The following is a 57,671-nucleotide window of genomic DNA, read 5'->3' as shown; positions in this document are numbered from 1 at the left end:
TTTTAGCTTTTGCTTCTTCTAAATTTTTTTGTATATAGATATATTCTTTCCTTGTTAAATGATTTTCTTTTAAAAAACTTCTATTTGTCATCCATTTTACACCATAGAAGACAATTCCGCCTACTACAAGAGAGATAGCAGAGGATACAAGAAAAGTTTGATCGTATGCTAAAAAGCACAATAACCAAGTACCTATTGTAATCGGAAGTGCTAAAGCGGTGCGTAAAATAAAATAAAGAAATGGTTTCATCATTTATCGACCCCTATCTCAACTATTACAATCAATCTTACGTATGAACGTACAAAAAAGTTTCGCTACATTCTATTATAAAGAAATCAATGGTTGAAGGAAAGCAGGACTGCGACGGATGTCCAGATAGGTCTAGGGACTGAGTTATGCACTTGATGAATGGCAAGTAATTGCTTATGAAACAAAAGCATATACATAGAACACACATCGCAACATATTGTCGATTTAGTTTTTTTCATTAAATCAGATATAGATCAAAGATACTGACCACAATTAGCATTAATTAGCAATGCCTGTTCAAGGCATTTCAACGCTATCCAACGACGATAACGTTCGCTAACAAAAATAAGAAGGAATTTTCTATTTTTTTAGCGAATATTGTAGTAAGTGTTTAAAAATTTCGACAAAAAGACCCGATAATTTAAGATGAAGGAGCGTAAGAGTAATACGAGAGGGTCAGATTGTGACATAGAAATACAACTTTACACGATCTCTTCAAGGGAAAGATGGAAGAAGGAGGACATAAGTATGGAGAAAGAAGTTGTCATTGTAAGTGCTGTACGGACAGCAATAGGAAACTTTAATGGCTCATTAAAGGATAAGAGCACCCCAGAGCTGGGAGCTATTGTCATCGAGGCAGCCCTGAAAAAAGCAGGTGTTCAAAAAGAGCTGGTTGATGAAATTATCATGGGAAATGTATTACAAGCAGGTCTTGGACAAAACCCAGCTCGGCAAGCAGCGATAAAAGCAGGCATTTCTGAAAGCGTTTCCTCATTGACGATCAATAAAGTTTGTGGATCTGGATTAAAAGCAATTCATCTTGCTGCCCAGACCATTATTGCAGGGGATGCGGAGATCATTGTCGCAGGTGGCATGGAAAATATGAGTCAAGCGCCATACCTAATAAAAAATACGCGAAATGGGTTTAAAATGGGTGATCAAAAGCTGGTTGATAGTATGATTCAAGATGGTTTGTGGTGTGCTTTTCACGATTATCATATGGGAGTTACTGCAGAAAATCTTTGTAAACGCTATCAAATAAGCCGCGAGGAACAAGATGCATTTGCAGCACAAAGTCAAGAAAAAGCGATACAAGCAATTGAAGCAGGGAGTTTTGAAGAGGAAATAGTCCCGGTAGAAATTCTGCAGCGCAAAGGCGAGCGGATGATCTTTGCTGTTGATGAATATCCAAAAAAAGGAACAACGGCAGAAAAACTAAGCGAGCTTCGTCCTGCTTTCAAAAAAGATGGCAGTGTTACAGCTGGCAATGCTTCCGGCATTAATGACGGTGCCGCTGCTTTAGTTGTAATGAGCAGACAAAAAGCGGATCAGTTAGGTTTAAAGCCGATTGTAACAATAAAAGGGAATGCGACAGCAGGCGTCGATCCAAGCATCATGGGAATAGGTCCAGTTCCTGCTGTTCAAAAAGCATTGAAGAAGGCGGGGATGCCACTGGAAGAGATACAGTTGATTGAGGCAAACGAAGCATTTGCAGCGCAATCATTAGCAGTTGGCAAAGAGCTGCACTTTCAAGAAGATCGTTTGAATGTCAATGGCGGGGCAATTGCGCTTGGACATCCGATCGGTGCCAGTGGGGCAAGGATATTAGTGACACTCATTCATGAAATGATGCGCAGAAAAGCACAAACCGGCCTCGCAACGTTATGTATTGGCGGCGGCCAAGGCATTGCTACAATTGTTGAATTAGGATAATAAAAAGCAGGGAGGTATTCGTGATGAAGCAAATATGTACATCCTTTCAAGAGGCAATTGCTGAAATGAAAGACGGATCGATCTTAATGGTTGGCGGCTTTGGTTTATGCGGCATCCCCGAAAATTTAATCTTGGCCATTGCTGAAAAGGGGGTAAAGAATTTAACGGTTATATCTAATAATTGCGGCATAGATGATTGGGGATTAGGGCTGTTGCTTCAAAATAAACAAATAAAAAAAATGATCGCCTCTTATGTTGGCGAAAATAAAGAATTTGAACGGCAAGTTTTGGAGGGAGAATTAGAAGTAGAACTTACTCCACAAGGAACATTAGCCGAAAAAATTCGTGCAGGCGGTGCAGGAATTCCGGCATTTTATACACCAGCAGGCGTAGGAACACCAATTGCAGAAGGAAAAGAAACACGCACTTTTAAAGGAAAAGAATATGTATTGGAGGAGGCGCTAGTTGCTGATTTTAGTATTGTTAGAGCTTGGAAAGGCGATAAGATGGGGAATTTAATCTATCATAAAACTGCACGCAACTTTAATCCAATGATTGCAGCTGCAGGCAAAATAACGATCGCAGAAGTAGAAACATTAGTGGAAATTGGCGAGCTTGATGCAAATGCTATTCATACACCAAGTATTTATATTCAAAAAATTATTCAAGGTTCACAAGAAAAACGCATTGAAAGACGAACAATGAAGACAAGTGAATAGGAGGGAGGAATTGGCATGGTAAAAGCAAAAACACGAGAAAAAATTGCAAGAAGAGCAGAAAAAGAGATTGAAGATGGCTTCTATGTGAATCTTGGCATCGGCATGCCAACCTTAGTGGCAAATTACATTGCAGCGGATAAGCAGGTCGTGCTACAATCTGAAAATGGATTACTTGGAATTGGACCCTATCCGACAGAAGATGAAGTTGATGCAGATTTAATTAATGCTGGTAAAGAAACAGTAACAGCTATACCTGGTTCCGCTTATTTTGATAGTGCCGAATCTTTTGCAATGATACGGGGCGGGCACGTTGATATTGCAATTTTAGGAGGAATGGAAGTATCTGAAACTGGCGATCTCGCCAATTGGATGATTCCAGGAAAAATGATTAAAGGAATGGGGGGGGCGATGGATTTAGTGCATGGTGCTCAAAAAATCATCGTCATCATGGATCATGTCAATAAAAATGGCGATGCAAAAATATTACAAAAATGTACACTTCCTCTTACAGGAAAACAAGTGGTGCACAGAATCATTACAGAACGAGCAGTAATAGATGTAGCTAAGCATGGGCTGATTCTAAAAGAGGTTGCAGAAGGATATACAGTAGAGGATGTTATCTCTTCAACAGCAGCAGCACTCACAGTAGCCGATGACGTAAAGCTAGCTGCTTTCTGATGCATTAGCCATTTTCCTAGCAGTATTTTTATAGGAGGGGAATCTTTCTGATTTGTTAAGGAAAAACAGCCCAACATCTGATCGTTTTTTTAATAGAAAGGTTGAATAAAATGAAGGAGCAAGCAAAGCAGAACGTCATAATCAAGGAAGCATTGCATAAAGATACGCTTAATAAACTCCAAGAAGCGAAGCAGCTGCTTCAGCAGCAAGAGGAAATCGCAAAAAAACAAGCAGCAGAAAAAAAACGTGCAGAAAGAAAACAACGCGAAAAAAACAAATCCTTCGAAGAGTTATTAAACGAAAATGTGCTTGATTGGAGAGATTTTAAATAACAGGGAAATGGAGATGCTCACATCTCCATTTTTTAGTGACATGATGCTCGCTAGTTCGGTTATGTTTGTAAAATAAAAATTGAAAATATTTTGAAGGATATAGAAGAATGCTTAAATGTATTTTTGGACTATCAATATTTGCAGTAACTGTCTGCTAAACATACTTGTCCAATTAATTTCTATAAAGAATGTTTTTATGATTTAGCATTGTAATGTTTATGCTCCTTTATCTGGGTTTTATTTTTTAAAAATGCACGGACTTCCCTCGGAGTGAGTCCGACTTGCTTTGCCTCTTTTAAGAGCATGATCCACTCGTCATCAAATCTTTCATTTTCTTGTTTTTTCACATATATACGCAACAATGCCAGCCCCTTTTTTTCTTAAATAAGAGTAAACGCTTTCTAAAATTTCATTGGCTTGTACAAGAGAAGCATATTGTTGATTTGAAAAATTTTCACTTCAAAGTACTCCCCTTTTTTTGCCAGTTTTTAAATTTAATAAAGTCTTGGAATTCTAAAAAATCTTCTTTACTTATTCCTGCATCTATTAATCGATGAACAATCGCCTCCCATTCCTTTTCGATCTCTGCAAGCTTATTTTCTGTTTTTGTTTCATCTAATAAGTACTCTATTGTGGTATCAAGCGGTACTGCAATTTTACCCAAAAATTGCATGGAAGGATTATTTTGAATGTTTCGTTCTATATAACTTAAATAAGATTTAGAGACACCAGCTTGCTTTGCTAACTTAGTGATAGACAATCCTTTCTTTTTTCTCATTGCTTTAATTCGTTTTCCAATTAACACCCTTTCACCTTCTATCATAATTCAAAATATTTCATCACTTTCGTTCATTATAAGAAACAATACGTTCTTTATAAAGTGTTAAAATAGTATGATAAAACGAGAAAAACTTTGAAAAAGATCGATAATCGTTCTTTATTAAGAATAAAACGCTTATTTTAGTGTTTTTAACTTTTGAATCTATCAGCTATACTCAAAACAGGAATTCTTTATAAAGAACAATGCTCCTTAAACAGTGAAAAAATACGCTTGTACCACACAGAAAAGGTGAATCTACCTAAATATTAGGGATTCATATAAAAAAGTTTCAATAGTAGAGGAGGAAACGAAATGAGTATTAAGAAAAAATTAGGTTTAGGAGTAGCAACAGCAGCACTAGGATTGTCACTAATTGGTGGAGGTACATATGCGTACTTCAATGATGTTAAAACTGTGAACAATACGTTTGCAGCGGGGGAGCTTAGACTGGATGTAGATCCAACAATTGTCTTTGATGTCCAAAACTTAAAACCTGGCGACTATATGATAAGGACATTCGAGATGAAGAACGATGGAACTTTGGATATTGACAAAGTATTAATGAATACAAGTTTTTCTGGAACTTCAGATTTTGAAAATCACTTAAGAGTTGATTTTTTAAGAAATGATGGTGTTACAATTCCTCAGTTAAGCGGCAAAACAATTTCCGACCTCCAAAATATTCAGGAAACTGATATTACGCCTGCTTTCTGGTGGTGGAAAGACGGAGGCATTCCAGTTGGTGAAACAGATACCATTCAAGTAAAAGTGACGTTTGTAGATAATGGCGAGGACCAAAATCACCTGCAAGGAGCTCAAATGAACGTCCAACTTGAACTAGAAGCGAAGCAAGGCAAAGGTGTGGAAAAATAAAACGCTAACATGGGAAAGGTAGAAGTTCTGCCTTTCCCCTTCCCCTATTATGCACGTTCATCGTAGAATTTGAGAAAAGGAGGTAATTTCGATAAGAAGTTCATGGTTTCGAAAGCATAAAAAAGCCTTCGTATTTACTGTCAAATTTAAAATCATGCTCATTTGTTATATCTTGTTCTTCGGAACATCATTACTGACAACATCAACAGTTGCCTCTTTTAATCATGTTGAAAAAGTAGATTGGGATATTCATGCTGGCACATGGAGCATTAAGTGGAAATATGCTTCCATCGACCTTGCTGCTAACAGCAGGTACATTGAAAGTTGTGAACAAGTTCCTTTAACTGTTGATGTGACGAATGAAAGTGACTATGTTACCCAGTCTGGAAATTATCAAATTCTTTTAAATGGCTACATACTTTCTGAAGGGGACATATCAGAAATGGCTGCAAAAGATACACATTCGCTCCAATATGTGGCTTCTGAACCTGGTACCTACACATTTAGAATTTATCAAATAGATGAAGATGATTTAATAGAGTTTTCAGAAGATATCATGATAAGCTGCACATTGCCTGAAGAGAAAGAAAAGGAAAATGAAGAGAAGAATAACAATGATCAAGGCGAAGATGGAAAAGGCAGCAAGGATGCTGTAGAGGAACAGAAAGGAAAGGAAAAAGATAAAGGGAAACAGGAAGAAGAGAAGCCAAAGCAAGAAAATAAAAATGAAGATAAAGGAAAGGAAGAAAATGTTGAGGGAGATACCCCTAGTGATTCACCAAAAAACGAACATCATTCTCCAGATACAATAATTGAACCTGTCGAAGAGGAGCAGACATCACAAACAAACGAAGTAGAGTAAGGGATCGTCATTTAATAATAGAAATAATATGGAGATAAAAGAGAGCGAGTGGAGTAGAGATGAAAGCAATTAAAAAATGGTTAAATATTGGCACAACAATTATTTTATATGCACTGCTACTGTGTATGATTGTGATCGTTCTTTCAGCAAAGGCAGCCGGGGGAGAGCCAAAGGTTTTCGGCTATCAAATAAAAACAGTGCTTTCGGGGTCGATGGAACCAGGCATTAAAACGGGTTCAGTGATAACTGTAAAACCGGGCGGAGATATGACACGTTTTAAAGAAAATGACATTATTACGTTTCATGACCAAGCAGAGGATGTGTTGATCACACATAGAGTAATAGACGTGATCAATAACGATGGTGTCGTTATGTATAAAACAAAAGGAGATAATAATGATGCAGCAGATCGAAATCCTGTTTTATCCGATCATGTTGTTGCGGAATATACTGGAATAACGATCCCATATGTTGGTTATTTTATGAATTTTGCACAATCTAAGAACGGCAGTATATTTTTACTGATACTTCCAGGCGTTTTGCTGCTTGGCTATGCTATTTATCAAATATGGACCGCTATTAAACAAATTGATGCGAAGGAAAAGATAGTTTCATGATACTATCTAGCTAAGGGGGAGAGGTGAGCAAAAAAGATAGCGGATGATGGTTGTTTGTTTTATGTTATTCATTCTATGTTGGCCATTCGAAACTGTACAGACGGCAGCGAACCGGACTTCACTCTCTACTAGAAAATACAATGAAAACGAATAAAGGATGCAGCAAACGGAGGGTAAACCAACCTTTATATGAGGATAGTCTTTTCTGCTTCAATCACTGCTTTTATACGATCCTAATAAAGTGAAGCTTTCATCAGGAGAGGGGGCAGTGCCCCTCGTTAATGGAAGTTTCACTTATATATTAAAAAGGTGTTTCCTTTTCCTTATTCCCATCTACAAAGGGTCATTTTCTATTTAGTTTCCACTTATTAAATTCTAAGAACTCGCGGAATTCTTCTTTCGTTACTCCAGAATTCATCGCTTCTAAAACTAATTTTTCCCATTCGGAATCAAGTTCAACGATTTTCACTTCATCTCGTTCATCTTCTAATAAAACATGAACATTCACTTGTAAAACCGCTGCAATTTTTTCCAAAAAAGAAATAGAAGGATTTGATTGAATATTTCGCTCAATAGAGCTCAAATATGATTTTGCAATACCTGCTTTTTCGGCAAGCTCAGACAGCGTCATTTCATTTTGCAAGCGGTATTTCTTTATTCGTTGTCCTATCATGTGAAACGTCACCTTCCTTATAAAAATTATAACATATAACGAAAAGTTTGTTTCATATGAAGAACACTTTAAATAGAATTACTAGTCATGAGGAACACAAAAATGGGCAGGAAGAGGATATATGTATTTGGGAATTATAAGTGATGCTGCTGCAAATATTGTCTAATTTCTTCAATGTCTAAACCAATTTCAAAAGCCATTAAAATAAGATCAATCCATTCCTTATCCAATTGATCTGACGGCAACGACAGCATGTCTTTTTCCATACTTATCCCCCTAATAGATGCTTCTACTTTCGGCAGCCTCCGTATTTTTCTCTTTATCGACTGCCATCAGAAATTTTATACAATCTATAGTATAAAGGATAAAGTGAAAAGATGTGAGAAAATTATGTCATGTCGAAAATACGATAAATAAAGCTGGAAATACTATTTGTGAGCAGAAAAATAAGGAAAATTGTAAAAATATGCATTCCTTTTCTTTTTTATCTCAGGAATGGTTGTTTTTATGAAGAAAAATGTTGAATGATACTAGAGACAACTTGTCGTTCTATGATGTATATTGTCCGAAAAAGTAGAGCAAAAAAATGAATAATTTTTCCACCAATGGGGATTTAGTGTAAATATCCATTGGTGGATTGAATTCAGCAATGCTGCGTATATATATTCTTTTTCGTGATATCCGAAAGCACCTTGTATTCCTCTCTTGTCAGGGAGGGCGCTTCAACTGCTCTTACATTCTCTTTTACTTGAGCAATCGTGCTTGCTCCAGCAACTACTGCTGCAATTCCTTCATTTGCAAGGTTAAATTGGAGGGCGATCTCAGTCATTGTTCGTTGTCTGTTTATAAGCAACTTATGAAGAATGCTTTCCAACACTTCAATGACTTGTTGAGGTGAGTAATCTAAATACGCATCGATGTTTATTTTACTCGTATGCTGCGATATGTTTGCAAGCATGCGATCGGTTAATAAGCCTTTTGCAACGGAGCCTCTTGCAACAACACTTATATGATGTTCTGTTAGGAGCGGAAGTATCGTTTCCGGTCTTCGATCCAATAGGCTATATTGCATCATTACACTTACAATCGATGATTTTGCGGCGTATTCTTGAATGACGTTTGGACGAATCGAAGAAATGCCATATTCTTTAATCAAACCTTCGGATTTGAGATCTTCAAACGCTTCAATCACATCGTCAATAGGATCGTCTATTGTGCCGCCATGGAGCTGATAAAGATCGATATAGTCTGTTTGCAGCCTCTGCAGACTTTTTTTCACTGCTTCCTTTATATATTGCTTAGAAGGATCCCAGTACCACCCATCCTTGCCTTCTTCCCAGCGATTTCCGACTTTTGTGGCAATAATAACCTGATCACGAACAGATTTTAACGTCTTGCCAACGATAGATTCGTTGACGCCAAAATGATATAAATCTGCCGTATCAAAATAATTAATGCCTTCCTCCCAAGCAGTTTTAATGATATTTTTGGCTTTCTCGTCTTCCGTTCCTAATGACATACAGCCTAATCCTAGTTTCGAAACGAAAAGATCTGATTGACCAAGCTTTCTCTTTTGCAACTTTTTCATCCTTCCTTTCACTTTTAGAAGCTGTCTGAAAACGATTTTTTATCCCACATCTAACTGGATAAGGAAAACTTCTTGAATCCGCATCCCACGAAGAAAAAGTGGTTTTCTTTATCGAGGACGCTTTCCATTTAGCCTTTGTTCGATTTCTTATCAGTGGGGAATAAGAGAAAACCCATACTGTTGGAATTTTTTACTTATAATCCCAGGTGTTCATACTTAATTCATTTTCACTTTGCGTAACTCTATCTAACCACAAATTTGGCCGCATTAAAAGGAGAGAGTATTCGTATTTCTCAGAAGGCTCCTTTTCAGAAAAACAATATGCTAAAATAAATGTACAAAAAATAAATGGAGCAAGAAGGAGTGAGTAAAAGTTGAAACAGTTTGAAGAAAAGACTTTAAATTCCCAAACTATCTTTACGGGTAAGATCATAAGCCTTCAAGTAGACGATGTGGAATTGCCAGATGGGAAGAAAGCAAAACGAGAAATCGTTAAGCATCCTGGAGCAGTTGCAATTTTGGCATTAACGAATGACAAGCGCATCATTTTAGTGAAGCAATATCGCAAGGCATTAGAGCGCTCCTTAATAGAAATACCAGCTGGAAAGCAAGAGGCTGGGGAACCGCCTGAAAAAACAGCGCTTCGGGAACTTGAGGAGGAAACTGGGTATGTGTGTGGCACTTTAGAACATATTCAGTCTTTTTATACGTCGCCGGGTTTTGCAGACGAGATCATTCATCTTTATTTCGCTAAGCATTTAAAAAAGAAAGAAAATCCGCTTCAAGTGGATGAAGACGAATTTGTTGAGTTAATGGAAGTGTCATTAGATGAAGCACTGCAATTAATTGCAGACAAAAAAATCTATGATGCTAAAACAATCTTCGCTATTCAATATTTACAATTACAGGCGGCTCTTACTTCGAAATGAATGATTTTTTTGCGGATTTACATATTCATATAGGACGAACTGAAACGGGAAAGCCAGTGAAGATAACCGGCTCTAAAACACTGACACTTCAAAGAATCTTACAAACGGCAAAAGCACCAAAAGGACTAGATATCGTTGGGGTTATTGATTGTCATGCACCAGAAGTGATCACTGAATTAGAAGAGCTGCTTTTATCGGGTGATTTAGTAGAATTGGAAGAAGGCGGATTTCGCTATCAAAAAAAAGTAACGCTTATTCCTGGAGCAGAGATAGAAGTCAATGATCAAAGCTGCTTAGGTCCAATTCATGTGCTCAGCTATTTCCCAACGCTAAAAGCTTTAAAATCATTTTCTTCCTGGCTTGCCAAACGAGTGAAAATGTGACTTTGAGCACGCAAAGAATGTATGAAGATGCGCAAACATTACAGCGGAAAATAAAATCATTAGACGGTTTGTTTATTCCCGCCCATGTCTTTACGCCTTTCAAAAGCTTATATGGGAAAGGTGTTCTTGCTTCTGTAACAGAAGTATTTGATCCTTATCTCATAGATGGCGTCGAAATTGGTCTTAGTGCAGACACGAAAATGGCTGATTCACTTAAAGAACTGCATCGCTATACATTGGTAAGCAATTCTGATGCCCATTCATTGCCGAACATTGCTCGTGAGTATCAGAAAATCCATGGGTCTGCTCCGACATTTACTTCATTAAGAAAAGCACTGTATCAGGAAGCTGGCCATTATATAAGTGCAAATTATGGCCTTCATTCCTTATTAGGGAAATATTACACAACTACATGTGCGCAATGCTTTACTAAAAAGGAAGGTACAACGTGTACTGTGTGCGGAGCAAGTAACTGGATAAAAGGTGTATCTGAGCGTATTCAAGAATTGATGACAGCAACAAAGCAGGAGCATCCTAAGCGGCCGCCTTATATTCATCAAGTACCGCTAAGATTTCTTCCCGGTTTAGGGCCAAAAACAATGAATCGGCTGCTTAATCAATTTGGTACGGAAATGCAAATACTCCACCATGTTTCTAAAGATGAGCTGATAGAAGTTGTGAATGATAAGATTGCTTCTCACATTATCGCGGCAAGGAATAGAACGCTCTCCATAATACGTGGAGGCGGAGGCCGTTATGGGAAAGTAAGATAACCTCATTGTGCTGAAAAATAGGCGGCTTAATTGCATCCGCCTGCCTTTTTCAGCATGAAAAGAGCTTAACTAGTGTTCACTGTTCCCATTCATTAGCAAGCATTGCAAAAACACACGTATCACAAACATTGCTGCCATCAGCAGTCAAACTGTCAGATCGAAGTATTCCTTCCAAAGTAAATCCTAATTTTTCGGGAATGTTTCTTGATGCAAGGTTGTTAGGATCACAGCGGATTTCTATTCTCCGGGCGTTTAATGATTGGAAAGCGAAATTTGTTAAAGCTTTTACTGATTCGATCATATACCCCTTCTTCTGATGACGCTGATCAATCCAATAGCCAATTTCAAATTTTCGAACATCCCAATCGATTCTGTGTAAACCTGTAGCGCCAATAAATGCATCGTCTTCCTTGCGAAAAATATGCAGTCTGATATCTTTGCGAAGAATAAAATCGGCATAAGCCTGTCGTATATTAGATTCTACTTCATCAATTGGTTTTATTTCTTGGGCAAAAACCATCCACTTCTTTAATTGTTCGTGCGAATTTACCATTGCTTCTTGCACTCTTTTCCCATCCCCAGGCATACATGGACGAATATACAATCGATCTGTTTCTATTTTATTGGGAAACTCAATCAGTATTGGATTCACGAATCTCACTCTCCATTGCTTTTTGCTATTCTATAATGCTTTCGTCATTCTTTCAATCATTTATAAAAAAATAGTTGCTTTTTTGCTAAATTTGAACCTTTCACCATGTTTATATGAACTCTATCAATTGTTTTCAAGGAGTTTTTATGTAAATCTAGCAATGAATTTTTTTCATAACTCTTTTTCTTTTCGCATAACGTTTAGTATAGGAAAGATAGGAGGAAACAAAAAATGCAGAAGAACATTTTATCCCAATTCATTGCAAGACATGTGAGAGAATATTCCTCAATTTATTTGTTTATTATGGTGCTCTTTTTAATGGGAGTGATTTTTGGAGCTATTATTGTTAATAGTTTATCCCTTTCACAGAAAGGGGATCTTTTCTTCTACTTAAATCAATTTTTTGACCAAGTGGCAGAGGGGAAAGTAGCACAATCAGATGACCTGTTTCGTCTTAGCTTTTGGCATAATGCAAAGTATTTAGGGCTTATATGGATATTGGGGATTTCGATTATTGGTTTGCCTATCATCTTAATATTACTATTTTTAAAAGGGATTGTCGTCGGGTTTTCTGTTGGCTTTCTTGTCCATCAAATGGGCTGGAATGGATTTTTGTTAGCGTTTGTTGCTGTTTTGCCACAAAATCTCTTTATGATTCCCTTATTTATTTATATGTCCGCTATTTCAGTTGGCCTTTCTTTGTTGATTATTCGCAAAATCTTTATGAAAAAAACATTTACGTTTCCCATTATGCCAGTGATGATGCGCTATTTAATTGCCTTTATTCTTGTCATTGCATTCGTTGGTGCAGCAGCAGGATTAGAAGCTTATTTATCGCCATATATGATGAAATCAGTTCTGCAATCTACAGCAAGTTAACTTGCTTTTCACGATAAAAGTTATTATAATCAGTATTATGTGATAAAAATTATTCTTTGAAAATAAGAATGTTTTTTTTTGCTTCTTTACAGGAATCTGTTATAATAAGGTAGAATGTGGCGAGGGAGGACATCACAAATGGAAGGCCGTATTGAGAGAATAAAGAAACAACTACACTCAGCAAGCTATAAATTAACTCCACAGCGTGAAGCAACCTTACGAGTACTCCTTGAAAACGAAGAAGACCATTTAAGTGCAGAAGATGTTTACCTCCTTGTGAAGGAAAAGTCGCCAGAAATCGGCTTAGCAACTGTTTATCGTACATTGGAACTTTTAAATGAGCTAAATGTCGTTGATAAAATTAACTTTGGTGATGGAGTTTCTCGTTATGATTTAAGACAAGAGGGTGCAACACATTTTCACCATCATCTTGTTTGCATTGAATGTGGAGCTGTTGATGAGATAAAAGAAGATTTATTAGAAGACGTTGAAGAAATAGTAGAACGAGATTGGAAGTTTAAAGTGAAGGATCATCGCTTGACCTTTCACGGCATCTGCTATCGGTGCCATGAAAGCGAAGATGATAAAGAGACAAAGAAAAAAGCAGACTAACGAACCTTTCCTATCAAGCAGGAAAGGTTTTTTTAACCACCTTAAAGAAAGCGATTTCTTGAACAAAGATAAATTGTTGATAAAGACAATCTATCGTATAGATTTTCCACCTCTAAGAAGTCTTTTTATGCATCTATCTTGCTCTAGTACTAAAAAGGAGGAAATAGACACATGACATTTGTATGGAAAGGTATAGATCATATACAAGTTGCAGCACCAAAGAATAGTGAAGACAAAGCAAGAGCATTTTATGGGAAGCTGTTAGGACTGCCCGAAATTCAAAAACCGGAAAGTTTGCTGACAAGAGGCGGCTGCTGGTTTCAGTGCGGCCTACAAGAAATTCACATAGGTATAGATGAACATTTTCAGCCAGCAAAAAAAGCTCATCCTGGTTTGCTTGTTGAAAATTTAAATCAATTGAAAAAGCATCTACAACAACAAAACATTGACGTAAAAACGGACGCACCAATTAAAGGGCGTTCACGCATTTTTATTAATGATCCTTTTGGAAATAGATTAGAATTTTTAGAAATGAACTAACAATATGTTGATTTGATATTAGGCACCCTGAGATTTGCTAGATTCTCATGGGTGTCATTTTTGTTTGAAATGATGGAATTTGTTGCAGGTTAAATGAGAATTAAATATGGTATAATTGATGTTCAAAGTGATTTTTTGGACGGAAAGGGTTTTGATGGAGTTATGACAAATTACACACCAATGATGCAGCAATATCTAAAAATAAAGGCTGAGTATGAAGATGCGTTTTTGTTTTTTCGATTAGGTGATTTTTACGAAATGTTTTTAGACGATGCATTAAAAGCCTCGCAAGTGTTAGAAATAACACTAACAAGCCGCGATGCCGGAAACGGAAAAGAAAGAATTCCGATGTGCGGCGTGCCGCATCATTCTGCAGCTAGCTATATTGAACAACTAATCGATAAAGGCTATAAGGTTGCGATTTGTGAGCAAACGGAAGACCCAAAACAAGCAAAAGGAGTCGTTAAGCGCGAAGTGGTGCAGCTGATTACTCCAGGAACTGTGATGGATGGGAAAGGCCTTGCGGAGAAGAAAAATAATTATTTGGCGACCTTAACAGTTTTTGATGACGGCGCTTATGGTTTTGCTTATACAGACCTTTCGACAGGAGAAATGAAAGCCACTTTGCTCATGTCTTCGCTTGAGCATGTGTTAAATGAACTTTCTCTCTTAGGTGTGAAAGAAATTGTGATTGCTTCACAATTTGATCGAGACATCGAACAGAAGATGAAGGAACGGCTGCCGCTTATCGTTTCTTATGAAGATGACACATCCCAGAAGCCTGATTTCTCTTCGTTACTGAAGTTAATAGAAAAAGAACAGCTCCAGGAAACGGTAGCCCGCCTATTGAATTATTTGGTTCGAACCCAGAAACGAAGCCTCGATCATCTGCAAAGCGTTGAAGAATATGAAATCAATCATTATATGAAGATAGATTACTATTCAAAACGCAATCTCGAATTAACGGAATCGCTTCGGGGGAAAGGAAATAAGGGAACATTGCTGTGGCTTTTGGATGAAACAATGACAGCAATGGGAGGAAGACTGTTAAAACAGTGGATCGATCGTCCTTTAATTAATCAAAATGCTATTCAAGCTCGCTCCAGTCTTGTTGAAACTTTATTGACCCACTATTTTGAACGGCAAGAACTTCGCGATCGTTTAAAGGAAGTATATGATTTAGAAAGATTAGCTGGCAGGGTTGCGTTTGGAAATGTAAACGCCAGAGATTTAATTCAATTGAAGCGATCTCTTGAGCAAGTGCCGATCATACGAAAAGTGATCGCACAGTTGAATCATAAAGAGGCAAGCAAACTTGAAACACAATTAGATCCATGTACGGAATTAACAGAACGTCTTGGACAAGCTGTGATCGAAAATCCACCGCTTTCGATTAAAGAAGGAGGGATTATTCGCGACGGCTACAATCGTGAACTCGATCAATATCGGGATGCGAGCCGCAATGGGAAAACGTGGCTAGCGCAGTTAGAGCAGGAGGAAAGAAAACGAACAGGCATTAAATCGTTGAAAATCGGCTATAATCGTGTTTTTGGCTATTATATAGAGGTAACAAAAGCAAATCTGCATTTGTTAGAGGAAGGACGCTATGAAAGAAAGCAAACGTTAGCAAATGCGGAGCGCTATATTACGCCAGAGTTGAAGGAAAAAGAAACGCTTATATTAGAAGCAGAAGAGAAAAGCGTTGATCTTGAATACGAGCTGTTTTTATCAATCCGTGATTATGTGAAGGAATTTATTCCCCGCTTGCAAGCATTGGCAAAAGCAGTGAGTGCATTAGATGTCTTGCAGTGTTTTGCTACGATCAGTGAACTGCGCCATTATGTGAAGCCGACTTTTACGAACGATGGCAGTATTTTTATTCAGGATGGCCGCCATCCAGTTGTTGAAAAAGTAATGGCTGCTCAAAGTTATGTTCCGAATGATTGTACGATGGATGCCGACTGTGAAATGCTATTAATTACAGGTCCGAACATGTCTGGTAAAAGTACGTATATGCGTCAAACAGCACTTATTGCCATTTTGGGGCAAATCGGCTGTTATGTCCCTGCTGCTGAAGCACGTTTGCCTATTTTTGATCAAGTGTTTACACGTATTGGTGCTGCTGATGATCTTATATCAGGACAGAGCACTTTTATGGTAGAAATGCTAGAAGCGAAAAATGCATTGACACATGCAACAGAACATAGCCTGATCCTATTTGATGAAATTGGCCGTGGTACTTCTACATATGATGGAATGGCATTAGCGCAAGCGATTATTGAACATATTCATGACCATATTGGCGCAAAAACGTTATTTTCCACTCATTATCATGAATTAACTATATTAGAGCAAACGCTAAGGAAGTTGAAGAATATTCATGTTAGTGCAATTGAACAAAATGGAAAACTTGTGTTCTTGCATAAAATTAAACAGGGTGCAGCTGACAAAAGCTATGGTATTCATGTTGCTGAGCTTGCTGAACTTCCACCGTCGTTGATTAAACGCGCAAATGATATTTTATCCCAACTTGAAAAGAAAAAGACTGGCAGTACAAATGGAGAGGATGGCGCGGCGATACAGCCAATGGCGACTAAGGAAGCAGAGCCGATTGTACCTGGAGCACAGCTTTCCTTTTTTGCAGATGCAGTAGAAACAAAAAAACGGACGTCTTTGTCTTCTAAAGAGAAGAAAATCATGGAACAGCTGTACAAGCTGGATATTTTGGAAATGACACCAATGGAAGCATTGAATACGTTGTATGGGTTGCAGAAGCTATTAAAAAAATAGTTTCTAAAGAAGCAGGTGAAGAACGCCATCACCTGCTTTGAAGTTTTCCTTATTTAAAGCGAAGGAGGTAAGAAGCTCATGAGGAGAATAAGGGAGCTTGATGATACACTTTCAAATAAAATTTCTGCCGGTGAAGTTGTAGAGAGGCCTGCCTCCGTTGTCAAAGAGCTGGTGGAAAATGCGATTGATGGAGGCAGTACAATCATTGAGATAGATGTGGAAGAAGCAGGTCTTTCAAGTATTCGGGTCATCGATAACGGTCAAGGGATCTTAGAAGAAGACATACGAACGGCTTTTAAGAGACATGCAACAAGTAAGATCAAAGATCAGAATGATCTATTTCGCATCCGTACGCTAGGGTTTAGGGGCGAGGCGCTGCCGAGCATTGCTTCCGTTTCCATCGTTGATATGACAACCTCTACAGGTGAGAATGCTGGTGCTAGAATTGTATTAGAAGGCGGAAAACTAATTACACATGAAAAGGCACAGAGCCGAAAAGGCACCGATATAACTGTTTCAGGGTTATTTTTTAACACACCAGCTCGATTAAAATATATGAAAACCATTAATACAGAATTAGGCAATATTACGGATGTCGTCAATCGTTTGGCACTGGCGCACCCAACCATATCATTTCGACTTCGTCATCAAAAACGAATATTATTGCAAACGACTGGGAGCGGCAATGTACAACAAGTATTGGCAGCTATCTATGGAATGAATATTGCCAAAAAAATGATTCCCATTTCCGCAAGCTCTTTAGATTTTCAAGTGAGCGGTTTTGTAGCATTGCCGGAAATTACCCGAGCGTCAAGAAACTATATTTCAACAATGATTAATGGCCGGTTCATTAAAAATTATTCGCTTGTTCGCGCTATTCTCGAAGGCTATCATACGCTATTGCCTATTGGCCGTTTCCCGATTGTCCTCTTGACAGTTGAAATGGACCCGCTGCTTGTCGATGTGAACGTCCATCCATCAAAGCTAGAGGTGCGGTTAAGCAAAGAAAAAGAATTAAATGAATTAGTGACTGAAGCAATCAAGTCTGTGTTTATGAAACAGCAACTAATCCCAACAGGATTTACGACGCCGAAAGAAGCAAAAAAGCCTGTGGAACAAACATCATTTACGTTTCAGCCTAGAAAAGAGAAGCCAGTCTCATCACCATCCTTCTCGTATGAAAAAGAACAGCTTTTGTCTCCAACAGAAATGAAAAAACTTTACGAGCGAGAAGACGATGAAACGTACAAGGCACCAGTCAGCTTACAGGAAACACCGGTGTTCCCTGAAGCAGTGAATGAGCCACTCTGGGATGAAGAAATGCCTCTGGAACAAGAGGATAGATCTGATGAAGAAACAGCATCAAGAGTTCCGACTTTATATCCAATTGGCCAAATGCATGGAACATATATATTTGCACAAAATGAACGCGGCTTATATATTCTTGATCAACACGCTGCTCAAGAACGGATTAAGTATGAATATTTTCGTGAAAAGCTGGGGCAAGTAGACCGTCAATTACAAGAGATGCTTCTGCCGTTAACGTTGGAATTTTCCACTGATGATTATCTTAAAATCGTCGATAATAAAGAAGCTTTAGAACAGGTTGGGGTGTTCTTGGAACCTTTCGGGCAGCATAGTTTTATCGTTAGGTCACATCCACATTGGTTCCCAGCGGGAAAAGAAAAAGAATTGATAGAAGAAATGATAGAACAAGTGCTGGCGATGAAGACAGTAGATATAAAAAAGCTGCGGGAAGAAGTTGCGATTATGATGAGCTGCAAGGCAGCAATTAAAGCAAATCGCCACTTGCGGAATGATGAAATCCAAGCATTGCTCGATGAATTGCAAAGAACATCAGATCCATTTACCTGTCCTCATGGACGGCCGATCATCATTCATTACTCTACTTATGAAATGGAGAAAATGTTTAAACGTGTAATGTAGCAGGGGTTAGATGTGGGGAACTGTCATCTTCCTATTATTCTCCCTTTTACTTAACTAACCATTTAATTTTACGTTAGGAAAATACTAATATAGAAAGGGAAGTTTAACTTTTTGAAATGGGCTCTCGTCCTCTTAGAGAGGAAAAGTGTTTTAGAAACGATATTTCGCCCGTTACCAGCTCATTGATTTTTTGGACTCAACAGTAAGTAATATTATGTCTTATCAGATTAACTAAGATATTCTTGGTTGATCTTTTTTTTATCCCACATCTAACTGGCAGTAAGACCCCCACCTTAAGAGTAAGAGGAATGAACTGCATCCCAAGTAATTGATACAAAATATACGCCTATTTGAACACAGAATAATGAACAAAGAAAACTCTACCGTTGATATTGTTGAATCCTTGGCATCTCCTTTCCCTAGCTTGGTTATAGCAGTTTTATTTGGGGTACCGCTACAAGATTGGAATTAGTTTAAAAAATGAGTTGATATCCTTTTCCATCCTTACCACAAAGAAAGGATCGATGACATTGAGCTGCAAAAACAAATTGCTGCAGAGAATATTTTCAATATCTCTACCCTATTGTCGTTCAAAAACGCTCAAATCTTTCCGATGATATTATCTCTGACTTAATCCGAGCTAAAGTAGAGGGTGAAAAATTTACAGATGAGGAAATTGTGCAGGCTACAATGATCCTTTTAGGTGCAGGAGTCGAAACAACCAGCCATGCAATAGCAAATACTTTCTATTCCTTGTTTTATGATGATAAGTCACTATATGGAGAACTAAGAAATGATTTGGAATTTGTCCCAAAAGTAGTCGAAGAAATGCTTCGATATCGTTTTGGTCTTTCGAGAAGAACGCGCACAGTTAAACAAGACAATAATTTATTAGTGGTTAAGCTGAAAAAAGGGGATGTAGTCATTGCTTGGATGAGTGCAGCCAATATGGATGAAGATATGTTTGACGATCCTTTCTCTATAGACATCTATCGTTCAAACAATAAAAAAGCATTTAACATTCAGATTGTGAAGGATTGTACTTAAACTATTGGATCAGTAAAGTTCAATAAGAATCGTCCATTTCCACTGACAGGTAAATAGGTATTCATCTATGTTTGCCTAAGTGAATATCTTATTGTTGTAGACATTTTATTTATACGGGGGAATCGCAATGGGATACTATGTTAGTGTAGAATCAGGCGTAAAATTATATGTGGAAGATATAAATCCCAAGGGCAGTAAGCCGATAGTGTTTTTACATGGCTGGCCGTTAAGCCATAAACAGTTTGAGTATCAGTTTGATGTTCTTCCCGCAATGGGATACCGCTGTATCGGAATTGACTGGAGAGGGTTCGGAAAGTCGGACAAACCAATGAGTGGCTACAATTATAACCGATTGGCAGATGATATTCGTACAGTAGTTGGTGTACTTCAATTAAACAACTTCACTCTTGTAGGTCACTCTACAGGTGGAGCAATCGCGATTCGGTATACGTCCCGGTATAATGGTTACGGAGTATCCAAGCTAATCCTTGTAGACGCTGCAGCTCCTATAGGATTTACTACAGAAACTGCGAATAGCCTCCTTACTCAAGCGTTAAATGACCGTCCAAAGATGATGCGAGAAGTAACAGAGACCTTTTTCTTTCAATTTATAACAGGCCCATTCTCTGAGTGGTTTATTCAATTGGGGTTACAAGCAGCAGGTTGGTCAACAGCAGCAATAATAATTACACTAAGAGATGAGAAGCTTTATGCGGATTTGCAAAAAATAATTGCCCCAACCTTAATCGTTCACGGTGTTCACGACAAAGTTATTCCATTTGCACAAGCTGAGGAACTAAATCAAAAAATAAGAAATTCACAGCTTGTTCCGTTTCATTACAGCGGTCATGGTCCTTTCTGGGAAGAACGTGACAAGTTTAACCAGCTATTGAGGCAATTTATTGGTTGATAGTCCTCTTTAGCTAACGGGCGCGATTGTGAAATAAAACTTAGATTTGTAAACGACTTTATTGCTAAAGCATCCTCTATAAAAAATTTAACAACTTTATTTTACCTCCATCTAAAACAGGACAAAGAAAGAGGTATCCAAATGAAAAACGAAAGATATATAGGCCATAATAGAGACAGACATCACCGTGGTGATGGTATTAAAAGGAAAGATCATAATTCTCGTCAACGCGGTGCAAAAACTTTTCGCCGAGGAAGAGCAATTACATTTTTAGAGAGAATGAATCTTAAGCGTTCCACATTAAAGAAACAATTAGAAACACAAGAATTACAATCCATTCATCCACTTTTAGTCGGTGAACTAAAAGCAATTGAAATGGTCATCAACGAATTTGTTCAATTATTTGAACTGTACGAGTTTGAAGAAATAGAAAAGGAAAATAAAAAAAAGGAAATTTTTTCATTAGATTCTGATGAAGAAAAGAAAATGACTAATTCTAGTGAGTTGTATTTAAAGCGAGGATAATGTTTGATCTCTATGTGTTGTTTGAGCTATTTGAAGAAAAGTTCAATTGCCCAGCGTGAACGATAGATTTCACTGATTTTTTCCGCATCCAGATCAAATCGATTGGTGAATTAAACGGAGGATATTTCCCTTCGTATCCATTACTTCGAGGAAGCGAAAGAGGTTCTCTAACAGGTTCTGGGTGGTTCCAATGTAAACCTAATAAAACTGTACAACCATCATTAAACTTAATTTTAAAGCTAAATCAGAAATAGCTATAGAAAAACAAAATTTAATTTTTCTATAGCTATTTTTATTTATTTTGAGAAAAATATTTTTTCTTGATCGTAATGTAATGTCCCTCCAGTATATAAACTTGAATATCTTTTTCAAACCTAGATTTTATAAAATGTAGGTTTATAGATTTAATAACATTTTTGCAACTAAAAAATAAATGACTAGTCCCGTTCCGTCAACAAATGTCGTAATAAATGGTCCAGAAACTACTGCAGGATCTAGTTTTAATTTTCTTAAAATCAGTGGTAACACAGATGCTACAATGGAGGCCCAAAGAACAATACAAACCAGAGTAATTGCTACAACTTGGGCGACCTCTAGCCCTACTCCTAATATATATGCACGAATAAGGCCAGCTATACCAAGTGATAGTCCTAATAGCACGCCTACTGAAACTTCCTTTCTTATTACACGAAAAATGTCTTTAAATTTTACTTCTCCAATTCCTATTGCACGAATAATTGTTGCAACAATCTGTGTACCCGTATTTCCTCCTGTACCTACTAATAGTGGAACAAAGAAAGCAAGGGCAACTACTTTTTCAAGTGTATCCTCAAAATAATGAAGTACGGTCCCTGTATATGCTTCGGCTACGAATAAAAAAAGCAACCAAGGAATACGTTTGGAATATATATTCCAAATAGATGTTTCAAAATAAGGTTTATTCAAAGGTTCGCTGCCACCTAGTTTTTGAATATCTTCAGTTGCTTCATCTTCCATCACATTCATTGCATCATCAAAAGTTATCATACCAATCATTTTATTATCTGTAGTTGTTACAGGTAGGGCAGATAGATAGTGATTCGTTAGTTTTTTTACAGCTTCTTGTTGATCGACTTCAGCATATACTGAAATAATATCTCGAATCATGATATTTGATAAAAACTCTCTATCTAGTGCTGATAATAACTCACGAATAGAAACGATTCCGTTAAGGTGACCATAGTTATCAAGAACATAGATATAAGATACAGATTCTACATTTCCAGCAATTTTTCTAATGTGTTCCAAAGTCATTTTTACGGACCAATTCTCTCTAGCAGAAATGTAATCAATTGTTACAAGACTACCTGCTGTACCAGGTTTAAATATCATTAAATCTTTTATTTTTTGTTGTGTATCTTTATCTAGATACGTCATCAACTTCTCATCTTGTTTAGGATGAATTGCTAAGAATAGGTCAACTAGATCATCCATAGGCTGTGAATTGAGGAGTATTTTTGTTTTATCGACAGATAAGTGAGTTAAAATTCGATATTGTTCTACTGGACTCATATGTCTGAGTATTTTAGAACTTTTTGTAATTGGTATGATATCTATTAATGATATTTGATCTTGGAGTGAATAACTTTTAATTTTTTGTGCAATATCATAAGGCTGATGACGTATAAATTCTTCTATAATAAAAATATTTTGATCCATAAGTATATCGTTTAATTGTTTTTTCATGTTAATTCCTCCTCAAATTGAATAGGGGAGGCTCTAAGTTTTATTGGGGATGGGTGTTATTTTATATGCCTAAATTTTTATAGAAAGTTTATAAGTTATTTTCAAAAACTGGCCATAAATAATGGTAGACTTCCTCCTCCTTTGCACAGTATCTATAAAAATTTGGATGGAAATAACTTTCAACAAAAAACCTTTACTCAATAAGGAGTAAAGGTTTTTAAGCAATATAAATAAATCGTTAAAAAGTGATGTCCATTCTGTTATTATCTCAGACATATCTTTTTAGCATATTGTATACCCTCTCCCTCGTTGAGTTTTAGCACTGTACAGCATAGGTTTGAAACCAGCTACATTAAGAAGGGCCTTAATCCGACCGTTCCTGTTGACCCATTGGCGTCTCTCGACATTTTTGGGTAGTAGCATTTCTCTATACAGGAGCCTCACCTAACAAAGACTATTTAATTACTTTTTTAATATAAAATGACTTTTTTCATTTGTCAATTGTTTTTTTGGTATTGGGGAGTTCGTCAATGTTCATGAAGGTAAGACAAAACCATATCCCCCAAAAAAAGATGTTACTCCTTTTATAGAATTGCAAAAAGGATGGTGTTTTTGATGAATTTTTCCATCTACAGGTTCATGTAGCTTCCTGTATGAAGTTTGCTATCTTTTTAGACCCAAAGGGAGTAGCTTGGAAACGAACAAAACAATGAAATTTGATGCGGATAGCACTGGAATTGCAGAGTTCTTACAAGCTTTAGTTCAATTAGAGAAACAATTTAATATAACGAAAGAAGATTTTTTAGTTATATAAGAACCAACTGGTGGACATTGCTCTTATTTCAACAAGTATTGAAAAATGAAGACTATACTTTGTTTCAAGTTGAAAACAAGGGTTGTCGTTTCCGCTATAAATCACTTTATCTAATTCCACATTACTGTAATCTCTTTTGCAGACCATTTGGGCTCCATTCCTCTCTTCTTCGTCTAACAATATTCATATAAGGAATTGATTATATAATCATATCGTTATATAATATTTCTATATTTAAAACAACTTTGAAATAATTTACTTGTTTCTGATATGTTATAATGAGAAAGATGCTTTTATATATAAGAATTTCATTATATGAAGAGGTGATTGTATTTGTTGGCATTTAGCAATGTAGAACGGTTTTTAAAAGCTGTTGGCGAGGAAACTCGATTAAAAATTATTTCATATTTAACCTTTGATTCTTTTTGTGTTTGTGAGTTGGTTGAACTTCTTCAGATGAGTCAACCATCGGTGAGTCAGCATTTAAGAAAGTTAAAGCAAGCTGAGATTATTTTAGAAGATAGAAGAGGAAAATGGGTTTTTTATTCACTTAACAAAAATCATCAATTATTTCCAGTCCTGCTCCATTTAGTGAGTACGCTACCTTCTTTAAATAATGATATAGGTACACTCGTCATTGACGGGAAAAGAATCCTATGTGAGTAATCAAGGATCGGGAGGGATTCTCATGTTTGTTTATTTCGCTATATTCATTTTTTTAGTGACTTTAGTTGTTGTTATATGGCAGCCGAAAGGATTATCCATAGGATGGTCTGCTTGTGGTGGAGCATTATTGGCACTCGCAGTAGGTGTTGTTTCATTGCAGGATGTAATTGATGTAACAGGGATTGTATGGAATGCTACATTGACTTTCGTTGCCCTTATAATTATCTCATTGATATTAGATGAAATTGGGTTCTTTGAATGGGCGGCATTGCATATGGCTCGATTTGCCAATGGAAATGGATTGAAAATGTTCTTCTTAGTAACCATTTTAGGAGCGATTGTCGCAGCTTTATTTGCAAATGATGGAGCGGCTCTTATTTTAACACCGATCGTTCTAGCTATGGTTCGGGCTTTAAATTTTAATGAAAAAACGATCTTGCCCTTTATCATGGCATCAGGATTTATTGCAGACACTACCTCTCTGCCGTTAATAGTAAGCAATTTAGTAAATATCGTTTCTGCAGATTTTTTTCAAATTGGATTTGTTGAGTACGCTTCTCGAATGATCATACCTAATCTATTTAGCTTAGTAACGAGTATGATTGTGCTTTACATCATGTTTCGTAAAAACATACCGAAGCAATATGACTCAACCCAATTGAAAAATCCGAAAGAAGCAATAAAAGATTTGTCCATGTTTCATCTGTCATGGGGTGTTCTTGCTGTTTTATTAATTGGTTATTTTGTCAGTGAGTTTGTTTTTATTCCTGTTTCTTTTATAGCAGGAGCAGTAGCTATACTTTTTTTGTTGATTGCACGTCGAAGCACTGTAGTAGAAACGAAGGCCGTCTTAAAAGGAGCACCTTGGGCGATCGTCTTCTTCTCGATTGGAATGTACGTTGTTGTTTATGGACTAAGGAATGTCGGCTTGACAAGTTTACTAGCTGATATCATACAAGCAGCAGCTGATAAAGGACTGTTTTTGGCTACAATTGGAATGGGTTTTATCGCTGCGATTCTCTCTTCTGTGATGAACAATATGCCAACCGTCATGATTGATGCATTAGCAATTGCTGATACAAATACAACGGATGTATTACGAGAAGCACTAATTTATGCAAACGTCATCGGTTCGGATTTAGGGCCAAAAATCACACCGATTGGTTCTTTAGCCACCCTTCTTTGGCTGCACGTTTTAAATACAAAAGGGGTTAAAATATCATGGGGCTACTATTTTAAAGTAGGGATTATCCTGACAATACCTACCCTTTTTGTTACATTAGTTGGCTTATATTTATGGCTGCAGTTCATTCATTAATAAGAAGGGAAACGAAAATACTCTCACACTGCTTTCCCTTTACATGCAATATGCTTTGTTTATTATACTAATAAACATTTCTATACTAGGGATGATTATCATATGGAACTATACAACTAGTTTTTGTTCGTATATTTACAGCTTTAAGAGGAATGCTGTTTGGAAGTACTAATAATGGTTTTTATTCATAATTGGACATAAGCGATTTTAGTTGCGGTTGTATATTGCTTGGGAAATATAGGATGAAAAGCACAATGACCGATGTTTCGGCATGTGCTTTTTCTACGTTCCATTAAATGCTTATATCAATTGTTTTCCCAGATGTGGGATGTGGAGCAGGGGCTGAAGCATCAAGCATGTTGATTAGGTCGTTTTGCTGTGCTTGCGCCATATCCATAAATTTTTTCGTTAAGGCAATCCCCATACTTTGTTGTAATTGTACTTGTTTCATACCTATCGACAGCGCTGCAATATCCAAAAGTAGTTCCTCCTTTTCTTATGGATATTTTCAAATAAAGCAGGAAAGTATAATAATAGTTTAACATAATGTACGTGTTTTTCATTAGAAGTTAATAGCCCAAAGTTTGCTTATATGTTATAGGCAAGTTTTGGGTTTTTTAACGGGAAGGAGAACTGTTTTTTAAAATAAAACACTGTTAGTATGCTGAATATTTTAAACAGAGGGTGGCATTTGCCTTGCATTGCGAATATGAATATCAACGAAAAGGTTGATTTTTACAATGTAAAAAGGATGTAAATATATTGTTAAAAACTTATGTATGTTATTGGATTAATTTACTAAATATAGTATTTTTGTAAAGGTATAGATCATTCGAAAATTGGATGAAAGAAGGAATGTTACTAGTGAAAAGGGTGGAATTGATCAAAATATCAAAGTCTTACGATAAAAAAGCGATGGTCATTTCTGACATCAGTGTCAATATTGCGCCTGGTGAATTTTTTGTATTAGTTGGTCCGTCAGGATGTGGAAAAAGCACAATGCTTAGAATGATTGCAGGTCTTGAGGAAATCACAGAGGGAATATTAAAAATTGGAGATAAGGAAGCGAATTTATTACCGCCAAGTAAACGGGATATCTCCATGGTTTTTCAAAATTATGCGTTATATCCTCATCTTTCTGTAGAAGAAAACATTGTTTTTGGTTTGCATGTCAAAAAAATTGCAAAGGAAGAGCGAAAAAAAAGATGTATGGATGTTGCCGAAATGCTCGATTTAACAAATTTTTTAAAAAGAAAGCCTAGAGAGCTTTCAGGAGGTCAAAGGCAAAGGACAGCTCTAGCGAGAGCTATTGTTAACCAAGCGCCTATTTGCTTGATGGATGAACCATTGTCTAATTTAGATGCAAAGTTACGAGCCCGTATGCGATCTGAAATTAGACAAATTCAAAGGCAACTAAGGATGACGATGATTTACGTTACCCATGATCAGGTGGAAGCAATGACAATGGCAGATCGGATGATGATCTTGCATGACGGTAAGGTTCAACAGATTGGAAATCCAATGGATATTTATAATAAGCCTGCAAATCTATTTGTCGCAACATTTATTGGCTCTCCGCCTATGAATATATCAGAATGTCAAGTTAATAAAGATTGTAGAGAAATGATTATTAGCAGCGAAATGAAGATGACGTACTCGCTTGAAGAGATGGAAGGACTTGAATCGGGTCGGTATTTTATCGGCATTCGCCCAGAACATTTGAAACGTCCAACATTGGAAAATGAAATGAAAAACAAAATGAATGTAAAAATTATTAATGTAGAGATATTAGGGAATGAAACCATTTTTTCTTTTTATGTTAGGGACTTAGTGTGGACGGCAAAATGGAATGGCCAATGGCAAATACAAATAGGAGATGTCATTCCTATTGTTCTCGTTGAAGAATCGATTTGTTTATTTGATTATAAGACGCAGCAAATCTTAAAAACTTCATCTAATCTGGAACGGCGCGTTTTAGAGAAAGAGGTGCTGTCATGATGTTTGCAAATCAACCTCAAAGATGGCGTTTGTGGAAAAAAACGTTAAATGCTAGGACTGCACTTTTATATTTGCTGCCTTCTATTATCCTTTTTACAGTATTTGTTTTTTATCCGATGTTTCGAACGATTTATTTAAGCTTTTTTTTAACTGATCAGCAAGGAACAGCATCTCTTTTTGTTGGATTTGAAAATTATATTGATTTGTGGGAGTTAGAAAGTTTTCGTAAAAGTTTAAAATCTACGCTTTTTTTCGTCCTTTTAACAGTTCCAGTTGGGGTTATCCTTGCTCTTTTCTTTGCACTTTTAGCAAATGAAAAAATAAGGGGGATTGGTTTTTTCAGAACGATCTATTCATCCACAATGGGAATATCTGTTGCCGCTTCATCAGTTGTATGGTTATTTTTATTTCACCCAAGTACGGGGGTATTTAATCGGATATTAAGTTTATTTGGAATGAAGGAAGTCATGTGGCTTCTTGATCCTAATTGGGCGTTGATTTCAGTATCCATTTCGACTATTTGGCTTAATCTAGGCTTCTCTTTCTTAATCCTTCTAGGCGGACTGCAGCATATTGATGAGTATTTATATGAAAGCGCGAAAATCGATGGAGCAGGTTATTGGTATCAATTAAGAAGAATCACGATTCCGATGCTGTCGCCAACGTTATTTTTTATTACGACTATTTCATTGATCAATGCTTTTCAAACGTTTGGACAAATTGATATTTTAACAAAAGGTGGACCATCTGAAGCGACGAATCTTATTGTGTATGCGATTTATCGAGAAGCATTTGTCAACTATCAATTTGGAACAGCGAGTGCCCAAGCAGTAGTTCTCTTTCTGTTCATTTTAATCGTGACCATTTTCCAATTTAAGCTCGGTGAAAAGAAGGTGCATTATCAATGAGAAACTTTCAGAAATTGTTTGTTTATTTTTTATTAATCTTGACAGCCTCGTTAACATTTTTCCCGATTTTTTATGCAAGTATGATTAGTTTTATGTCAGGGAGTGAGATTTTACAAGGAAAGTTCTTTCCGCAGTCATTTCATTTTCACAATTATGCAAAAGCTTTTAAGAGCTTGCCGCTAGTGAAATATTTAATCAATAGCTTTGTAGTTTCTGCCACGGTTATGATTGGACAATTGGTAGTGTGTAGTATGGCGGCTTATGCATTCGTTTTTATCCCATTTAAGGGACGGGATTTTATTTTTTTTCTCTTTGTCTCTACAATGATGATTCCTTGGGAAGCAACGATGATACCGAATTTTTTAACGATTCAAAAATTAAATTGGATCAATACGTATCAGGGGCTGACTGTCCCATTTTTTGCATTGGCCTTCGGAACATTCTTACTCCGTCAGCATTTTAAAACCATTCCAAAAGAGCTGCATGAAGCATCTCAAGTTGCTGGATTAAGTAAATTCCAATTTTTTATAAAAGTCATCTTGCCAATTTCAAAAACAAGCCTTATTACATTAGGTGCTTATAGTTTTCTAACAACTTGGAACATGTACCTATGGCCATTATTGGCAACAAATAACGATCAGGTTAGAACAGTTCAAATTGGGTTGAAGCAACTGCAATCACAAGAAGTTTCTACTGAATGGGGGGTGGTAATGGCGGGGGTCATTGTCGTAGTAATTCCAACTTTGTTGTTGCTATTCATTGGGCAAAAACAATTGCAGAGAGGATTAACAGAGGGTGCATTAAAATAAGAAGGGATGTGGAAAATCGTGAAGAAGGTTTTCAGATCAGTCTTTTTGCTTGCTATCGCGGCTAGTTTATTCATGATGTCCGCTTGCTCTAATAACGAAAAGGAAACAGATGCAAGCAATGAACATAAAAATACCAAAACAGAAATTATTTTTTGGCATGCGATGGCAGGAGCTACGCAAGAAGCAATGGAAGACCTCGTAAAAGAGTTTAATGAATCTCAAGATAAAATCGTTGTCAAACCTGAATTTCAGGGGTCATATGAAGAATTGCTGACAAAGTATCGGACAGTTGGAGGAACAAAGAATGCGCCTGCGATCATTCAAGTATTTGAAGTCGGTACGAAATATATGATTGATAGTGGTTATATTGAGCCGATTCAAAAGTTTATTGATGAGGATCAATATGACCTTTCACAGCTTGAAGAAAATATTCTCCAATATTATCGTGTTGATGATCAGCTTTATTCCATGCCATTTAACGCATCGACTCCTGTAATGCTTTATAATAAAGAGGCGTTTACGGAGGCTGGTTTAGATACTGAGAACCCTCCGGCAACTTTTCATGAAGTGAAAGAAACAGCGAAGAAGCTAACAAAGAAAAAAGGAGATGCTACAGAACGGTTTGGCTTTTCAATGTTAACATATGGATGGTTTTTTGAAGAATTAGTAGCAACGCAAGGCGGTTTATATGTGAATGAAGATAATGGACGTACTGGCGATGCCACGAAGGCTGTTTTTAACGGTGAGGAAGGGCTGCGGGTTTTTCAATGGTTAAATGAGATGAACAAAGCTGGCTCATTTGGCAATTTTGGTTCCAATTGGGATGATATAAGAGCTGCTTTCCAAACAGGCAAGACTGCCATGTACATGGACTCTTCAGCAGGAGTTGCAAATACGATTGAGACAGCACCCTTTGAGGTAGGTGTCGCTTTCATTCCCCATGCCGATGACCAAGAGAGAAATGGGGTCATTATTGGCGGGGCTTCTCTATGGATGTCAAAAGGGATCACAGAAAAAAAGCAACAAGCCGCTTATGAATTTATGAAGTATATCGCAAAACCTGAAAGTCAGGCAAAATGGCATGTACGTACTGGCTACTTTGCTATTAACCCAGCTGCTTACGAAGAGAAATTAGTTCAAGATATGTATAAAAAAATACCTCAATTACAAGTAACGGTAGAACAGCTTCAAGCAACGAAGCCTTCCGTTGCAACCCAGGGCGCTTTAATAGCTGTTTTTCCGGAGTCAAGACAGCAAATTGTAACAGCTTTAGAGGATTTGTATCAAGGAAAAGATCCACAAGAAGCATTGAACGAAGCTGCTGAAGGCACAGATCGTGCAATCAAACAAGTGAATCGCACAAAAAAATAAAGCGATATTATACTCATTTAGGAGTTTTTATTCTGCTTTCAACAGTACCCCCGCCTTTAGAGTTAGAGCGCAAGGTGGGGGATAATTAAACTCAATATCCGATAGATCCCCTGCAGGCTAAGAAAGCTTCTTAAATTGCATTTTTAGGAAGAAAAAGTGCGCTGCTCTTTCGGAGACGCCTCGTCCTTAGGTTTCGAACCTCTGTGAAGAGGATGAGGGAAAACCTCTATTGATATGAAGTGAGCAATTTTATTCATATGTTAAGTACAAAGACAGTAGTTGCTTCTTACCTTTAATCGAGAAAACCTGACCATTTTTAAGAAATGGCCTTGACTTTGTCAGATAATTTGATATGATTTTATTTGAATAAATATTTAGGTAGAGACTAAGAGAAGAAACCTAAAATGTAAACCCTTTCGCAAAGGGTTTATTTTGGGGATTCTTCTCTTTTTTGTTTTTTCTAATTATTTATCATAAACGGAATTATTTTATAAGGAGGACTATTCATGAAAAGAAGTTTTAAATTTGCATCCTTGCTTTTAGCTGCTTTTAGTATCGCCTTGTTGACAGCTTGTGCAGGCAAAGAAAGTGCAAAAGGCGAAGATGATGGTATTGGCAGAATTACCCTCTATTCACCTGAAACACCAGACATGTCTAAAGAATTGGCGCTCAAATTTGAGGAAATGCATGGTGGAAAGGTGGACTTGCAATATGCAGGCACCAATGTACTTGTTAATCGGATGCTAGCCGAAAGAGACAATGCTCAAGCCGATCTCTGGTATGGTGGTGGAGGAATTCTGCCATTTGAAGCTGCAGCTGATAAAGACATTATCACTTCGTACATTCCTGAAAGCGCAGACAAATGGGAAGTAGTCGAAGATGGGATTAAAGTGAAGCATCAAGATGGGAAGTATGTAGGCGTTGAGGTTTTTGTCCTAGGATTTGCCTATAATACCGAACTTGTAAGTAAAGAAGAGGCGCCTAAAACTTGGGAGGATCTCGTAGATGCAAAATGGGAAGGGAAAATACAATTCCCTAATCCGGCTGCATCAGGGACTGCCACTTTGATGGTTTTAAGCTATATGATGGAACATGGAGAAGAAAAGGGATGGGAATTCTTCGATAAGTTAGTTGAAAATGCGAATTCTATTCCTGATTCTGGTTCAGGACCAACGAAAGCAGCTTCTATGGGGGAGGCGCATGTTGCGATTGGTTTTGACTTCATGGCATATGAACAAAAAGCAAATGGTGAATCTGTTGATTTTGTCGTTCCTGAGAAAACCCCTATTTTAGTTAATCCTGTTTCATTAGTAAAAGATGGTCCAAATCCAGAAGGCGGGAAGAAATTTATTGATTTCTTATTGAGCAAGGAAGCACAGCAAATTCTTGCAGATTGGTACCATATTCCGATCAATCCAGATGTTGAATCAAAAACGCCATTAACAATTGAATCAGTAAAGCCTCATGCTGTTGATTTAGATATCGACTGGGTGAATGAAAATTATGATCGTATTAGAAATGAATGGAAGGATCGATATCAATAAGGAAGAGGAAGGTGTAGGGGAATGGGTTCAGTAAAAGTGGAGAATTTAACGAAAGAATTCTCAGGGGTAAAAGCACTTCATCATATTAACCTTGATATTAAAGAGGGCGAATTTTTCGCTCTCTTAGGTCCATCTGGATGTGGGAAGACAACAACAATGCGATGCATCGCAGGATTCGAACAGCCTACAACTGGAACGATTAAAATTGGAACGAACGTTGTAAATAATGTACTTCCGAATCAAAGGAACTGTGGAATGGTCTTTCAAAGCTATGCGTTATTTCCACATATGAACGTGTTTGACAATGTTGCATATAGCTTGAATATAAAAGATTTAAATGCTGGCCATTTCTTTAAAAAGCTGGCTGTTTATATGCGAATGATGAATAAAAAAATATCCAATTACCCAAAAAGAATTGAAGAAAAAGTAATGAAAATACTCCAATATGTAGAGTTAGATAAATATGCGGATCGTCTGACAAGTGAATTATCAGGCGGGCAGCAGCAGCGGGTAGCTTTGGCTCGCGCTCTTGTCATGGAGCCAGCTGTGCTTTTAATGGATGAGCCCTTATCGAATCTTGATCAAAAGCTGCGGCATTCGATGAGAAACACGATAAGAAAGATTCAACAGGATTTAAAAATTACAACCATTTTTGTTACTCATGATCAAGAAGAGGCGATGAGCATGGCTGATCGAGTTGCTGTCATGAAAAGCGGGGAAGTCGTTCAGATTGGCACGCCGACTGATTTATACAGTTATCCTACAACACCATTTATTGCAGATTTTGTTGGAACTTCGAATATTTTACCTGGCACTATTTCTGAAAAAACGGAAGAGGAAACCGTTATTCAAATTAATGGTCAGCGTATTAAATCTACTTATAAAACAGATAAAAAAGAAGTAAACGTCATTATTCGTCCAGAAAACATTGACATTGTTCGTTTCGATACTAGTATCACGGAAGAGCAAAATGTATTTACTGGGATCATTCGTGTTGCGACTTATCTTGGGGCAACAGTGAGGTATGAAGTCGAAATAGGCAGTCACCAACTATTCGTTGATACAACCTATGAATCTGGCAATCATATTTTACAAGCTGGGACAAAAGTAAAGCTAACTGTGCCATCTGAAAGGATGTTGCTCATATGAAGCAAAGAAAAAAGGGGTTTAATGGTTTAACGGTTATCAAAATATTATTATATTTGTTTTTTGGTTTATTTTTATTGCTTCCGCTTTTTTCTGTTTTTCTCGTTAGTTTTACTAGTCAACCTGTCAATCTTTTAGGTGCATTAACAAATCCCGAGATCTTGAGTTCAACGATTGATAAGTTTAAAGGGATTACGTTGGATAATTACAAAGCGATTTTTACGAATAAAGGCTATTTTAAAGGATTAATGAATAGTTTGTTATTAGCTTTGTCTGTTTCCGTCATTATTATTTTCATTTGTGTCCCTATTGCATATGGGATTGCAAGAACAAAAATGCCGTTTAAAAGAACAATTGGCGCACTATGCACGATTCCATTGATTGTACCTACATTTATTTCTTCCTATGCTTTTATTATTATGTTTGGAAGAGCTGGCTGGGTGACGCATATATATCAGGCGCTAGGTGGAGAGGGGCTGTTAATTAATCCTTATTCCATGACTGGCATCATACTCGTTCAAGTCTTTTTCTTCTTTCCTTATGCGCTTTGGCCAATGGTGGCAGCTTTTAAAGTAAGTGATATTACGCTTGAAGAAGCATCGTTGAATTTAGGGGCAAAAAACTGGCTGACCTTTGTCAGTGTTACTTTTCCACTGGCAATACCAGGCATCATCTCAACTGCGTTGATTATATTTTCTGTCAGTTTTTCCGATTTTGGTACACCGATTGTGTTAGCGCCGAAAGATTTAAATTTACTTGTCGTGGAAGCTTACCGAGAAATATCTGGATTTTTTAACTGGGCAGGAGCAGCTATACTAACAGTCATTATGATACTTGTTGCAGCTTTCTTTTTCTGGCTTCAGCATTTATTCATCAAAGGGAAAAATTACGGTTCAGTATCTGGAAAACCAAAACAACAGAAATTAAATGATCATAAAGTTGTAACACGTATGTTGGCAATTTATTCAGGAATCATCGTTTTAATTCCAATGTTGGCAATGGGATCGATTTTTTTACAATCGATAGCAACTACATGGGGAAAAGATCCGCTTCCAAATGGTTATACATTTAAACACTATCAAACTATTTTTACAACTTCTTTCGGCAATATTCAAAATAGTATTGTGTTGGCAATCGGGGCGCTTATCCTTAGTGTGATCATTGCAACATTTATCTCTTATTTTGTCGTCAGACAGAACGCTTCAAAGCTGGATTTTATGACATCGATTCCGCTTGTTGTTCCAGGAATTGCTTTAGGTATCGCACTTATTCAAACATTTAATACTGCACCTTTACAATTAACGGGCACAGCACTTATTTTAATTATTGCGTATACAATACGCCGACTGCCATATATGATCCGTTCAACAATGGGAACGATGAGAGCAATTAAACAAGATATCGAAGAAGCTGCGATTAATTTAGGGGCGACCCCTTTAACAGCAGCATTAACGGTTATCGGGCCTCTCATGCTGCCAGGCATTGCTGCTGGATCCATTTTAGTGTTTATCACGGTCATTAAAGAAACAAGCATTTCGATCCTATTAGCTCCAGCAGAATGGGCGCCAATGAGTTTAGCCATCTTTCAAAATATTTTACGAGGAGAATATTATAGTGCTGCCGCTATGTCGGTCATTCTTGTTATCTTGGTGTTAATTTTGCAAGCGGTTGCTAATCGTTTATCAAGAAAACAGCTTTAATCTATAGCAATAAATCAGAGAAAATTTGTATGTTTCAACATTTATTAAGATCACATTATTCTTATGATAATGGAGGCATAAATCGGTGAAAAAGGGCTTTATTTTTGATTTGGATGGGACGATATATTTAGAAGATCAGCTTATCGAAGGAGCTGCTGAAACAATTCAAACCTTGAAAAAACGAGGGGACAAAGTCGTTTTTTTAACAAATAAGTCAATCGCTACCCGCTCTGACTACTTAGAAAAACTTGGCCGAATGGGGATTGATGCATCCCTTAAAGAAATTGTAAATCCTAATTATATTACAGCTAAATATTTGCAGAAAAAAATGCAAGCAGGTGAATTTGCATTTGTGATTGGAGAAGAGGCGCTTTTCAAGGAATTGAGCGAAGAGCATATTGCAATGACAGATGATTATACGAAGGCTTCTTATGTCGTGATCGGCTGGGATCGGCAATTTACTTATGATAAACTAAATGCTGCTTATCAAGCATGGCGAAACAAAGCAGAAATCATTGCGACCAATCCTGATAGAACGTGTCCTATAAATGGCGGACAGATTCCTGATTGCGGCGCAATGATCGGAGCTTTAGAAGGAGCAACAGGTGCACCGATCGATACGATTATTGGAAAACCGTCCCGTATGATGGCAGACTTTGTTGTATCTGATCTCTTACAGCTTGACCCAGCAAATTGTTACATGGTCGGCGACCGCTTGGAGACTGATATACGCATGGGAAATGAAAATGGCTTCCATTCGGTATTAGTACTAACTGGAATCACAACTGAGCATATGCTTAATAAGGCAAAAGATAAGCCATGGATGGTACTGGAAAGCATCAATGACATTGTGCATATGTCATTATTTAAAGATCATAATTCCATAAAGAAGGATTGCCTGAAGAGATAGCTAATGCTCCTGCTTCAAGAGCATCAAGGATCTCTTGTTTATTGCTAATCAATCCACCTGCAATAATCGGCAAATTAATTTGATGTGTCAGTTGATCAATAATACTAGGCATCAAGCCTGGCAGTATTTCGACTGCGTCTGGTTTGCAAGAAAGAGACATTTCAATACCTTTTGAAATAGCATTTCTATCGATGAGAAAAATGCGTTGTACGGTCATTAATTTTTCTTCTTTTGCAAATTTAATTAAATTGCTTTTTGTTGTGATAATTCCAGTTGGTCTCCAAATTTGGGCGATATATTTGATTGCGCTTTTCGTATTGGAAAGGCCTTCAATAAAATCAATATGTATAAAGGTATAAATGTCTTTTTCTTTAAGGCGTTCTAAATATCCTTGCATATTAATTAAGTTTCCCGTTAATAGAAAAGCAATATTTGCTTTACTCGCAATGGCTTTATCAATATCGCTTTCTTTTTTAATAGAAGCAATGACTTGAGATTGAACCATATCTACAATGTTGTTATTCATATCGATTCTCCTTTAATATTCATTGTTATGTTAAAACTAGTTTAGCATAATGATTTGTTTTTTCATATATGATTCTCATTCTTAATTAAAAGGAGAAAAACCGTCATTTTTTTATATGAAAATAGCATACAATTAAAAAATCAATGCTATAATGATATTAAGTAAATATATCTGGTTAGAGAATTGGAGAGACCATATTACCTAATATTTCTACAGAGTATTAGGTAATTGTGGTCTCTTTTTTTATTTTTAAAATGGAGGGAAAAGAAATGACAGGAACTTTTTCTGCATTAGATCGTGACAACGTATTAACGCTTATGAGCGAAACACATTATGACTTGCTCGTTATTGGAGGAGGAATCACAGGTGCAGGCATTGCTTTAGATGCAGTAACTCGCGGCTTAAAGGTAGCACTAGTGGAAATGCAAGATTTTGCTGCTGGTACATCCAGCCGATCTACTAAACTTGTACACGGCGGTCTCCGCTATTTAAAACAATTTGAAATTCGTGAAGTCGCTGAACTTGGGAAAGAACGGGCAATTGTTTATGAGAATGGTCCGCATGTTACAACGCCTGAATGGATGCTATTGCCATTTCATAAGGGAGGAACCTTTGGAAAATGGTCAACATCTCTTGGACTCAAAATGTATGATTTTTTAGCTGGAGTAAAAAAGTCAGAACGGCGGACAATGCTTTCTCCTGAAGAGACAATCGCAAAGGAGCCATTGGTAAAAAAAGAAGGTTTAATGGGGGGTGGCTACTATGTAGAATATCGTACAGATGATGCTCGTTTAACGATTGAAGTAATCAAGGCGGCTGTTTCCTCTGGAGCTAATATCGTGAATTATGTCAAAGTAGAAGATTTTTTATATAAAGACAAACAGGTTATTGGTGCGAAGGTGCGGGATATGCTTACGAACGAAGAAAGAAACATTTATGCAAAAAAAGTCGTCAATGCTACTGGTCCATGGGTAGATAGAGTAAGGAAAAAAGATGCTGTAAATGATCGAAAGCAGCTTCGGTTAACGAAAGGAGTGCATCTTGTTATTGATCAATCTGTGTTCCCCCTCCATCAAGCTGTCTATTTTGATACACCGGACGGAAGGATGGTATTTGCAATCCCTCGTGATGGAAAAACATATGTTGGAACAACAGATACATTTTATGAGGAAGATCCAACGAATCCAAGAACAGATGTAAAGGATCGCGATTATATTATTCAAGCGATTCATTATATGTTTCCCGAAGTCCGGGTGAGTGCCGAGGATGTTGAATCTAGTTACGCAGGGGTCAGGCCATTAATATATGAAGAAGGAAAAGACCCTTCAGAAATTTCCCGAAAAGATGAAATATGGCGGGCAGAGAGCGGCTTGATCACAATTGCTGGCGGCAAGTTGACAGGATATCGAAAAATGGCTGAAACCGTTGTAGATCTCGTGTGTAAAGAACTAATACAGGTTAATCGCAATCTTTCTGTAAAACAATGTCAAACAAGGCAGCTGCCAATTTCGGGTGGGGACATTGGAGGAGCAGATCAATTTCCTAGTTTTATAACTAAAAAGACGAAGCAAGCTGTAGAAATAGGCTTGCCAGAAAAAGAAATGTATGAAATAGTTAAAAGATACGGTTCTAATATTGATACATTACTAAACTATGTTCCGAACGAATTGACAAAAGATGAACAGGAGCTGCCTCAGTTGTTATACGCTATGCTTCAATATGCGATTCATCATGAAATGGCTGTTACTCCTGTAGATTTTTTCCTGCGTAGAACAGGTGCACTCTTGTTTAATATTAAAATGGTGAAAAAATGGAAAAATTTAGTAGTGAACGAAATGGCGATGATATTAAAATGGTCACCTGAACAAATAAATGCCTATGAGGACGAACTAGAGAAAGAAATCAAAGCGGCACAACTTCTGTAAACAGTCTATTCAAATTTATCTCACATCTAATTAGCAGTAAACTTCACCTCAAGTGTAAGAGGAATCAGAAGTGCTATATGGGAGATAACTGAAAGTCAAATGTCCGATTGGTTCCGAGCAGACAGGTCAAGGAAAGCCTTTTGTTTCAGCTCGTACGAAGAAAAAGCGGTTTCTTTTTTCAAAGACGCTCGCGGCATTAGCCCTGTTCTACTTTTATTAGTGGGGATGAGAGAAAAATCCATTGTGGGAATTATCATCATCTTTATTTTTAATCAAGTGGGAGTGGTTCTCACTTGATTAAAAAAATGATTATGCACCATAAATATTATGTAAACTTATCGTTGTAAAATCATTTTTTCTTGAAAAATAGTTTGTGAAGGATAATACATTAATATAAACAAAGAAAGTGCTTTCATTTTTTAAAATTTTATGGCTTTAGCGAATCAACGTATTGACCCTATCATCCTAAGTAAGTTACAATTTAAAAAACTTCGAAAACTACAATGAACTTACCTATGAAGGAATATTTACTATTTTTTTAGGAGAGAGACAATCATGCATCGTGTATTTAATTTTTCATCTGGTCCATCTGCATTGCCATTACCTGTACTAGAAAAGGCGCAAAAAGAACTATGCAATTATCAACAAACAGGTATATCCGTGATGGAGATGAGCCATCGATCAAGCGCCTATCAAGAGATAATGGATGAAACAACATCCCTTTTAAAAGAATTAATGGAGATCCCCTACAATTATCAAATATTATTTTTGCCTGGAGGAGCTTCCTTGCAATTTTCGATGGTTCCTTTAAATCTGCTGCGTAAAAGTAAAAAAGCAGATTATATTCACACTGGATCTTGGTCGAAAAAAGCGATTGCAGAGGCGAAAAAATATGGAGAAATCCGTATTGCTGCTAGTTCTGACGAACAGCAATTTCGTGAAGTGCCAGTATTAAACAAGATGGTATTCGATGATGAAGCTGACTACGTACACATAACCGTTAATAATACCATCGAAGGAACTTGTTTTCATCAAATTCCCCATACAGGGAATGTTCCTCTTGTAGCGGATATGTCATCGAATATTTTGTCTACGTACTGTGATGTGTCTGCATTTGGTATTATTTATGCCGGGGCGCAGAAAAATTTAGGAACTGCTGGCGTCACGATCGTCCTTGTAAGAGAAGATTTAATTGGCAATGCAGCAAGTGATTGTCCTACGATGTTAGATTATCAAACACATTCGAAACATCGTTCGTTATACAATACACCACCATCATTTAGTATTTATATAACGAAGCTTGTGTTAGAGTGGCTAAAGGAAATGGGCGGCGTGTCCGCGATAGAATCTCTTAATAGAGAAAAAGCAAGACTGCTTTATACATTTTTAGATGAATCTAAGCTGTTTACTTCAAATGTGGCAAGGAATAGTCGATCGTTAATGAATATACCATTTACAACTGATTCCGATGATCTAAATCAAAAATTCATAGAAGAAGCGAAAGCAGCAGGGCTCGTCACATTGGGCGGCCACCGCTCTGTTGGCGGAATGCGAGCTAGCATCTATAATGCGATGCCGCTAGAAGGTGTGCAAGAGCTTGTAGCATTTATGAGCAATTTTGAGATGAACAATCGATGAGGGAGAGAAGAATGAATAAAGTTGAAACGAAAGTGAATCAAATTCAAATTTATAATCAAATTGCACCATCTAGCTTAACTATCTTTCCTGAAAAGGATTATCTAGTGTCACAGGAAACAACAGATCCAGACGGCATTATTCTTAGAAGTTATAACTTGCATCATATGGATATATCTTCAAATCTTAAAGCGATTGCACGTGCGGGCGCTGGTGTAAATAACATTCCGATTGAAAGATGCACAGATCATGGCATTGTTGTTTTTAATACCCCTGGAGCGAATGCAAATGCAGTAAAAGAAGCTGTCATTGCGTCTATGCTATTAGCATCAAGACATCTCGTTGAAGGGGTGCAGTGGGCAAAATCTTTAGCTGGCAATGAAGAGCTTGTTCCCCAACTAGTAGAAGCTGGAAAAAAACAGTTTGCCGGTGCTGAGATTAGCGGCAAAAAACTAGGAGTTATTGGACTGGGTGCAATTGGAGCACTTGTTGCAAATGATGCATTAGCATTAGGTATGGAAGTAATTGGCTATGATCCTTACATCTCAGTTGATACAGCATGGAGATTATCTAAAGAAGTGCAAAGAGCAATGAGCTTAGAAGAATTATTTGCACAATGTGATTTTATCACTGTCCATGTTCCATTAACAGACAATACGAAACAATTTTTAAATGAAGAAGCTTTCAGCATGATGAAAAAAGGCGTCCATATCCTGAACTTTTCTCGTGGTGAGCTTGTCAATGACCTTGATTTAGAAAAAGCAATTGCTGCTGGCATTGTAGCTCGTTATATCACTGATTTTCCAAATGATCGAGTATTAAAAATGAAAAATGTTATTCCGATTCCACATCTTGGGGCATCCACAAAAGAAGCGGAAGAAAATTGTGCTATGATGGCCGCAAAACAAATGAAAGCATTTTTAGAAACTGGAAACATAAAGAATTCTGTCAATTTCCCAGCCGTTTATTTGCCTTATGATGGTAAAACACGGATTACAGTCATTCATGAAAACATTCCAAACATGGTGGGACAAATTACAACAAAACTAGCTGAACTGCATGTCAATATCGCGGATATGATTAACCGCGGCCGTAATCACATTGCTTATACAATGATTGATGTTGATACTGAAATTACTTCTTATGTAAAAGAACAAATAAAGGAAAAAATAGAAACGATTCAAGGAATTAATACGATTCGAATCATCCATAAATAAGACAGGAGACAAGATCCTGTCTTTTTTCTTATGTTGTGAAATACAATTAACAGTTAATGGTAATAATAAAAAGGAATCTTTTTATCACATTTAACTAGCAAGTCAAGACTCCATCCTCAAGAATAAGAGATACCGAAGCAGTCTAGGTGGGGATAACGGGGAGTCAAATGTCCGATTGTTCGGGCTGACAGGATCAGCATCGCACGAAGAAAAAGCGATTTCCTTTTTCGAGGAAGCTTTCGATCATAGCTTGAGTGGAGGATGAGAGAAAACCCCCAATCATGAAAGGTTCACTTTATTATTGGGCAACGTTCTGACATTATCGAAGACAAAGTCCAGGAGGCTGAAAGGAACTTTGCTTTATTGTATAATATCTGAAAGCAGTCTGATGTGAGCCGATTATTTCGAGGTTAAGATAATAGTTGTAAAAAAATCAATTTTTTATTGTTGTGACGTAATATAATGAAGAAAGCAGTGAGCAAATTTGCCAGTAAAACAAAAATTAGTTGTGATAATTGGACCAACTGCAGTCGGAAAAACAAAAACAAGCATACAATTAGCAAAGAAATTTAACGGTGAGATTATTAGCGGTGATTCGATGCAAGTATATCGAGGTATGGATATTGGGACTGCCAAAATTAAGGCTGAAGAAATGGAAGCAGTTCCTCATTATTTCATTGATATAAAAGATCCGCTTGAATCTTATACAGTCGCCGAATTTCAACAACAAGGAAGAGCAAAAATTGCCGAAATCGCAACTCGGGGATTGCCGATGATTGTTGGAGGAACGGGTTTGTATATTCAATCTGTCATCTATGATTATCAGTTTAGCCAAGCAGTAGAAAACATGGAGTTTCGAAACGAGCTATTGAAAAAGGCAGCACAAGAAGGCAATGCCGTTCTGCATGATCAATTAGCTTTAGTAGATCCCGTAAGTGCAAGACGGATACATCCAAACAATCTTCGTCGAATTGTTCGTGCGTTGGAAATCTATGAATGTACAGGAAAGACGATGACTGAATACTTGGAAAGTCAGCAGAAAGAGCTGTTATACGATGTTATTCTAATTGGTCTGACAATGGAAAGAGAAGTTCTTTACGAGCGTATTAATGCTCGTGTGGATGCGATGATGGAAGAGGGTTTATTATCAGAAGTACAAAGCCTATATGAACAAAACATCCGAAATGTTCAATCGATTCAAGCGATCGGCTATAAGGAACTATACGACTACCTAGATGGCAAATTAACCTTAACTGAAGCAATCGAACAAATGAAGCAAAATTCAAGACGTTATGCGAAGCGCCAATTTACATGGTTTCGAAATAAAATGAATGTGAATTGGTTTGATATGACGCCAAGAAATGACGAAAATAAAAAAATCAAGGAAATAATCGACTTTGTTGCAGGAAAGTTAGGAGTTAAATAGAATAAGTAAAAATAGAGATAAATGAGGAGGCTACATAGATGAAGCAAGCAATTAATATTCAAGATCAATTTTTGAACCAATTGCGAAAAGAAGGAATGCCTGTCACAGTATTTTTATTAAATGGCTTTCAAATTCGTGGACAAGTAAAAGGATTTGACAACTTTACTGTTTTATTCGAATCAGATGGCAAACAACAGCTTGTCTATAAGCACGCGATTTCCACTTTTTCTCCACAAAGAAATGTAACAATCAACCAAGAAGCAGAAAAAGAATAATACTGATCGATAATGCCATAAAAAAACGTGTGGAATTAAATTCTACACGTTTTTTCATGACTCGAATATTCAATTGAAAGATTCCTATGCAGCTCCAATGTATGATTAGTAAGGAAATCATGTTTTGTGATGAATTTATTATCACAACAATTCTGCGTATATTTTCTTACACGTACCATTGGAGATTGCCGATAAAGAAAAATATTAAGGGAGAAATGATAAGGAGTGAGTAAAAAAACTCACCCCCTTTTTTACAAATTATAGCTTTATTCGTATTCAACTTTTAACCATTCTAGACATAGTCAAAAGTTATAGATCTGGAAAGACAAGATCGTTGCTGCGCAATGTCATTAATTCGTTGCGTTCGTATTCATTTTCCATTAATAGTCTCATTGCTTGGGAACGAATAGATTTCTCAATAATATTTCGTACGTAACGGCCATTTGAAAAGCTCATTGGATTCTGGTTTACTTTTACATACGAAAGATGGTCTTTAAGCTGCCTTGTTCCATCGTAACTAAGGACGTACTCTTTTTCTTCCAACATACGTTTTCCAATTTCCATTAATTCATTAACAGTGTAATCTGGAAAATTAAATACAAGCGGAAATCGAGAAATTAATCCGGGATTTAAGCTTAGAAAATAATCCATTTCTCGAGAATATCCAGCTAATATTAGTATAAAGTCATGTTGCTTATCTTCCATATGTTTTACCAATGTATCGATCGCTTCTTTTCCGAAGTCCTTCTCTCCGCCACGCGCAAGAGAATAGGCCTCATCGATAAACAGGATGCCCCCCATCGCTTTTTTTACTAGATCTCGTGTTTTTTGTGCTGTATGGCCGATATACTCGCCGACAAGGTCAGCACGTTCTGCTTCAATGAGATGTCCTTTAGATAATACTTGCATCTTTTTAAACAATTTTCCGATTAAACGGGCAACGGTTGTTTTTCCTGTACCGGGATTTCCTTTAAATAACATGTGAAGGGCTTGCTTCCCAGCTTTCAAACCTAGTTCTTCACGTTTTTTATTAATGTAAATCCATGCATAAACTTCTTTTATCATTTTTTTCATTTCTTCCATCCCAACAAGCTCCCCTAATTCTTTTTCAATTTCTTTTAGAGCTAGATGTTCATGAGAGAGCGTTTTTGGAACTCTTTCTTTTGCAATTTGCTTTTCTGTCTGTTCTTTTTGTTTTGTGTTTAAAACAATATTAATTTGCCCATTATTTTTCATTCGTATTGGCTGTTGCAAAGTGTTCACCCCGCATTCTAAAACAATTATATGCGCGAAAAGATAAAATCGTGACAAACGCCTATTTGTAAGAATTGTTCGAGCCATCATTGCTCGCTTTTAACATAATGTTTTCGCTGCTGGCATCCTACTCTATTTGAGATCACTAAATAAACTATTAAAATAAACGGTTCAAAACTCGTGCTTCAATTGCTAGTGTTTCACTTTACTGCTGTTATTTGTTAAGATGAAAGCAAAGATGATGGAAAGAAGGATGATGGTTTGGCAGCTGCAAACAAAGAGGGCGTTATTTTGGTTGGATGTCAGCTAGACGAGAGCGATGAGCGCTTTCAATTTTCAATGGACGAACTTGTCTCTTTAACAGAAACAGCTCAAGGAGAGGTGCTTGCTTCCATTGCTCAAAAACGTGAACGTATTCATCCAGCTACTTATATTGGCAAAGGTAAACTAATAGAACTTGTCCAGTTAGAGGAGATGCTTCAACCTGATATTATTATCTTTAATGATGAGCTTTCTCCGAGTCAATTGCGCAATTTATCGAATGAGCTAAAGAGCAGAGTTTTAGATCGAACGCAGCTCATTCTTGATATTTTTTCGCAGCGGGCACGCTCAAAAGAAGGGAAGCTGCAAGTAGAGCTTGCGCAGCTTCAATATTTGCTGCCAAGGCTTATTGGACAAGGAATTGTATTATCTAGGCTTGGCGGCGGTATTGGAACACGCGGACCAGGAGAAACAAAGCTGGAAGTAGATCGCCGGCACATTCGAAGAAAAATAAATGAAATTAAACTGCAGTTAAAAGCAATTGTCGAGCATCGCGAGCGCTATCGTGAGCGAAGAAAACGAAATCATGTTTTTCAAATTGCGTTAATAGGCTATACAAATGCAGGAAAGTCTACTTTATTTAATAGGCTCTCTGCTGCTGATTCCTATGAAGAAAATCAGTTATTTGCCACTTTAGATCCGATGACAAGAAAACTGCAGTTACCTAGTGGATATACAGCATTATTAACAGATACGGTCGGCTTTATCCAGGACTTGCCTACAACGTTGATTGCAGCTTTTCGTTCCACATTAGAGGAAGTAAAGGAAGCAGACTTGCTTTTACATGTCGTAGATGCTTCTAATCCTGATTATGAAAACCATGAACGGACGGTGCAAAAGCTGCTACAAGATTTAAAGATGGACAGCCTGCCACAGCTGACCGTTTATAATAAAATGGATATTGGCAATCCGCAATTTGTGCCGATCGGAAAAGATAGAATCGAAATAAGTGCTTTAAATGAGAAAGACCATACGCTTTTAAAACAAAAATTAGAAGCCGCAGCAATCCAGATGATGAAACCGTATCAAGTCCTCATTCCTCAAACTGCTGGCAAGCTTCTCGCTGCATTAAAATCAGATTCGATCTTACAAGAGCTTGTTTTCTTGGAGGAAAAGGAAGCTTACATTGGACAGGGCTATATACTAGCAAATCATCCAGTGGCAGGCGCTTTACAGCAATATCAACAATGAAGGAGTTACATCATGTATCATCTATTAAAAAATGGCAGCAACATTCAAGCTTTAGTGGAAATAACAGAAAAAAAAATTGCTCCTATCCATGCGAAAATAGCACAGATAGCAGACAGCAATCAATTTCGTGTGTTAAAAAGTTTTCAAGAACACCAAGTCAGTGACTTTCATTTTACGCCATCAACAGGGTATGGCTACGATGATAGCGGCCGTGATACGTTAGAAAGCATTTTTGCAGAAGTATTTGGAGGAGAGGCTGGGCTTGTCCGTCCACAAATTATTTCTGGCACTCATGCCATTTCTACTGCTTTATTCGGTGTTCTTCGTCCGGGCGACACCCTTCTATACATAACAGGAAAACCTTACGATACGTTAGAAGAAATAGTCGGTATTCGTGGAAATGGCATCGGTTCATTAAAGGATTTCCAGATAGCATACAAGAGCGTTCCATTAACAGCACAAGGCCGCGTTGATTTTTCAGCAGTAAAACAAGCAATCAATCCAAAGGTTAAAATGGTCGGTATTCAGCGTTCAAAAGGCTATGATAGCCGTCCTTCTTTTACGATCGATGAAATTGCGGAAATGGTGCAATTTGTAAAGGAAATCGATCCTAATATTGTCGTGTTTGTTGATAATTGTTATGGCGAATTTGCAGAAGAACAGGAGCCTTGCCATGTTGGAGCAGATTTAATGGCAGGTTCATTAATTAAAAATCCTGGCGGCGGCTTAGTGAAAACGGGAGGCTATATTGTCGGAAAGCAGGCACTTGTAGAAGCTTGTGCTTGCCGCTTGACATCTCCTGGAATTGGAAGTGAAGCAGGTGCTACTTTATATAGTCTGTTAGAAATGTACCAAGGCTTCTTTCTCGCACCGCATGTAGTTGCTGAAGCGCTAAAAGGGGCTGTTTTTACTGCCGCGTTGCTAGAAGAACTCAATATGAAAACGACGCCGTCTTGGGATGCGAAGCGGACTGATTTGATTCAATCTGTTCAATTTAATGATCCAGATGTGATGATCGCATTTTGTCAGGCGATTCAATATGCTTCCCCTATTAATTCACACGTGACACCATATCCGAGTGAAATGCCGGGGTACGAAGACCATGTTATCATGGCCGCAGGAACTTTCATTCAAGGTGCCAGTATTGAATTAAGCGCAGATGGCCCAATTCGTCCTCCTTATGATGCGTATGTGCAAGGGGGCTTAACTTACTCACATGTAAAAATCGCTGTCTGTTCAGCGATCGATCACTTAATAGAAAAAGGGTTGCTTATCATAAAATAGGTTAATAAGTTTGTTCTTCACCTTAGGAACAGCCCCACATAAAAGTTTTACTTTAAAAGGGAGAGATAGCTCAAAAGCTATCTTTTTTTATGTGCGCCAGGCATGGCAACTATCTAGGTGGTGAAAGTCCGCTGTGGGGGTACACATCAACCAACCAATCAATAAAAGATGGAGATGTGATTTCTCTCATACGTAAATATCTCGTAAGTGGTGTGATGGTCAGTGGAAAATATGAAGATACGCCAGTAGGAACACCACAAGGTGGCAACCTTAGTCCACTTTTGAGCAACATTATGTTGAATGAGTTAGATAAGGAACTGGAAGCAAGAGGACTGCGTTTCGTAAGATACGCAGATGACAGTCTCATTTTTGTCAAGAGCGAGAAAGCAGCGAACAGAGTGCTCACTTCCATCACAAAATTTATCGAGAAGAAATTAGGATTAAAGGTGAATGTGGAAAAGAGTAGAATCACACGTCCCTAGTAAACAAACAAAATTTCTAGGGTTCAGTTTCTACTATGATTCTAATAAGGAAAAGTTTCAACCAAGAGCCCATGGGGAATCGATTCAGAAATTTCAAAGGAAACTGCGACAGCTAACGAAACGAAATTGGGGCATCTCACTAGATGATAGAATCGTCAAGTTAAAACAGGTCATTTTCGGGTGGGTCAACTACTTCAAGATAGCCAATATGAAGAAAATCCTTGGGACAATAGACGCAAAACTCCGCTCCAGAATTCGGGTAATTATCTGGAAGCAGTGGAAGAACAATAAAAAGAGAATAAATCTCTCATCCAACTTGGCATACCGAAAGAAGAAGCCAAAGGCTTAACCTACTGTAGAAAAGGTTACCGATTCATTGGACTATCGAAGGTTGTACAGAAAGCATTGTCCAACAAGCGATTAAGGCAAAGGGGAATCCCCCCTGCCTTAGACCATTATCTAAAAGTACACACTGTAATATAAATTGAACCGCCGTATAACGGAACCGTATGTACGGTGGTGGGAGAGGGGCGAAAAGTTCTTAACTTTTCCCTCTACTCAATTGAGTAAAAATGCAGTGATTTTGGCTTTATGAAGAAGTTACTCGTAAGATGGGAAAAAGCTGCCATAGATTTTCATGATTTTCTCATGATATAATACTTTTTGTAATAAAAAGGGAATTAAAGGTAAAAGTATCTATGGAAAAAACAAACGGCACACTAGGAGGAGTGAAAGGCATGTCAAAGTATACGAAAAAAGACATAATCGAGATGGCAAAGATTGAAAACGTGAAATTTATTCGTCTTCAATTTACTGATATTTTAGGAACGATCAAAAATGTAGAAATTCCGGTGAGCCAGCTGCAAAAAGCTTTAGATAATAAAATGATGTTTGATGGGTCTTCTATTGAGGGGTTTGTTCGAATAGAAGAATCTGATATGTATTTATTTCCAGATTTGGACACATGGGTTGTGTTTCCTTGGACAGCAGAAAAAGGGAAAGTAGCAAGGTTAATTTGTGATGTTCATCATTCAAGCGGCAAGCCTTTTTGTGGAGATCCACGCAGCAACTTAAAAAGAGTCATTAGGGAAATGGAAGAAATGGGATTTACAAACTTCAACCTTGGTCCAGAACCAGAGTTCTTCTTATTTAAACTAGATGAAAAAGGGGATCCTTCCTTAGAATTAAATGACAGTGGCGGTTATTTTGATCTTGCACCAACTGATCTTGGCGAAAATTGCCGCCGCGATATCGTCTTAGAGTTGGAGGAAATGGGATTTGAAGTGGAAGCATCACATCATGAGGTTGCCCCTGGCCAGCATGAAATTGATTTTAAATATGCCGATGCTGTAACTGCTTGTGACTATATTCAAACATTTAAGCTCGCTGTAAAAACAATTGCGAGAAAGCATGGATTACACGCGACCTTTATGCCAAAACCTTTATTTGGTGTTAGCGGTTCAGGAATGCATTTTAATTTATCCTTATTTAAAGGGAGCGAAAACGCCTTTTATGACAAAAACGGGTCTTTAGAATTGAGTGATATTGCTTATCAATTTATGGCAGGTGTTATAAAACATGCACAAGGATTTACAGCAATCACCAATCCAACCGTGAATTCCTATAAACGTCTAGTCCCAGGCTACGAAGCACCGTGCTATGTTGCTTGGTCCGCTCAAAATCGGAGTCCACTCATAAGAATTCCGACATCACGCGGACTCAGCACAAGGATTGAAGTACGAAGCGTTGACCCTTCTGCTAATCCTTACTTAGCAATGGCTGTATTATTGGAAGCAGGCCTTTCTGGCATTAAACAAAAATTAACTCCGCCAGAGTCCATTGATCGAAATATTTACAACATGAATAAAGACGAGCGAAAAGAAGCAGGTATTATCGACTTGCCAGCGACTCTTTACGATGCCCTTGAAAAACTAAAAGCTGATGAGGTAATCAAAGCTGCCTTAGGCTGCCATATATTAGAACATTTTATTGAAGCAAAAGAAATCGAATGGAACATGTTTAGAATACAAGTCCACCCGTGGGAGCGGGAGCAATATATGACGATGTATTGATACGACAAACCCCTAGTGTAAAGGGGTTTTTGTTTGTGTGGGTATTTTCTGTTTTTAACTATAGCGCTTTTCCTACCCACATAATACCCATATTTTTTTACATAAAGAATATTCAAGAACATTTCATATTTAAACATTGTGTCCGATTCAATTTTCTTAGAAATGTGGCTGTAATTTGTATACTTTTATGCCCTAGACGTTCTTGTACATATTTCAAATCTACTCCAGCTTCTAATAGGATAACTGTATGGGTATGTCGTAATGAATGAATTGGTACTCTTGGTAGTCCAGCTTTCTTTAAGATCGTGAAAAATGCATTAAATAGAGAGCTGTTTGGCATGAAATTTTCATTGTTACGGCATAATACTAGATTCAAGTCGTGAGATATATGTCATTAAGTGCCAGCTTATTTTGATTTTGGTACTTTTGATGAAAATGTAAATCACTTGTAAGTTCTTTACTAATGGTAATTACGCGTTTTGATGTCTCAGTTTTTGGTTCACCAAAAAGTTCTTCTTTGGTTTTAGAATAAAAATTAAGTGTTTTTCTACAATTATTAATTAAGATGGTAATGGATTAGAACTATCGTATTTTTATAGGAATATGCCTATTTTTATATATCTTATATTTAATTACCCCCGTTGTATTAGAAGCAAAGTTTGGTAGAGCCAAGAATTTTATTTCAAATTTTTAAAAAGCTTGGATAGACCATTTATTTGAATCCCTGCTTTTAGTAAGAGTAGGTTTCACAACATGGTCAGGGAATCACCGTATGATGCGTTTAGGTGAGAAGTTGGGAATGAAGTTAGAAGGAAGACTAAGAAATTGTAGACTGGTTAACGGTAAATATTATGACTCAGCAAATTAACACTACAAGAATTAGAATCACATTTATGGAAATCAGCGGATATCCTACGTGGATAAGCGGATTCCAGTGATTATAAATACTATATATTCGGAAAAGATTCCGATTGAGAAAAGCAAATCCATAAAAGGAGAGTTGATAACTATGAGTGATAAAATACTTGTTGTGGACGATGAACATGAAATTGCCGATTTGGTTGAGCTATACTTGAAAAACGAGAATTATACGGTTTTCAAATACTATACCGCCAAAGAAGCGTTGGAATGTATAGACAAGACCGATCTTGACCTTGCCATATTGGACATCATGCTTCCCGACGCAAGCGGCCTCGTTATCTGCCAAAAAATAAGGGACAAGCACACCTATCCAATTATCATGCTGACCGCGAAAGATACGGAGGTAGATAAAATTACAGGGCTAACAATCGGCGCGGACGATTATATAACGAAGCCCTTTCGCCCGCTGGAGTTAATTGCGCGGGTCAAGGCGCAGTTGCGCAGATACAAAAAATACAATGGAGTAACGGAGCAGAACGAAAATGTTATTGTCCACTCCGGCCTTGTCATTAATATAAACACGCATGAGTGTTTTCTGAACGAGAAGCAGTTATCCCTCACTCCCACCGAGTTTTCAATCCTGCGCATCCTTTGTGAAAACAAGGGGAATGTGGTTAGCTCCGAGCAGTTATTTCATGAGATATGGGGCGACGAATATTTCAGCAAGAGTAACAACACCATCACCGTGCATATCCGACATCTGCGCGAAAAAATGAACGACACCATTGATAATCCGAAGTATATAAAAACGGTATGGGGGGTTGGCTATAAAATTGAAAAATAAAAATAAGAATAAAAAAACCGATTATTCCAAACTAAAACGAAAACTCTACCAGTATATCGTTGTGATTGTTATGGCAGCAGTTGTATTCGTGTTGTTTTTGCGTTTATTTATCAAGGGGACACTTGGGGAGTGGATCGTACGTTTTTTGGAAAACAGTTATCACTTAGAGCGTCAGGACGCGATGAAAATATATCAGTATACTATACGGAACAATATAGAAATCTTTATTTATGTGGCGATTGCCATTAGTATTCTTATTCTATTCCGAATCATGCTTTCAAAATTTGCAAAATACTTTGACGAGATAAATACCGGCATTGATATACTTATTCAGAATGAAGATAAACAAATTGAGCTTTCTGCGGAAATGGAGTTCATGGAACAGAAGCTCAACACATTAAAGCGGACTCTGGAAAAGCGAGAGCAGGATGCAAAGCTGGCAGAACAAAGAAAAAATGACGTTGTTATGTACTTGGCGCACGATATTAAAACGCCCCTTACATCCGTTATCGGTTATCTGAGCCTGCTTGACGAGGCGCCAGATATGCCGGTAGAGCAAAAGGCAAAGTATGTGCATATCACGTTGGACAAAGCGTATCGCCTCGAACAGCTAATCGATGAGTTTTTTGAGATTACACGGTATAACCTCCAAACGATTACGCTCACGAAAAAGCACATAGACCTATACTATATGCTGGTGCAGATGACCGATGAATTTTATCCGCAGCTTGCCGCGAATGGAAAACAGGCGGTTATCCATGCTTCCGAGGATTTGACCGTAACCGGCGACCCCGATAAGCTGGCGAGGGTCTTTAACAACATTTTGAAAAACGCCGCTGCATACAGTGAGGACAACAGCGTCATTGACATTACGGCGGGCCTCTCCGAAGATGTGGTGTCCATCGTTTTCAAGAACGCCGGAAGCATCCCCAAAGATAAGCTCGCTGCCATATTTGAAAAGTTTTACAGGCTGGACGATGCCCGTTCTTCCGATACGGGCGGCGCGGGACTTGGATTGGCGATTGCAAAAGAAATCATTGTTCAGCATGGCGGGCAGATTTATGCGGAAAGCAATGATAACTACACGACGTTTACGGTAGAGCTTCCGGCCTTGCCAGACTTGGTTGATAAAAGGAGTTCCTAAGAAATGAATATCGTTTCTTAGGAAAATCTCAAGGTTATCTTTACTTTTTCTTAGGAAATTAACAATTTAATATTAAAAAACGGCTCGTTCTTACGCGGTAGACTTAAAACCGTAAGAACGAGCTTTTTTCGTTTCGTCAGAGAAGGAAATGACAAGTTATGCGTGGATTAAAATACACGGCAGGTGCTCACATGGGTAGAAAAAGAGTGACACAAATATTCCCTTTCCTGTTGCCGGTCAGGGTAATGCAGCGGAAAATGTGTTTTTAGTCGGGATGCGGTTTGATGGCCGCCGCTACGCGGAAACCATTGACGGGAAGCAGCTTCCTTATAAGCTCTTTGAAGCGGGCTGCGCGTTATACAACGGCAATACCAGCTTTGATATGGCATATCAAAAAAGCGGCGGGATTTATGAATCCGTCAAGGTTGAGAGAGCGGAAATTGACTCGGACACCGACAAAATAACAGGACAAAAGCTGCTTTACACTAACAAATGTAAAATCTGCTATCCCCTGCCGGAGAACGTGGAAATCAAGGAGGCGAAAAAAAGTTTGAAACAATTACGAATTAGCCGGAATCGAAAAACGGTACAACAAAGCAGACCGCCGGACAGCGGCATTGAAAAAAGTCATGGAATTAAGTGGAGGATCTGTAATTAAATAATACTGCCGCTGAAGGATAGAGATGGCCTCATCCACAGAAACCTCACGGTGAGCGGGCGGCTTGTCCCCACTGCGGTAGAGGTCAGGATTGTAAGGTTCATTCTTTTTGAGAATGTTGTAGATATGTTTAATTTACCGCGATCGGCATCCCCGTTTTATTTCTTATTGGTACCTTTCGCAGAAAGGAATGGTCTTAATTATGAAAAACATCGGCATTACCATTTATGGATGTGAGCAGGATGAGGCTGATGTGTTCAAGGAACTTTCGCCGCGCTTTGGCGTTATACCTGCCATTACAAGCTCTGCCGTATCAGAAACCAACGTAATGTTAGCCCCTGGAAATCAATGTATCAGCGTGGGGCACAAATCTGAGATTTCCGAATCCATTCTTCTTGCGTTGAAGGAATCCGGCGTCAAATATATCTCTACTCGAAGTATTGGTTACAATCACATAGACATGAAGGCCGCGGAAAGTATGGGTATTGCTATCGGGAACGTGGCATATTCACCGGATAGCATTGCCGATTATACATTGATGCTGATGCTTATGGCAGTACGCAACGCGAAATCTATTGTGCGCTCTGTGGAAAAACATGATTTCAGGCTGGACAGCGTCCGTGGCAAGGTACTGCGCGACATGACAGTCGGCGTGCTGGGAACCGGTCATATAGGGAAGGCAGTTATTGAGCGACTGCGGGGATTTGGATGTCATGTGCTGGCGTATGGTCACAACAAAGAGGCGGCGGGAAATTATGTGTCCCTAAATGAATTGCTACAAAAAAGCGACATTCTTACCATTCACGTACCGCTTAGCGCGGACACATACCATATGATCGGTCGCGAACAGATTAAAGCAATGAAACAAGGCGCGTTTCTTATCAATACAGCGCGAGGCGGGCTTATAGATACCGATGTGCTGGTTAAAGCATTGGAAAACGGAAAACTGGGCGGCGCCGCATTGGATGTATTGGAGGGAGAGGAAGGGCTTTTCTACTTTGATTGCACACAAAAACCAATTGATAATCAATTTTTACTGAAACTTCAAAGGATGCCGAACGTGATAATCACGCCGCATACGGCTTACTATACCGAACAGGCGTTGCGTGATACCGTTGAAAATACAATCAAGAACTGTCTGGAATTTGAGAGGAGAGAGACACTTGTATAGATTAAAAATAGCCATCCTGTTTGGGGGCTGCTCAGAGGAACATGATGTGTCGGTAAAATCTGCGAAAGAGATTGCCAACAACATTAACACAGAAAAATATGAGCCAATATACATTGGAATAACCCGATCCGGCGCTTGGAAAATGTGCGAAAAGCCATGCATGGATTGGGACAACGAAAACTGCGGTTCGGCAGTGCTTTCTCCGGACAAAAGAATGCACGGGCTGCTTGTTAGACGGGATAAGGGATATCAAATACAGCGTATAGATGCGGCATTTTCGGTTTTGCACGGCAAATCGGGTGAAGACGGCGCCATACAAGGTTTATTTGAATTGTCCGGCATCCCCTATGTAGGCTGTAATATTCAAAGCTCGGCGGTGTGTATGGACAAATCGCTGGCATATATCATTGCGAAAAACGCTGGCATAGCTACTCCCGAATTTTGGGTTATTAATAAAGACGATAGGCCGGCGGCAGATGCGTTTACCTATCCTGTTTTTGTTAAGCCGGCGCGTTCAGGCTCATCCTATGGCGTGAAAAAAGTCAATGGCGTGGACGAATTGGACGCCGCAATTGAATCGGCAAGACAATATGACAGCAAAATCTTAATTGAGCAGGCTGTTTTGGGCTGTGAGGTCGGTTGTGCCGTATTGGGAAACAGTTCCGAGTTGATTGTTGGCGAGGTGGACCAAATCAGGCTGCAGCACGGTATCTTTCGCATTCATCAGGAAGCCGAGCCGGAAAAAGGCTCTGAAAACGCAGTTATAACCATTCCCGCAGATCTGTCGGCAGAGGAGCGAGGACGGATACGGGAAACGGCAAAAAAAATATATAAGGCGCTCGGCTGTAGAGGTCTTGCCCGTGTTGATATGTTTTTACAAGAGAATGGCCGCATTGTACTTAACGAAGTCAATACCCTGCCAGGTTTCACGTCATACAGCCGTTATCCCCGTATGATGGTCGCTGCAGGTATAACGCTTCCCGAACTGATTGACCGCCTAATCGTATTAGCGTTAAAGGGGTGATAAGCAGCATGGAAAAAGGATTTACTTTTTTAGATGAAATATTACACGGTGTTCGTTGGGACGCTAAATATGCCACATGGGACAATTTCACCGGAAAGCCGGTTGACGGATATGAAGTAAATCGCATTGTAGGGACATACGAGTTGGCAGACGCGCTTTTGAGGGTAAAAGAACTGGCTGCTACCCAAGGGTACGGATTACTTTTATGGGACGGTTACCGTCCCCAACGCGCTGTAAACTGTTTTTTGCAATGGGCTGCACAGCCGGAAGATGACCTGACAAAGGAAAGACATTATCCCAATATTGACCGAACCGAGATGGTTTCAAAAGGATACGTGGCTTCAAAATCAAGCCATAGCCGCGGAAGCGCAATTGATCTTACGCTTTATCGATTAGACACGGGTGAGCTTGTACCAATGGGGAGCGGATTTGATTTTATGGATGAACGCTCTCATCATGCGGCAAAAGGAATTTCAGGCAATGAAGTGCAAAATCGCAGACGTTTGCGTTCCATCATGGAAAACAGTGGGTTTGAAGCATGTAGCTTCGAATGGTGGCACTATGTATTAAGAAACGAACCATACCCCAATAGCTATTATGATTTCTCCGTTAAATAAGCTTTTAACCGTTGCACGGGCAACCTAAATAATGCTATCTGTTTCGGCAAGGAAACCGTCGTTTGCAACTGATTTGTAGGGAATTTATATATAGTAGACAGTATTGAAGATGTAAGGCAGGGCGATATTGGGTCATTATCGGCAAATCCGGCAAGGCCGAAATATCCGCCTGTTGACAATGGACGGAGCAAACGGGCGGTGTGGAGTACCGCCCATCTATTCATTCAGTCTTGTTTTTCGGGCTAATCTGCCGTAGCGCCCGCAGAAGGCTTCGGGTCGTGGTAATCGCAATCTTCTGCTCACGTTCGCCGCAGGCCAGCAATTCGCGGATCAATTGCTCCAGTTCCGCTGGGTACCGGGAGGACAGGCCGCCCTTGCCGGCCATATCCTGGACCCAGCGCGGCATTATCACCAAGCCGCTCACTTAAGGAGGAAACTGAAAATGAAGAAGTGGGGTTTTTTATTGTTATTTTTATTGTGCTTAGCTTTATAAAAAATTTAACAACTTTATTTTACCCCCATCTAAACCAGGAGAGGGGATCGTGGTTTGAAGTGTTAAAATTAAATAAATTATTGCAATCTTGACATTTCGTTAAGGTTTTGGAAATGCCAAGAGGGTTCGAGTGTTAGTGAATGTGTCAAGTCCTTTCCGTTCCTTATGCTCCCTTCGGTCCGCTACCACTCCAAGAACTGGACACATGCCATACATAGTCGTTCTTTCGCAAACAGGTGCCTTTCTATGGCGTAGTTTGGACGAACTGCGCCATAAAGGTATCGACTGTTATAAGCAATAGTACCAATATTAGTCGCCTCTAAATTGTTCGTATCTGAACAGATTAGGGATATTCAAAGATAATATTCCATGCTATAATTTGTTATTTAAGAAACTTGAGATTCAATTGTAAAGTAGGATAAAAGCTTAGTTTATAAGTTTGAAAAAGAAGAATTAGGAATTGAGGATTTATATGGAAAAATCAAAAAATAATCAAAATAAAATAACTACTGGATTGTTGGCCATATATTTATTTACATTAACATGGATTATACTCTTTAAAATGCAATTTTCATTTCAAGACTTGCCGGATTTTAGGAGAATCAACTTAATCCCTTTTGCTGGTTCAGTTATTAAAAACGATCAAATAGATATTGGTGAAATAATCTATAATGTACTTGCATTTATCCCATTTGGAATGTATATCAGTATGCTAAAACCAAGTTGGTCTTTCTTGAAAAAGATTGCAATAATAGCAGGAGTTAGTTTGTTATTTGAAGTATTGCAATTCATCTTTGCTATAGGAGGTACCGATATAACTGACCTTATCGGAAATACATTAGGTGGAATTATTGGAGTTGGAGTTTATATTGTATTTTGTAAGCTGTTTAGTACAAAAGCAAATAAAATCCTTAATGTTTTAGCTTCAATCGGAACGATATGCATTGTTACATTATTGCTGTTATTAATATATCTCAGGATTAGTGGTGTTATTATTTATAAAGTTTCCTAAGTAATTGGAGAATTGCTGTTCATGAAAATTAACAGAGGGTATACTATCAATGACTTTGATACAGCAGGTTCTTTATTTATAAAACAAGAATGAAAAGCCACCTATTTTGAGGGTGGCTTTTTTATGTGCGACGGGCAGTCGCACCTTGTGTAGCTTTGCTACACAAATGAATTGTTAAAGGTTGGAATACGTTACCTAGGTAAAAACGATTCCCGAAT

General features: G+C 38.0%; 54 protein-coding genes, 5 pseudogenes and 1 riboswitch (1 of these 60 running past the window's edge). Of the genes and pseudogenes, 46 read left to right on the top strand and 13 right to left on the bottom strand.

Going from position 1 to position 57,671, the window contains the following annotated elements; translation table 11 throughout:
- Nucleotides 1-253, bottom strand: the beginning of a protein-coding gene (locus tag J2S08_RS04505) for a 5-bromo-4-chloroindolyl phosphate hydrolysis family protein (protein WP_307227071.1). 419 nt of this gene lie to the left of the window's left edge; the window shows 253 of its 672 coding nt (coding positions 1-253); it begins with the start codon at nt 251-253; its stop codon lies off the left edge, out of view.
- A 525-nt stretch (nt 254-778) separates the two neighbouring features.
- Between J2S08_RS04505 and J2S08_RS04500 the strand changes: the two genes are divergently transcribed.
- The 4 genes from J2S08_RS04500 to J2S08_RS04485 all read left to right on the top strand — a co-directional run bounded on the left by J2S08_RS04500 (nt 779) and on the right by J2S08_RS04485 (nt 3,692).
- Nucleotides 779-1,963, top strand: a complete 1,185-nt coding sequence (locus J2S08_RS04500) for an acetyl-CoA C-acetyltransferase (protein ID WP_307227069.1) — start codon at nt 779-781, stop codon at nt 1,961-1,963.
- A 23-nt stretch (nt 1,964-1,986) separates the two neighbouring features.
- Nucleotides 1,987-2,682, top strand: coding sequence for a CoA transferase subunit A (locus tag J2S08_RS04495; protein ID WP_307227067.1), 696 nt, complete (start codon nt 1,987-1,989; stop codon nt 2,680-2,682).
- A gap of 15 nt (nt 2,683-2,697) precedes the next feature.
- On the top strand, nt 2,698-3,360 hold the full coding sequence (locus J2S08_RS04490; RefSeq protein WP_307227065.1) for a 3-oxoacid CoA-transferase subunit B: 663 nt from the start codon (nt 2,698-2,700) through the stop codon (nt 3,358-3,360).
- A 110-nt stretch (nt 3,361-3,470) separates the two neighbouring features.
- Nucleotides 3,471-3,692 carry a YqkE family protein gene (locus tag J2S08_RS04485; protein WP_307227063.1) on the top strand — a complete coding sequence of 74 codons (222 nt, stop codon included), beginning with the start codon at nt 3,471-3,473 and terminating at the stop codon, nt 3,690-3,692.
- Between the two features lie 194 nt (nt 3,693-3,886).
- Here J2S08_RS04485 and J2S08_RS04480 read toward each other — a convergent pair whose 3' ends face one another.
- Nucleotides 3,887-4,051, bottom strand: a complete 165-nt coding sequence (locus J2S08_RS04480; RefSeq protein WP_307227061.1) for an anti-repressor SinI family protein — start codon at nt 4,049-4,051, stop codon at nt 3,887-3,889.
- A gap of 95 nt (nt 4,052-4,146) precedes the next feature.
- Nucleotides 4,147-4,497 carry a helix-turn-helix domain-containing protein gene (locus J2S08_RS04475; protein WP_307227059.1) on the bottom strand — a complete coding sequence of 117 codons (351 nt, stop codon included), beginning with the start codon at nt 4,495-4,497 and terminating at the stop codon, nt 4,147-4,149.
- Between the two features lie 327 nt (nt 4,498-4,824).
- Between J2S08_RS04475 and J2S08_RS04470 the strand changes: the two genes are divergently transcribed.
- From J2S08_RS04470 to sipW, 3 genes are all read left to right on the top strand, one after another.
- A complete protein-coding gene (locus tag J2S08_RS04470) occupies nt 4,825-5,385 on the top strand; it encodes a TasA family protein (RefSeq protein WP_307227057.1) in 561 nt (186 codons plus the stop codon).
- A 154-nt stretch (nt 5,386-5,539) separates the two neighbouring features.
- Nucleotides 5,540-6,247 (top strand): hypothetical protein, encoded by a 708-nt coding sequence (locus J2S08_RS04465; protein WP_307227056.1) that lies wholly within the window; start codon nt 5,540-5,542, stop codon nt 6,245-6,247.
- A 59-nt stretch (nt 6,248-6,306) separates the two neighbouring features.
- Nucleotides 6,307-6,864 carry a signal peptidase I SipW gene (sipW, locus tag J2S08_RS04460; RefSeq protein ID WP_307227054.1) on the top strand — a complete coding sequence of 186 codons (558 nt, stop codon included), beginning with the start codon at nt 6,307-6,309 and terminating at the stop codon, nt 6,862-6,864.
- Between the two features lie 343 nt (nt 6,865-7,207).
- Here sipW and J2S08_RS04455 read toward each other — a convergent pair whose 3' ends face one another.
- The 3 genes from J2S08_RS04455 to J2S08_RS04445 form a co-directional block, all read right to left on the bottom strand.
- The gene (locus J2S08_RS04455) at nt 7,208-7,537 is read right to left on the bottom strand and encodes a helix-turn-helix domain-containing protein (protein ID WP_307227052.1); all 330 of its coding nucleotides are present in this window, start codon (nt 7,535-7,537) and stop codon (nt 7,208-7,210) included.
- A gap of 134 nt (nt 7,538-7,671) precedes the next feature.
- On the bottom strand, nt 7,672-7,803 hold the full coding sequence (locus tag J2S08_RS04450) for an anti-repressor SinI family protein (RefSeq protein ID WP_307227050.1): 132 nt from the start codon (nt 7,801-7,803) through the stop codon (nt 7,672-7,674).
- 377 nt (nt 7,804-8,180) lie between these two features.
- A complete protein-coding gene (locus J2S08_RS04445) occupies nt 8,181-9,116 on the bottom strand; it encodes an aldo/keto reductase (RefSeq protein ID WP_307227048.1) in 936 nt (311 codons plus the stop codon).
- 383 nt (nt 9,117-9,499) lie between these two features.
- Here J2S08_RS04445 and J2S08_RS04440 point away from each other — a divergent pair, with 383 nt between their 5' ends.
- Together J2S08_RS04440 and J2S08_RS04435 are read left to right on the top strand one after the other, a co-directional pair.
- The gene (locus tag J2S08_RS04440; protein ID WP_307227045.1) at nt 9,500-10,054 is read left to right on the top strand and encodes an NUDIX hydrolase; all 555 of its coding nucleotides are present in this window, start codon (nt 9,500-9,502) and stop codon (nt 10,052-10,054) included.
- Nucleotides 10,051-11,210, top strand: a pseudogene (locus J2S08_RS04435) (endonuclease Q family protein). The gene J2S08_RS04440 and the pseudogene J2S08_RS04435 overlap by 4 nt, the downstream one beginning before the upstream one ends.
- A 76-nt stretch (nt 11,211-11,286) precedes the next feature.
- On the opposite strand, the gene J2S08_RS04430 reads toward J2S08_RS04435, so the two are convergent.
- Nucleotides 11,287-11,862 carry a GNAT family N-acetyltransferase gene (locus J2S08_RS04430; protein WP_307227043.1) on the bottom strand — a complete coding sequence of 192 codons (576 nt, stop codon included), beginning with the start codon at nt 11,860-11,862 and terminating at the stop codon, nt 11,287-11,289.
- A gap of 231 nt (nt 11,863-12,093) precedes the next feature.
- On the opposite strand from J2S08_RS04430, the gene spoIIM reads away from it, so the two are divergent.
- The 8 genes from spoIIM to J2S08_RS04390 all read left to right on the top strand — a co-directional run bounded on the left by spoIIM (nt 12,094) and on the right by J2S08_RS04390 (nt 21,112).
- A complete protein-coding gene (gene spoIIM, locus J2S08_RS04425; RefSeq protein ID WP_307227041.1) occupies nt 12,094-12,741 on the top strand; it encodes a stage II sporulation protein M in 648 nt (215 codons plus the stop codon).
- 138 nt (nt 12,742-12,879) lie between these two features.
- Nucleotides 12,880-13,353, top strand: coding sequence for a ferric iron uptake transcriptional regulator (gene fur / locus J2S08_RS04420; RefSeq protein ID WP_307227039.1), 474 nt, complete (start codon nt 12,880-12,882; stop codon nt 13,351-13,353).
- 171 nt (nt 13,354-13,524) lie between these two features.
- Nucleotides 13,525-13,893: a VOC family protein gene (locus J2S08_RS04415; protein WP_307227037.1), complete on the top strand. Its 369-nt coding sequence runs from the start codon at nt 13,525-13,527 to the stop codon at nt 13,891-13,893.
- A 162-nt stretch (nt 13,894-14,055) separates the two neighbouring features.
- The gene (gene mutS / locus J2S08_RS04410; RefSeq protein WP_307227330.1) at nt 14,056-16,683 is read left to right on the top strand and encodes a DNA mismatch repair protein MutS; all 2,628 of its coding nucleotides are present in this window, start codon (nt 14,056-14,058) and stop codon (nt 16,681-16,683) included.
- Between the two features lie 78 nt (nt 16,684-16,761).
- Nucleotides 16,762-18,630 (top strand): DNA mismatch repair endonuclease MutL, encoded by a 1,869-nt coding sequence (gene mutL / locus J2S08_RS04405; RefSeq protein WP_307227035.1) that lies wholly within the window; start codon nt 16,762-16,764, stop codon nt 18,628-18,630.
- Between the two features lie 582 nt (nt 18,631-19,212).
- Nucleotides 19,213-19,677: a cytochrome P450 gene (locus J2S08_RS04400; RefSeq protein ID WP_370875631.1), complete on the top strand. Its 465-nt coding sequence runs from the start codon at nt 19,213-19,215 to the stop codon at nt 19,675-19,677.
- 127 nt (nt 19,678-19,804) lie between these two features.
- Complete coding sequence (locus J2S08_RS04395; RefSeq protein ID WP_307227033.1) at nt 19,805-20,587, top strand: alpha/beta fold hydrolase; 783 nt, start codon at nt 19,805-19,807, stop codon at nt 20,585-20,587.
- 141 nt (nt 20,588-20,728) lie between these two features.
- Entirely contained in the window at nt 20,729-21,112 is a 384-nt protein-coding gene (locus tag J2S08_RS04390) for a hypothetical protein (RefSeq protein ID WP_307227031.1), read from the top strand.
- Nucleotides 21,113-21,141: 29 nt separating this feature from the next.
- Here J2S08_RS04390 and J2S08_RS04385 read toward each other — a convergent pair.
- Together J2S08_RS04385 and mgtE are read right to left on the bottom strand one after the other, a co-directional pair.
- Nucleotides 21,142-21,219, bottom strand: a pseudogene (locus J2S08_RS04385) (transposase); the annotation flags it as partial.
- A gap of 289 nt (nt 21,220-21,508) precedes the next feature.
- Nucleotides 21,509-22,837, bottom strand: coding sequence for a magnesium transporter (gene mgtE / locus J2S08_RS04380; RefSeq protein WP_307227029.1), 1,329 nt, complete (start codon nt 22,835-22,837; stop codon nt 21,509-21,511).
- Nucleotides 22,838-23,132: 295 nt separating this feature from the next.
- Nucleotides 23,133-23,296: riboswitch (M-box (ykoK) riboswitch) on the bottom strand.
- Nucleotides 23,297-23,475: 179 nt separating this feature from the next.
- On the opposite strand from mgtE, the pseudogene J2S08_RS22730 reads away from it, so the two are divergent.
- The 3 genes and pseudogenes from J2S08_RS22730 to J2S08_RS04370 all read left to right on the top strand — a co-directional run.
- A pseudogene (locus J2S08_RS22730) lies at nt 23,476-23,758 on the top strand (IS110 family transposase); the annotation flags it as partial.
- 229 nt (nt 23,759-23,987) lie between these two features.
- Nucleotides 23,988-24,317 carry an ArsR/SmtB family transcription factor gene (locus J2S08_RS04375; protein ID WP_307227027.1) on the top strand — a complete coding sequence of 110 codons (330 nt, stop codon included), beginning with the start codon at nt 23,988-23,990 and terminating at the stop codon, nt 24,315-24,317.
- Between the two features lie 22 nt (nt 24,318-24,339).
- The gene (locus J2S08_RS04370; protein ID WP_307227025.1) at nt 24,340-25,635 is read left to right on the top strand and encodes an arsenic transporter; all 1,296 of its coding nucleotides are present in this window, start codon (nt 24,340-24,342) and stop codon (nt 25,633-25,635) included.
- Between the two features lie 292 nt (nt 25,636-25,927).
- Here J2S08_RS04370 and J2S08_RS04365 read toward each other — a convergent pair whose 3' ends face one another.
- Nucleotides 25,928-26,113, bottom strand: coding sequence for a YjfB family protein (locus tag J2S08_RS04365; RefSeq protein ID WP_307227023.1), 186 nt, complete (start codon nt 26,111-26,113; stop codon nt 25,928-25,930).
- Nucleotides 26,114-26,499: 386 nt separating this feature from the next.
- Here J2S08_RS04365 and J2S08_RS04360 point away from each other — a divergent pair, with 386 nt between their 5' ends.
- The 8 genes from J2S08_RS04360 (at nt 26,500) to J2S08_RS04325 (ending at nt 36,021) form a co-directional block, all read left to right on the top strand.
- Entirely contained in the window at nt 26,500-27,633 is a 1,134-nt protein-coding gene (locus J2S08_RS04360; RefSeq protein WP_307227328.1) for an ABC transporter ATP-binding protein, read from the top strand.
- Nucleotides 27,630-28,541 carry a carbohydrate ABC transporter permease gene (locus J2S08_RS04355; protein WP_307227021.1) on the top strand — a complete coding sequence of 304 codons (912 nt, stop codon included), beginning with the start codon at nt 27,630-27,632 and terminating at the stop codon, nt 28,539-28,541. The genes J2S08_RS04360 and J2S08_RS04355 overlap by 4 nt, the downstream gene beginning before the upstream one ends.
- Nucleotides 28,538-29,350, top strand: coding sequence for a carbohydrate ABC transporter permease (locus J2S08_RS04350; protein ID WP_307227019.1), 813 nt, complete (start codon nt 28,538-28,540; stop codon nt 29,348-29,350). The genes J2S08_RS04355 and J2S08_RS04350 overlap by 4 nt, the downstream gene beginning before the upstream one ends.
- 75 nt (nt 29,351-29,425) lie before the next feature.
- Entirely contained in the window at nt 29,426-30,721 is a 1,296-nt protein-coding gene (locus J2S08_RS04345; RefSeq protein WP_307227326.1) for an ABC transporter substrate-binding protein, read from the top strand.
- A 506-nt stretch (nt 30,722-31,227) separates the two neighbouring features.
- Nucleotides 31,228-32,265 (top strand): ABC transporter substrate-binding protein, encoded by a 1,038-nt coding sequence (locus J2S08_RS04340; protein ID WP_307227017.1) that lies wholly within the window; start codon nt 31,228-31,230, stop codon nt 32,263-32,265.
- 21 nt (nt 32,266-32,286) lie between these two features.
- A complete protein-coding gene (locus tag J2S08_RS04335) occupies nt 32,287-33,414 on the top strand; it encodes an ABC transporter ATP-binding protein (protein WP_307227015.1) in 1,128 nt (375 codons plus the stop codon).
- Nucleotides 33,411-35,111 carry an ABC transporter permease gene (locus tag J2S08_RS04330; RefSeq protein ID WP_307227013.1) on the top strand — a complete coding sequence of 567 codons (1,701 nt, stop codon included), beginning with the start codon at nt 33,411-33,413 and terminating at the stop codon, nt 35,109-35,111. The genes J2S08_RS04335 and J2S08_RS04330 overlap by 4 nt, the downstream gene beginning before the upstream one ends.
- An 85-nt stretch (nt 35,112-35,196) precedes the next feature.
- Nucleotides 35,197-36,021, top strand: coding sequence for an HAD-IIA family hydrolase (locus J2S08_RS04325; RefSeq protein WP_307227011.1), 825 nt, complete (start codon nt 35,197-35,199; stop codon nt 36,019-36,021).
- Here the strand turns inward: J2S08_RS04325 and J2S08_RS04320 are convergent.
- Nucleotides 35,978-36,547: a glycerol-3-phosphate responsive antiterminator gene (locus tag J2S08_RS04320; protein ID WP_307227009.1), complete on the bottom strand. Its 570-nt coding sequence runs from the start codon at nt 36,545-36,547 to the stop codon at nt 35,978-35,980. The two genes, J2S08_RS04325 and J2S08_RS04320, sit on opposite strands and share 44 nt — an antisense overlap.
- A gap of 269 nt (nt 36,548-36,816) precedes the next feature.
- On the opposite strand from J2S08_RS04320, the gene J2S08_RS04315 reads away from it, so the two are divergent.
- The 5 genes from J2S08_RS04315 to hfq all read left to right on the top strand — a co-directional run bounded on the left by J2S08_RS04315 (nt 36,817) and on the right by hfq (nt 43,025).
- Nucleotides 36,817-38,472, top strand: a complete 1,656-nt coding sequence (locus tag J2S08_RS04315; protein WP_307227007.1) for a glycerol-3-phosphate dehydrogenase/oxidase — start codon at nt 36,817-36,819, stop codon at nt 38,470-38,472.
- A 555-nt stretch (nt 38,473-39,027) separates the two neighbouring features.
- On the top strand, nt 39,028-40,110 hold the full coding sequence (gene serC, locus J2S08_RS04310; RefSeq protein ID WP_307227005.1) for a 3-phosphoserine/phosphohydroxythreonine transaminase: 1,083 nt from the start codon (nt 39,028-39,030) through the stop codon (nt 40,108-40,110).
- An 11-nt stretch (nt 40,111-40,121) separates the two neighbouring features.
- On the top strand, nt 40,122-41,324 hold the full coding sequence (locus J2S08_RS04305; protein ID WP_307227004.1) for a phosphoglycerate dehydrogenase: 1,203 nt from the start codon (nt 40,122-40,124) through the stop codon (nt 41,322-41,324).
- Nucleotides 41,325-41,808: 484 nt separating this feature from the next.
- Nucleotides 41,809-42,750 carry a tRNA (adenosine(37)-N6)-dimethylallyltransferase MiaA gene (gene miaA / locus J2S08_RS04300; RefSeq protein WP_307227002.1) on the top strand — a complete coding sequence of 314 codons (942 nt, stop codon included), beginning with the start codon at nt 41,809-41,811 and terminating at the stop codon, nt 42,748-42,750.
- Nucleotides 42,751-42,788: 38 nt separating this feature from the next.
- Complete coding sequence (gene hfq / locus J2S08_RS04295; RefSeq protein ID WP_307227000.1) at nt 42,789-43,025, top strand: RNA chaperone Hfq; 237 nt, start codon at nt 42,789-42,791, stop codon at nt 43,023-43,025.
- Nucleotides 43,026-43,334: 309 nt separating this feature from the next.
- On the opposite strand, the gene spoVK is transcribed toward hfq, so the two are convergent.
- The gene (gene spoVK / locus J2S08_RS04290) at nt 43,335-44,279 is read right to left on the bottom strand and encodes a stage V sporulation protein K (protein WP_307226997.1); all 945 of its coding nucleotides are present in this window, start codon (nt 44,277-44,279) and stop codon (nt 43,335-43,337) included.
- Nucleotides 44,280-44,540: 261 nt separating this feature from the next.
- Here spoVK and hflX point away from each other — a divergent pair, with 261 nt between their 5' ends.
- The 5 genes from hflX to glnA all read left to right on the top strand — a co-directional run bounded on the left by hflX (nt 44,541) and on the right by glnA (nt 49,629).
- On the top strand, nt 44,541-45,791 hold the full coding sequence (hflX, locus tag J2S08_RS04285) for a GTPase HflX (protein ID WP_307226996.1): 1,251 nt from the start codon (nt 44,541-44,543) through the stop codon (nt 45,789-45,791).
- Between the two features lie 12 nt (nt 45,792-45,803).
- The gene (locus J2S08_RS04280; protein ID WP_307226994.1) at nt 45,804-47,075 is read left to right on the top strand and encodes a methionine gamma-lyase family protein; all 1,272 of its coding nucleotides are present in this window, start codon (nt 45,804-45,806) and stop codon (nt 47,073-47,075) included.
- A gap of 89 nt (nt 47,076-47,164) precedes the next feature.
- Nucleotides 47,165-47,557: a reverse transcriptase domain-containing protein gene (locus tag J2S08_RS04275; RefSeq protein WP_307226992.1), complete on the top strand. Its 393-nt coding sequence runs from the start codon at nt 47,165-47,167 to the stop codon at nt 47,555-47,557.
- Nucleotides 47,526-47,906, top strand: coding sequence for a group II intron maturase-specific domain-containing protein (locus tag J2S08_RS04270; protein WP_307226990.1), 381 nt, complete (start codon nt 47,526-47,528; stop codon nt 47,904-47,906). The genes J2S08_RS04275 and J2S08_RS04270 overlap by 32 nt, the downstream gene beginning before the upstream one ends.
- A gap of 388 nt (nt 47,907-48,294) precedes the next feature.
- Nucleotides 48,295-49,629 carry a type I glutamate--ammonia ligase gene (gene glnA / locus J2S08_RS04265; protein ID WP_307226988.1) on the top strand — a complete coding sequence of 445 codons (1,335 nt, stop codon included), beginning with the start codon at nt 48,295-48,297 and terminating at the stop codon, nt 49,627-49,629.
- 112 nt (nt 49,630-49,741) lie between these two features.
- Here glnA and J2S08_RS04260 read toward each other — a convergent pair whose 3' ends face one another.
- Entirely contained in the window at nt 49,742-49,969 is a 228-nt protein-coding gene (locus J2S08_RS04260; protein ID WP_307226986.1) for a tyrosine-type recombinase/integrase, read from the bottom strand.
- A gap of 354 nt (nt 49,970-50,323) precedes the next feature.
- On the opposite strand from J2S08_RS04260, the pseudogene J2S08_RS04255 reads away from it, so the two are divergent.
- The 8 genes and pseudogenes from J2S08_RS04255 to J2S08_RS04220 form a co-directional block, all read left to right on the top strand.
- Nucleotides 50,324-50,497, top strand: a pseudogene (locus J2S08_RS04255) (GNAT family N-acetyltransferase); the annotation flags it as partial.
- A 141-nt stretch (nt 50,498-50,638) separates the two neighbouring features.
- Nucleotides 50,639-51,334 (top strand): vancomycin resistance response regulator transcription factor VanR-A, encoded by a 696-nt coding sequence (gene vanR-A, locus J2S08_RS04250; RefSeq protein ID WP_307226984.1) that lies wholly within the window; start codon nt 50,639-50,641, stop codon nt 51,332-51,334.
- Entirely contained in the window at nt 51,324-52,478 is a 1,155-nt protein-coding gene (gene vanS / locus J2S08_RS04245) for a vancomycin resistance histidine kinase VanS (protein WP_307226982.1), read from the top strand. Before vanR-A ends, vanS begins: the two co-directional genes overlap by 11 nt.
- Before the next feature lie 191 nt (nt 52,479-52,669).
- Nucleotides 52,670-52,878, top strand: a pseudogene (locus tag J2S08_RS22425) (hypothetical protein); the annotation flags it as partial.
- 460 nt (nt 52,879-53,338) lie between these two features.
- The gene (gene vanH / locus J2S08_RS04235) at nt 53,339-54,307 is read left to right on the top strand and encodes a D-lactate dehydrogenase VanH (RefSeq protein ID WP_307226980.1); all 969 of its coding nucleotides are present in this window, start codon (nt 53,339-53,341) and stop codon (nt 54,305-54,307) included.
- Nucleotides 54,300-55,331, top strand: a complete 1,032-nt coding sequence (gene vanA, locus J2S08_RS04230; RefSeq protein ID WP_307226979.1) for a D-alanine--(R)-lactate ligase — start codon at nt 54,300-54,302, stop codon at nt 55,329-55,331. The genes vanH and vanA overlap by 8 nt, the downstream gene beginning before the upstream one ends.
- A gap of 8 nt (nt 55,332-55,339) precedes the next feature.
- Complete coding sequence (vanX, locus tag J2S08_RS04225) at nt 55,340-55,948, top strand: D-Ala-D-Ala dipeptidase VanX (protein WP_307227324.1); 609 nt, start codon at nt 55,340-55,342, stop codon at nt 55,946-55,948.
- Between the two features lie 965 nt (nt 55,949-56,913).
- Nucleotides 56,914-57,453 carry a VanZ family protein gene (locus J2S08_RS04220; RefSeq protein WP_307226976.1) on the top strand — a complete coding sequence of 180 codons (540 nt, stop codon included), beginning with the start codon at nt 56,914-56,916 and terminating at the stop codon, nt 57,451-57,453.
- Nucleotides 57,454-57,671: the final 218 nt, after the last annotated feature.

The sequence above is a fragment of the Bacillus chungangensis genome, assembly GCF_030812995.1.
GTDB classification, from domain to species: domain Bacteria; phylum Bacillota; class Bacilli; order Bacillales; family Bacillaceae_C; genus Bacillus_CF; species Bacillus_CF chungangensis.
This window is presented reverse-complemented; position numbering and strand designations above follow the sequence as displayed.

Bases quoted from the DNA above. Each gene is read 5' to 3' on its own strand.
- J2S08_RS04275 (WP_307226992.1), top strand. From the start codon at position 47,165: ATGTGCGCCAGGCATGGCAACTATCTAGGTGGTGAAAGTCCGCTGTGG.
- hfq (WP_307227000.1), top strand. From the start codon at position 42,789: ATGAAGCAAGCAATTAATATTCAAGATCAATTTTTGAACCAATTGCGA.
- glnA (WP_307226988.1), top strand. From the start codon at position 48,295: ATGTCAAAGTATACGAAAAAAGACATAATCGAGATGGCAAAGATTGAA.
- J2S08_RS04490 (WP_307227065.1), top strand. From the start codon at position 2,698: ATGGTAAAAGCAAAAACACGAGAAAAAATTGCAAGAAGAGCAGAAAAA.
- J2S08_RS04260 (WP_307226986.1), bottom strand. From the start codon at position 49,969: ATGCCAAACAGCTCTCTATTTAATGCATTTTTCACGATCTTAAAGAAA.
- J2S08_RS04305 (WP_307227004.1), top strand. From the start codon at position 40,122: ATGAATAAAGTTGAAACGAAAGTGAATCAAATTCAAATTTATAATCAA.
- J2S08_RS04390 (WP_307227031.1), top strand. From the start codon at position 20,729: ATGAAAAACGAAAGATATATAGGCCATAATAGAGACAGACATCACCGT.
- J2S08_RS04500 (WP_307227069.1), top strand. From the start codon at position 779: ATGGAGAAAGAAGTTGTCATTGTAAGTGCTGTACGGACAGCAATAGGA.
- J2S08_RS04415 (WP_307227037.1), top strand. From the start codon at position 13,525: ATGACATTTGTATGGAAAGGTATAGATCATATACAAGTTGCAGCACCA.
- spoIIM (WP_307227041.1), top strand. From the start codon at position 12,094: ATGCAGAAGAACATTTTATCCCAATTCATTGCAAGACATGTGAGAGAA.
- J2S08_RS04280 (WP_307226994.1), top strand. From the start codon at position 45,804: ATGTATCATCTATTAAAAAATGGCAGCAACATTCAAGCTTTAGTGGAA.
- J2S08_RS04315 (WP_307227007.1), top strand. From the start codon at position 36,817: ATGACAGGAACTTTTTCTGCATTAGATCGTGACAACGTATTAACGCTT.
- mutL (WP_307227035.1), top strand. From the start codon at position 16,762: ATGAGGAGAATAAGGGAGCTTGATGATACACTTTCAAATAAAATTTCT.
- J2S08_RS04465 (WP_307227056.1), top strand. From the start codon at position 5,540: ATGCTCATTTGTTATATCTTGTTCTTCGGAACATCATTACTGACAACA.
- mutS (WP_307227330.1), top strand. From the start codon at position 14,056: ATGACAAATTACACACCAATGATGCAGCAATATCTAAAAATAAAGGCT.
- J2S08_RS04220 (WP_307226976.1), top strand. From the start codon at position 56,914: ATGGAAAAATCAAAAAATAATCAAAATAAAATAACTACTGGATTGTTG.
- J2S08_RS04320 (WP_307227009.1), bottom strand. From the start codon at position 36,547: ATGAATAACAACATTGTAGATATGGTTCAATCTCAAGTCATTGCTTCT.
- J2S08_RS04270 (WP_307226990.1), top strand. From the start codon at position 47,526: ATGTGGAAAAGAGTAGAATCACACGTCCCTAGTAAACAAACAAAATTT.
- vanX (WP_307227324.1), top strand. From the start codon at position 55,340: ATGGAAAAAGGATTTACTTTTTTAGATGAAATATTACACGGTGTTCGT.
- J2S08_RS04340 (WP_307227017.1), top strand. From the start codon at position 31,228: ATGAAAAGAAGTTTTAAATTTGCATCCTTGCTTTTAGCTGCTTTTAGT.
- J2S08_RS04370 (WP_307227025.1), top strand. From the start codon at position 24,340: ATGTTTGTTTATTTCGCTATATTCATTTTTTTAGTGACTTTAGTTGTT.
- J2S08_RS04495 (WP_307227067.1), top strand. From the start codon at position 1,987: ATGAAGCAAATATGTACATCCTTTCAAGAGGCAATTGCTGAAATGAAA.
- J2S08_RS04345 (WP_307227326.1), top strand. From the start codon at position 29,426: ATGTCCGCTTGCTCTAATAACGAAAAGGAAACAGATGCAAGCAATGAA.
- J2S08_RS04330 (WP_307227013.1), top strand. From the start codon at position 33,411: ATGAAGCAAAGAAAAAAGGGGTTTAATGGTTTAACGGTTATCAAAATA.
- J2S08_RS04395 (WP_307227033.1), top strand. From the start codon at position 19,805: ATGGGATACTATGTTAGTGTAGAATCAGGCGTAAAATTATATGTGGAA.
- J2S08_RS04450 (WP_307227050.1), bottom strand. From the start codon at position 7,803: ATGGAAAAAGACATGCTGTCGTTGCCGTCAGATCAATTGGATAAGGAA.
- J2S08_RS04335 (WP_307227015.1), top strand. From the start codon at position 32,287: ATGGGTTCAGTAAAAGTGGAGAATTTAACGAAAGAATTCTCAGGGGTA.
- vanH (WP_307226980.1), top strand. From the start codon at position 53,339: ATGAAAAACATCGGCATTACCATTTATGGATGTGAGCAGGATGAGGCT.
- J2S08_RS04470 (WP_307227057.1), top strand. From the start codon at position 4,825: ATGAGTATTAAGAAAAAATTAGGTTTAGGAGTAGCAACAGCAGCACTA.
- fur (WP_307227039.1), top strand. From the start codon at position 12,880: ATGGAAGGCCGTATTGAGAGAATAAAGAAACAACTACACTCAGCAAGC.
- J2S08_RS04485 (WP_307227063.1), top strand. From the start codon at position 3,471: ATGAAGGAGCAAGCAAAGCAGAACGTCATAATCAAGGAAGCATTGCAT.
- serC (WP_307227005.1), top strand. From the start codon at position 39,028: ATGCATCGTGTATTTAATTTTTCATCTGGTCCATCTGCATTGCCATTA.
- mgtE (WP_307227029.1), bottom strand. From the start codon at position 22,837: ATGAAAAAACAATTAAACGATATACTTATGGATCAAAATATTTTTATT.
- J2S08_RS04455 (WP_307227052.1), bottom strand. From the start codon at position 7,537: ATGATAGGACAACGAATAAAGAAATACCGCTTGCAAAATGAAATGACG.
- vanR-A (WP_307226984.1), top strand. From the start codon at position 50,639: ATGAGTGATAAAATACTTGTTGTGGACGATGAACATGAAATTGCCGAT.
- sipW (WP_307227054.1), top strand. From the start codon at position 6,307: ATGAAAGCAATTAAAAAATGGTTAAATATTGGCACAACAATTATTTTA.
- J2S08_RS04350 (WP_307227019.1), top strand. From the start codon at position 28,538: ATGAGAAACTTTCAGAAATTGTTTGTTTATTTTTTATTAATCTTGACA.
- J2S08_RS04355 (WP_307227021.1), top strand. From the start codon at position 27,630: ATGATGTTTGCAAATCAACCTCAAAGATGGCGTTTGTGGAAAAAAACG.